Source organism: Variovorax sp. GW460-12-1-14-LB1, assembly GCF_059423605.1.
On record NZ_JBWKYF010000005.1, the window covers coordinates 110,072 to 154,677 of the forward strand.

The following is a 44,606-nucleotide window of genomic DNA, read 5'->3' on the forward strand; positions in this document are numbered from 1 at the left end:
GCGACCTTGAATCGCGTCATCGACGCCGCGGTGGAGCGCATCCAGAAAGACGATCCCGAGTTTGAGACTTTCGGGGTACACGACCTGCGCCGCACGTTCTCTACGGGCCTAAATAGGGCCAAGTTCGATGAGCGCTGGATCGAGATGAGCCTGGCGCACGCGCCGCGCAACAAGATTGCGGCCGTGTACAACGTCAACCGCTACCTATCGGAGCGCAAGATCATGCTGCAGTGCTGGGCTGACATGATTGGTGCGTGGATGCGCGGCGAGTCGGCGCGCGAGCTGATCGCCGACGCCAAGCGGCGGGCCGCAGAGGTTCATGAGGACGACCTGGACGACGATCTGTAGGACCGCACAACGTTACGCGAGAACCTGGCTTCGGCCGGGTTTTGTCTTTCAGCTCAGCCGCAGTGGGAGCCATCTGTAGTGACGATGCGACGCCACGGAAAAATCTCAATGACTAATAGTCACTTGCTCTCGGTGTCGATTTCTTTTGCAGCGCATGGAAGACGCGTGGGAGCAAAAACGGTTAGGGCGCAGGTTAGAGCGCAGGCACAGCGTAGGGCTATGTCGTTCAGCGGTCGTCGTGACGCTTCAATGGACTCCATGCCGCCTCGGTGGCGTTCAACTGGAGTCCATAGATGGCAAGAAGAGAGATTGACGAGGTGCGTGCAGCTCGCGCCGCGAAGCAGGTCGCGATGGCGAAGGTGCATGGAGATACGCTGCTCCCGACGGACGCTGTTCTGCTGTTGACCGGCTGGAGCACGCCGACGCTGTATCGCCGGTGCAAGTCGGGTGAGTTTCCGCGTGCCGTCAGCCCCGGCCGGTGGCACGGCGGCTCGGTGCTGGCGTGCCTGTCGAAGAAGTCGGCCGGCGCGTCCGCATAGACCCCCGCCGGCAAGGTCATCTTCTTTTCCCCGCCGCGGCCTTGCGAAACTGGCCGGGCGCAATGCCGTACGCTTCCTTGAAGGAAGCGGTCATGTGGGCCTGACTCGCGAAGCCGGCCTTGAGCGCGACATCGACGAGCGGCACGTTCTGCCGGTGCGCCAGCATCTCGCGCGCCAGCTCGAGGCGCTTTTGGCGAAGGTAGGCCCGGGGCGGTGAGCCGGTCACTTCGATGAAGAGTCGGGCGAAGTGGAAGGGGCTCAAGCCGGCGGCGCCCGCCAACTCGGAGATCGTCAACCTTCGGTCCGAGATGTTCGCCACCAGGTGCTCGATGGCCTTCACGATCCGCATGTCTGGCGGCGGTGCCGACACCCGGCCGCTGGAGCTGGCCAGACTCGCCGCACGGTGCCTCAGCGCGCCATCAATGCGATCGGCGAGTTCTGGATCTTCTCCGCGGCGGAGAGCCAGCCGCGCGCGGATCAGCGCCGCTGAAACCTTGTCTGCACGCTTGGCCATCTTCTCCGACTCGGCGCCTTCCAGGACAAGCGTACGCGGCGGAAGGCGGCGTGACCATGCCTGCGACCGTGTACGTGACCATGCGCGTCTGTGACCATGCTCGGGGTCGTGACGGCAGCATGGTCACATGACCAAAACACCCACCGAGCGCCAAACCGTCAGCCGCACCAAGAAGAAAGCCGCCGGCTTCGTGCGCACCACGCTGCGGCTCGATGACAAAACCATCGGCCGTCTCCGTCGACTAGCGAAGCGCAACAACACGACGCAGGCCAATGTTGTCGCGCTGGCCCTCCACCTCGCTGAAGACCAGAAGTTGCTGCGCGAGATCCAGGCCTGGGCATCCGAACGCAGCCAGGCGGCACTGGCGCGGCGCCAGCAGCAGGCGGCGCAATGACGGAGCCCCAGAAGCGGCCCGAGTACCGCGTCATCGTCGACGGCCAGCGGCACTTTTCCTGCGAGCCGTTGAGGGCCACTTTGTCCACCCACGCGTGCGCCGGCCGGTACAGGACAGCTGGGCTCGGCGATAGCTGCCGCGGCTGCCCAACTGGACGCCTGCATGCACTCGACCATGCGCCAGCCCCGAGGCCTCGGTTGGGACAGGGTGAGCAGGATCGTCGGGTGCGGAGGCCGGAGCGTTCACGGCTTTGCTTGCGATGCGGCAGATGTGAGGTGCGGCTTGTCGTGTCGACTGGCGTTTGTGTGAGTTGCACCAATCGCGAGGCCGAATGGCGCCGCGGCAAGAACTCCAAAGGCACAGTCCCGGCCACGTACCGAGCGCTGCACGAGCGCGTGGTGACCATCCAGCACCATGATGGCAGCATCGAGCATCGCGTGCTGGAGGTTGCGCACCTCGCGGAAGCGATCGGTCGCGTGTTGCGCGATCTGCCCGAGGGCGCGCACCTGGTGCACGAGCGTCAGATGACTACGATGAACAAGGTCACGGGCGAATTCGAAAGGGTCTGTTCGAGCTGTGGTTCCGCCGGCCTGATTCTGGAGCGTCGACGCGGCGTGGCGCTCGACCGGCACGCGTGGTGTTGCGACGGCTGGCCTGGTGGACAAGGTTGGCAACTGGCAAGGGTGCGCCAGCCGGTGATGGGCATGCATCCCGAATCGATGGCCTCGCACCTGGCCCACCACGCGGATCTCGACGGCGAGACGCGCGACGTCTGGACTGCGCTTCCCGCCTGGTGCGCCGCGTGCGCCGGCGGCCAGCTCCAGGGTTTGCTGTCGTCGGCGGATGGCAAGTGGCGCATCGGATGCTCGGCATGTGGGGCTAACTCGGAGCCGGCGGCGGTCGAGGTCGAATGATCCTCGCGGTAGCTGGCCGCAGTTACCTCGGGCGCGACCATACGCGAGGTCCACCTCGCTTCGATGCCAGTTCTACCTGCGTGGCAGCGACAACTCGATCGGGGTCATTGAGAGCGTCAAAGTCTATATGCCGCTTGCAGTTCTGCGATCGAAGAAGCGAGAAATGCGTCTTTGATGTGGGCGCGACAGATGGTCGTGATGCAGACAATCGGCACAACTTAACTGCAAGGAGGCCGCAATGGCACTCACCGAAACCGAGCGTCAGCAACGCTATCGAGACCGGCTCGCGGCCGTTGACAGGACCATTGTTCGCCTCGTCGTCGCAAAGGACGTTGCCCATCGACTGCGCAGCCTTGCGCACGGTGACGTCAGCCGGCAGGGCGCCGTCCTGGTCAAAGCACTCGACGCCCTGGAGCGCTTAGAGGCGGCCTCTATCAGGGAGGACTCATAAGAAAAACCCGCCTGGCAGGGCGGGTCTTGAGTGAGCTTGCGGGCTACGCAACGCTAGAAATTGAACGAACAGCAATATTTTAGCGTCACGCAGCAGCGAGCTCAAGGTTGGAAACTAAACCGGAGCTTTGATGCCCAAACAACCAAGCGGCCGCACGGCCAATGTCAGCCAGCTACCCGCTGGTATCCGCGCCTCTGCTGCGGCCATGGCGCAAATTCTCAGAGGCGCTCGCATCGCCAGCGAGGGCAACATCTCCCGCGGCAACTGCGACCCCGACTTCGACGTCAGCGTCGCTGCATTTTTCCTTGGCTATTTCTGGCGGCAACAGCTGCGCGCCCAGCAGGAAGGGGCAGCCGCATGAGCGCCGCAGCCACCATCCGGGCTCGCTTGGCGCCCGCCCAGTTGCTCGCCGCATGCCGCCGCCGCGGCATTGACCGCGCCACACTGGCTGTCGTCGCGGTCGGCGTCCTGGCTGGGTCTACCGCTGCTACGGCCTTAGCCGACGTGGTGACCGATGCCGCAGCGGCGTTTTTTACCTCCACCCAGGCCGCCGAGTGTGCCGCGCAACGGGCCATCACGAAGGAGACCGCATGAACGCGGCACAGCACCAATCCATCGCTATCAACCGCGCCGATGCCGAGCGCGCCCTCGATGCCCTCGACCACATCGACCCACCTCTGGAGCGGGATCAGTGGGTGAAGCTGCTTATGTCCGCGCATGATGCTGGCGTCTCGGAAGATGATGCTCGCGCATGGAGCGAGCGCGGTGAGAACTTCGACGCAGCTGACTTCCGTGCAACTTGGCGCTCCATCAAACCGGGCGCAGTCACCTCGCGCACTCTTTTTCGCGCTGCGCTGGACGCTGGGTGGAATGCGCCACCCGATAGCAAGACGCGCACGAAGGCAGAAATCGAGAAGCGGCAGGTCGAACGCGCCGCACGGCTTGCGCAGGCCGCCGCACAGGAGGCCGAGGACCAAGCGCGCGCAGCCCAGACCGCGCAGCGTCTCTGGAACGCCGCAGCGCCCGCCATCGAGCACCCGTACCTTACCCGCAAGGGCGTGAACGCGCACGGGCTGCGCGTCGGCAAGTGGGAGCGCGTCGACGAGGTGACCGGCGAGGTCATCGTCACCACCGACCGTGCGCTGCTGATCCCTATCGTCGACAGCAAGCGCAAGCTGCACAGCCTGCAGGCCATCCACCCCGAGCAGAGCAGCAAGAAGCTGTACCTGCGCAATGGTGCCAAGCGCGGCCACTTCCATCCGATCGGCACGCCGCAGCGCGACGCGCAGGGGCGCATGGTGTTTGTGCTGGGCGAAGGCTACGCCACGTCCGCCAGCGTGCACGAGTGCACAGGCCACGTGGCGCTGGTGTGCTTTGACACCTCGAACCTGATGGCTGTGGCGCAGGCGCTGCGCGCGAAACAGCCCGAGGCGGTGATCCTGTTCGCGGCCGACAACGACTGCGAGACCGCGGGCAACCCTGGTGTCACCGCTGCGCGCAAGGCGGCCGGGGCTGTCGGTGGCCTGGTGGCAGTGCCGATGCTCGCCGGCATGCCTAAGAAGGCGGCCGACTTCAACGACCTGCATGCGATCGAAGGCGCGGCGGTGGTGCGCGCAGTCATCGACGATGCGCTCGCATTGACGCGGGCTGCCGACGAGGCGCGCATTCTCCCGGTCTGGTTAGTGCCGCCGACGAGCCCGACGAACCTCCAGCGCGCGGCGTTCGCTGCTGACGTCGTTGCTATGTTCGACGCGGAGATCTCCAAGCGCGTCGATCCGCGCGGCGTGGTGCTGCGGCCATACGACGGCATCGATGGCCTGCGTGCGGCGATGAAGGAGGTGTCGCGCTTCATGCCGAGCGCCAAGGTCCACGCCATCGTCGCAGCGGAGCTGGCGGCCGAGGCGACGAGGATGGGCGGCTGCTCGGTGGAAGTTCTGCCGCCTGGTGCATCATGGGTCGATGACCTCTGGGCCGCAGTCGCCGAGCGGACCGGGCTGCAGGCACCGACTGCGCGCGCGCTGGCCGAGCAGGTGGCGGGGGCGCAGGAGGTGGTCGACGCGCAGCCAAAGGACGAAGTCAAGGTGCTCGCGCCGACCGCGCCGGCGACGCGCGAGATTGCGCTCGTGAATCCGCAGGAGATCAACGCAATCGAGAACAGCGACGACGCGCTGGCTCTTCAATTCGTCGAGTGCGCGGGCAATTTCCGCTGGAGCCCCGGTCTCGGTTGGATGATCGACAACGGCGTCACCTGGAGCCGTGACGATGCCATGCACCGGTTCGACCTGGCGCGTCGTGTGTGCCGTGCTGTGGCGGCGACGTGCGGCCCGAAAGCCGAGGCTGAGGCGAAGCGCATCTCGTCGGCGAAGACCGTGAACGCCACCGTGACGCTGGCTCAGTCTGATCGCCAGATGGTAGTGCCGACCTCCGAGTGGGACGCTGATCCGCTGCTGCTGAATACGCCTGGCGGCGTTGTGGACCTGCGGACGGGCAAGATGCGCGAGCGCGGCATCGAGTACGTCACCCAGACCGCCATGGTGGCGCCGGACTTTTCGGCTGAGTGCCCGACCTGGCTCTGCTTCCTGCAGCAGGTGTTCCTTGACGACGCCACCATGATCGAGTTCATGCAGCGCTCGATGGGCTATTGGCTGAGCGGCAGCGTTCGTGAGCAGGTGATCCACTTCCTGCACGGACAGGGGAGCAACGGCAAGTCCGTGCTGTCGGATCTTGTGAAGTGGATCGTCGGAAGTTACGGCGTGAAGTTGACCGCGACTGCGCTCATGCAGTCAAGGGGCGAGCGCCACCCTACGGAGCTGGCGCAGCTGCGCGGCAAACGCCTGGCGCTGTCGTCGGAGCTCGGCGAGCACGACTACTTTAATGAGGCCCTGCTTAAGGAATTGACGGGCGACGCCACACTGAGTGCGCGGTTCATGCGTGGTGATTTCTTCGAGTTCCAGATGTCGCAGAAGCACCTCATCGTCGGTAACTTCAAGCCTCGCCTGCGCGGTGGCGACCCGGCCATCGCGCGGCGCATGCTGCTGGTGCCATTCAACGCCACCTTCAAGGGCGCTGCGAAGGACATGGGCCTGCTCGACAAGCTCAAGGCCGAGGCGCCGGCCATCGTGGCGTGGATGGTCCGGGGCGCCGTCAAGTGGCACGCCGAAGGTCTGGCTATTCCTGAATCGGTGCGCGCGGCGTCGGCTGACTACATGGCCGCCATGGACGATCTGGGTCTTTGGATGGGTGAGTGCTGCGAAATGACTGGCGAGGCCAAGGCCAAAGATCTCTACGCCAGCTTCTCCGCGTGGAAGAAGGCCCGGGGCGAGAACGCGCCTAGTCAGACGATCTGGGGCGAGCGCATGACAGCGCATCCCGGCATTGCCCGGCGCACCTCCAATGGCGTGAGGTACGCCGGCATCCGGCTGACGGCGGTGGAGGCGGGCATTCAGGTGCCGTCCGACGAGGCGTGGGGGGGCGTGGGCGACGCGGTGAGCGCGCAGTATGGGTCGTACTCCGACATCCGGGGCTGATCGCGGGCGAGCAACGCGTCAGCCACGCGCCACCAAGACCGGGCCTCAGCGCCCGGTTTTTTGTTGGCCGCGATCGGCGGCGTACTGGGGCCGCTGTTCGGCTTAGGTGACTGGAAGGGGTGGAAGGGTTCCTCGGATATGGACGTATGTCCATCGCAATGCGGGGGCGAGGCAAGTTGGAAGGGTTGGAAGGGTTGCTGCTTATCCGGCGTGTATAGGGAGTGTTTCTGTATTACGCGAGTCACGCGTGCGATACCTCTGATAAGTGAAAGGGGGTCCAACCCTTCCAACTCGGGAAGCCGGCGCTCTGAGAGGTGGACGCAAACCCTGGATCGGTGAGCGATCTTTCCCTAATTTCGTTCCTTGCGTGCGCGCGCCCGCGTCCGCACGCGAGGGTTGCTCTGGCGCCCGCAGCCGACGATCCGATTCCAACCGACGCGCCACCATTCCCAGCGCGCCGCCCAAGATGGTGGCGAGCACGCGGGAGCCATCGGGTGCATACCGTATTCGGCTCGCAACAGGGCGTGCACGTACCTCCGCAGATCGACGTCGGCCAGCAGCTCTGGCCGGTTGGCGAGGAGGTCGGCATCGGCCGTCGATAGCCCGTCGCGCGTGCTCGAGGCGCTGTTGGCCGCTGAGCCAACTTTCGCCTTATGCGGGCTCGATGCCTGCGTACGCAAGAGCAATCGTGAAGCCGCGCTGCGCCGCCTCCGGGGTGAGGTCGGTCGGCTCGTACCGATGGGGCTGGTAGCCCCCTGGCCCACTGCCGTGGGCATGGTCCACGACGTAGGAAAGGGAGTTGGTGTTGAGGTCCAGCTTTTGCCCGCGCGCGGGGCCGTCGATCACAAGGCATTTCATATGCGCTTTCTTGTAGTTGAAAAAACATATTAGCTCGACGTGAGCTTCGTTGGTTGGCACTTTTTCCGCTGGAGAAAAAGCGAAGAGCGTGTGCATTTGCTACCCATGCGACGGAGGTACTGCCACCCGCCGGGCGGCCGAGATTTTGTTCGCCGATCATGCGCTGGAGCGCCCGCGCCTACTAGCAGCAGGTCACACCGTGTCTCACTTCAACTCCATAAGCCTCGCCTGTCTCTGACGACAAACGGTCGGTTTTGAACAGGATTGCGCAGGGTGACGAGAAAGTAGACGACACGGCTTTTGGACGTGTGTAAAATTTGAACACCGTTTTTGAACGCCTCGGGAAATCATGAGCCGAATTTTTTGCTACTGCCGCGTGAGCACCTCCGACCAGACCACCTCCAACCAGCTCGGCGAGATCGCTGCCGCCGGATTCACCGTGCTGCCCAGCCGGGTGATCACCGAGACGATCTCCGGCTCCGTTGCAGCTAGCGAGAGGCCCCGCTGGCGAGCACTGCTGAACAAGCTCGAGTCCGGCGACGTACTGATCGTCAGCCGGTTGGACCGGCTTGGCCGCAACGCGATCGACGTTCGCGCCACGGTCGAGGCGTTGGCCGCCATGGGCGTGCGAGTGCACTGCCTGGCGCTGGGCGGCGTCGACCTCACCAGCCCGGCCGGCCGGATGACTATGGGCGTCATCGCCGCGGTCGCTGAGTTTGAGCTCGATCTGCTGCGCGAGCGCACCCATGCCGGCCTAGAACGAGCCCGGGCCGAGGGCAAGCAGCTCGGCCGGCCGCGGGCGTTGTCCGGCGACCAAGAGGCCGAGGTGCTCCGCCGGCTGGCCGCTGGTGAAGCTGTGGCCGCCATCGCCCGGGCGGTGAAGACCTCGCGTGGAGGCAACATCAGCCGGGCGACGATCATGCGCCTGCGGGACTCGTCTGCGGCGCAAGCCGCCTGACTTCGAGCCTTCTCACGGCAGGAAAAAAATGGACTGGTTCACTCGACTCACCGCCTTCAAGGAAGACTCCTACGACAAGGCACGCGCGCAGCCGGAGGTGAATGGCTCCACTTTGCGCTCCAAGGCCAACGACCGCAGCTACGGAATCGGCACGTTCGACCTCGACGTGAGGCTGGTGAGTTACGGCGCGCCGTCGCCAGCCACGCGAAATGTCACAGGGGAGTTGACATGAGAGTCGCGGACAGCCCGTCGCGGTACGCTCGTCAAATCAATCAAGAGAGGAGACATCAGTGACCACTGGGAGAGGGATCTACTTCGTGGGCGGCGCAAGCGCCTCGGGCAAGTCTGTTGCAACAAGGCAGATGGCGGCAGACCACAATTTCCAACGCATCGAGCTGGACAAGACCTACAACGCGCTCAAGGGCCATTGTGATGAGGAAACCCGCGAGCAAGTCATCAAGATCGCTTCTGCCAGCTTTGTCGCAGAACTCGTTGCCTCTGGTGCGTCGATGATTGTCGAAGGAGGGTGGATGTGGCCGAATAAGGCAGCAGAACTGGTCCAGAAATCCGGTGGCCGTATGTGTGCCGTGTTCTGCGGCTACCCCGATGCCAATGCTGCCGATCGCTTCAAGATGATCCAGGCCTACCAAGGAACTAGCCCCAAGCACTGGTTGGCGAAGCGGGATCAATCGGAAGCGATCCCTTGGATTCAAGGGCAGATCGAGGGAAGCAAAAAGTATCGGGACGCAGCAGATGAATGTGGGTTGCCCTTCTTCGATTTCACCGACGTCAGCGAAGGCAATAGGCAACTGCTCGAGCACTTTCGCAAGTGGGTGTCCTGAGGCGCCAATGATCGACCCGCGCTCATTCGAGGAGGACGCCGATCGCGCCGCTTTGCCGCCGCCGGGCGCGCCTTGGCCTGCGATCAAGGCCTGGTGCGCGACCATCGCAGGGCCCGAGGGTGACCCGCGGCCCATCGATGAACTCGCGGCGATCGCGCGGCGGGTGGAGGCTGACATGGGCGCGGCCACCGTGGCCGACCTGTTGGCCTCGTGCTACTTCTGGCAGCGCCGGCTGCGGTGGCACTCCGAGGGCGGCGATGCTGAGGACGCGCTGGTGATCCGGGCAGGCTTGGATGCGTTGCGGCGCCTCGGTGACCTCGGGTCGAAGTGAGGTAGGCGCAACCGTCGCGGCGGTTGCCGATTTTTCAACGAAGCGTGGACGCGTGTTCAACGGGAGGAGCGGATGGACGTGACCGAGGCAATGAGGGTGTTGAAGCGCGCGATCGGCAAGCTTGGGTCCTTGCAGGACGACATCGCAGAAGCGGTGTTCGAGATCGACAGCGGCAAGGGCGGACTCTTCGCGCTCCGCCAGGGGATGAGCGAGAAGGACTACCGTGCCGTGACGAAGGCCGAGGATTTGGTTGAAGACGCGCACGGCATCCTTGCGGCGGCCATCGCCGAATTGACCGCGTCCGCCACGACGCTGGAGCGCGTGAAGAACTACGCAGATTCGCGACGGGCGTGAGTGCCCCATCAGCCACCTTGGACGGTTTTTTCCTAGTTGAGCGGGTAGGGGGTGGATGGCTTTTGGTTGCCCTAGGTCAAGGGCGGCGAGTCGACGCGCTGCAGCTGCTATCTCGCTGAATCGATGCTCGTGGCCGAGATCAAGGTCGGGCTCAATCGAGCACCTGAGCTGGTCTACAGCGAGACCTTAGAGTTTGGCGATGTTGCAACTAGCGGTCTGCTTGTGGAAGATCGTTCACTGTGAGTGGGCGGCCCTTATCGGGGTCAGTGGACGACTTGAACTGAGAAACGTTGAACCGATACGGCCCAGCCTTCCTGCCTGCGCCTGAGGATTGGGCCAACTCCAGCACGACCTGACCTCGGTCGACAATCCAGCAGGCATTCGCGTAGGTCATTGGGCGCGGATCGCTGCGGTAGTGAACCGCGACGGTTCCCCAGAATGCCGACTTCCCGTCGCAGATGCTCGATCGGTCGATCTGGTTGGCGGCGATCGGTTCGTTGGTGATTGTGACTATCGTGAACACACCGGGTACGTTCTGATCATCCAGCCACCGGAAGCCGATCGGTCCTACACGGCGAGGCTCCCTTGGGGTGCCGGTGTAGGTGTTCTTCGAGTCGCCGATGCACCGGATCCAGCGCTGCTCGAATCCAGCAGCATCCTTTGGCCCCCAGCACCAGCCCTCACGCTCGATCTGAGCGTGAACAGCCTCGCGCCGAGCACACGCTTCCTGGGTCTTGAGCGAGTCACCGCTGCCGCCGCGGCACTGGCCGTTCAAGCGATCAGCCTCTGCAATGAGACGCGCTGCTGCCGAGGAAGGCCCGGGTTGCGCTTGGCCCGTGAGGGCGAACAGCGCGAGCACAATGCCGAGGACCGTAGACCTAAGGCAGGGATGGGCAATAGGGGCCATGTCGAAGTTTCCGTCGAGGATATGAGAGGAATCATGACTATATGTGGAAGATCATCCGTGGTTTGATCGTCTTCATAAAAAGACGATCGCTGGATGCCAGCCGCATCACCAAAGCATGCCGATAACCCGTCTCTCGTCGCATTGGGTGAGGCGATTCGACGAGCTCGTCTCGAGCGCGGAATTTCTCAAGAAGAACTCGCTCACCGAAGCGCTATTGACCGCGCTTACATGTCGTCCATCGAGCGCGGCAAGCAGAATCCTGGCATCGTGTCGATCTTGGGTATAGCTGCCGCTTTGGAGCTGACAGCGGCCGAGTTGATGATGGAGGCGCGGCTCTAGGCCGTCGACTGCCTCGCGCGGCAGCTGTCGGCGGCCCGGTAGGGATGATGGGCAGTTCAAGCCGAACGAATCGAAGATTTGTAGCATTTCCCAGCTCCCGAGGTGTCGTGCCAAGGCGTGAGCAGGTTCATGGCAAAAGGCAGGTGTTCTAGCCCGTGGCGCTCAGCTGCGGGCCCATCCGCTGTTTTATAGGAGATGCAACCACACGGCGGTTTCGTGGGGGCGCGCGATACATTAGCAATCTTTTTGCTAGTCTGGAGCATTGCTATAGCTGCAAAGCACTGGTTGATGACGGTGCGCAGCTACGGCGTAGGTGAATGAATCAAGATCTCAAGAAAACCCTATGGGCAACTGCTGACAAGCTGCGCTCCAGCATGGACGCCGCCGAGTACAAGCACATCGTCCTCGGTCTCATCTTCCTGAAATACATCTCCGACGCTTTCGACGAGCGCCGAGCCCAACTTCAGGTTGCATTCGCGGAAGAGGGCGGGGACCTTTACCTGCCCGACGCGGTGGACCATGCCGCCGCACTGGAGGAGCGCGACTATTTCACCATGGCCAACGTCTTCTGGGTGCCAGCCTCCGCACGCTGGGAGGCGATCCGCGCCCAAGCCAAGCAGGCTGACATTGGCGTCCGCATCGATGCCGCGCTCGAGGCCATCGAGGCCGAAAACCCGCGTTTGAAAGGCATCCTCGACAAGCGCTTCGGCCGTACACAGCTAGAACCGGGCCGCCTGGGCGAACTAGTTGACCTAGTGTCGACAATCGGCTTCGGTGAGGGTCATCACGCCAAAGATCTGCTTGGCGAAGTCTACGAATATTTTCTGGGCCAGTTTGCCAGCGCAGAGGGCAAGAAGGGGGGGCAGTTCTACACGCCGGCTTCGGTGGTGAAGGTACTGGTCGAGGTGCTGGCCCCGCACCAAGGCCGCGTCTACGACCCCGCCTGCGGCTCGGGCGGCATGTTTGTGCAGAGCGAGAAGTTCATCAAGGCGCATGGCGGTAAGGCCGACGACATCAGCATCTATGGTCAGGAGGCCAATCCGACCACCTGGCGCCTGGTGGCCATGAACCTAGCCATTCGGGGCTTTGCGGCCGACCTGGGCAAAGAGCCGGCAGACACCTTCCATCGGGATCAGCACCCCGACCTGCGCGCCGACTATGTGCTGGCCAATCCGCCCTTCAATATCAGCGATTGGGGCGGCGAGCGACTTGCTGACGACCGACGATGGGTCCACGGCACGCCGCCCGCCGCCAATGCCAACTACGCTTGGCTGCAGCACATCCTGCATCACCTGAGCCCTCGCGGACAGGCCGGCGTAGTGCTGGCCAATGGCAGCATGAGCTCCAACCAGAACAACGAGGGCGTTATCCGCAAGGCGATGATCGAGGCCGATGTCGTGGATGTGATGGTGGCACTACCGCCACAGCTCTTTTTCAACACCCAGATCCCCGCATGTCTCTGGTTTCTCGCCAAGGATAAGAGTGGCGCCGCGGTTGCTGGCGCCAATGCTGGGCGCGACCGTCGCGGAGAAGTGCTGTTTATAGACGCGCGCAAGCTCGGTCGGATGGCTACCCGGGTGGTTCGGGTGTTTGATGACGCGGACGTCGCGCACATCGCGACCACGGTGCACCGTTGGCGCGCCGATGGTGAGGAAGGTGCCGCCGAGCCCTATGTCGATGTGCCTGGCTTCTGCCGAGCCCTGAAGTTGGCCACGATCGCCGAGCATGCCCATGCGCTAGCGCCAGGGCGTTACGTGGGCGCCGAGGAAGCTGAGGACGACGACGAAGCTTTCAACGAGAGAATGGAGCGGCTGACTGCGCAGTTTGTCGAGCAGATGGCCAAGGGGGTGGAGTTGGACGCCGCGATTCAGAAAAGGCTAGGAGCGCTGGGCTATGCCGTCTAGCGATATCAGTCTCGAACGCTTCGGCGCTCTTTTGATGGAGCCGTTGAGAAACGGAGTCTATAAGTCAAAGGAACACCATGGTCGGGGAGTGAAGGTAGTGAACATGGGTGAGCTCTTTGGTCACCCACGCTTGCGAGATGTGCCAATGAAAAGGCTTGCGTTAACGGAGCCAGAGTTGCGCAGGTCAGGCCTCGCTCAGGGTGACCTCTTGTTCGCTCGTCGCTCGTTGGTGGCCGAAGGCGCCGGCAAGTGCAGCATCGTAAAGAATGTGACGGAGCCAACGACATTTGAGAGCTCAATTATTCGTGCTCGACCGGATCCGCGTCGAGCCGATAGCGACTACCTGTTTTACTTCTTCGCCTCGCCTCAGGGCCGCGAGTTGATGCGAACAATCCTGCGGCAGGTAGCAGTGTCGGGTATAGCTGGCAGCGACTTGGCTGAGCTTCAGATCCCGCTCCCTCCTATCGAGACGCAGCGCACATGCGCAGAGTTTCTGCAACTTCTCGACGACCGCATCGACCTCCTGCGCCAAACCAACACCACCCTCGAATCCATCGCCCAAGCCCTGTTCAAGAGCTGGTTCATCGACTTCAACCCGGTGCGCGCCAAGGCCGAGGGCCGCGAGCCGGAAGGCATGGATGTCGCCACCGCGGTGCTATTTCCCGACGAGTTCGAGGAATCGACGCTGAGGTTGATTCCGAAGGGATGGCGGGCTGGAACTCTCGCCGACGTCGCGGACCTCAACGCTCGGTCTTGGACCGCGAAGCGAGCACCTTCTGAGATTGCCTACGTTGACCTCGCTGGCGTAAAGTCAAACGTTTTCGACGCAATTCAACGCTTTACGTTCGGAGCTGCGCCGAGTCGGGCTCGGCGCGGACTGAGAGCAGGCGACACGCTCGTCGGCACGGTGCGTCCGGGCAACCGCTCTTTCGGATTCATTTCGGAAGCAGAAGCCGGCCTGACCGGCAGCACAGGTTTCGCAGTGCTCTCGCCAAGAGAGCCAGAAGCGACGACCTTCACTTATCTCTGTGCCACGCGTGATGAGAACATCGAGCGGCTCGCCGCTTTGGCAGATGGTGGTGCGTACCCCGCCGTTCGGCCTGAAATAGTGGTCGCAACGCCTTGCGTGCTTCCCCCGCAAACAGTGCTAGCGAAATTCGAGTCCATCACTGAACCGCTGATGCAGTCGATAGGGGCGAATGCAGTGCGTGCCCAGACACTGGCGGACACCCGCGACACCCTCCTGCCTCGCCTCATCTCGGGCAAGCTCCACTTGCCCGAGGCCCAAGAACAAATCGAAGACGCTCTGGCATGACCACTCCTCTCGGAAAACTGCAACGCATCAACTTGCGCGAGGCCTGGAAGCACGAAGCGACCGAGTTCACACCTTGGCTGGCCCTTGAAGACAATCTGGACCTGCTGGCGAAGACACTCGGCTTGGTCGAGCTGGAACTGGTCGGCACGGAGCATTGGGTCGGCGACTTCAAACTCGATGTCCTGTGCTCGGACGACGAGGGGCAGGTCATCATCGAGAACCAGTTGGAGAAGACCAACCACTCCCATCTCGGCCAAATCCTCACCTACGCCGCTGGAGTCGGCGCCCGCAAGGTCATTTGGCTGGCCGAGTCCTTCCGCGCCGAGCACGTGGCTGCACTGGACTTCCTTAACCAGCACACGACCGAGGAGTTGAACTTCTTCGCGGTCGAGGTCGAGCTCTGGCGCATCGGCGATTCGCCCATGGCGCCCAGCTTCAACGTGGTGGTCAAGCCCAACGACTGGACCAAGACCAGCCGCGAAAGCGCCAAGGCCGCCACCACTACTACGCCGACCAAGCAGCGGCAATTGAAGTTCTGGACGGAATGGGCGGCCTGGCTGCAGGCGAAAAGCTCGACGCTGCGGACACAGAAGCCGCTGCCCCAACATTGGACCAACATGGCACTCGGGCGTGCGGGCCTGCACTTGGCGGCGACCGTGAACTCCAAAGAGAGCCGCTTGGGCATGGAGGTCTATATCGGCCACGCCAACTCAAAGTCGATGTTCAAGCAGTTGCAGGCGCAGCAGACCAGTATCGAGGAGGCCCTGAAGGTCAAGCTGCAGTGGAACGAGCTGCCAGACGGTCATGCCTGTCGCATTCTCCACATTCGCCCGGATTCGCCGCTGGAGGACGAGTCGCAATGGCCGGCCTATTTCGCCTGGCTAGAAGACGCGGCGCTGCGGATGTCCACCGTCTTCCGACCTTTGGTCAAGGCGCTGACCTAAAGAGAACAACTCATAAGAATAAGGAGGAGCCGCGTGTCCATTCTTCTGGAAGACCACCTGGAACAGGCCACGCTGCAGTGGCTGGCCACCCTCGGGTGGGACACCGCCCACGGTCCCGCCATCTCTCCTCCTGACAGCAAGACCCCGGGCACCGAGCGCGACAGCTACCGCCAGGTCGTGCTCGCGCACCGTCTGCGTGCCGCCATCCAACGGCTGAACCCGCACATCCCGCCCGGCGCCCAGGACGACGCGGTGCGCCGTGTGCTAGCGCCCAACATTCCCGGCTTCGTCGCGGTCAACCGGCAGGTCTACCGCTGGCTGGTGGACGGTGTACCCGTTGAGTTTCAGAAGAACGGCGAAACCCGCGGCGACCGGGTCAAGCTCATCGACTTCAACGATCCGGCACGCAATGACTGGCTGGTGGTCAATCAATTCTCTGTCCAGGGCCCCAAGCGCATCTGCCGGCCCGATGTTCTGTTGTTCGTGAATGGTCTGCCGCTGGTGCTGCTGGAACTGAAGAACCCCGGCGACGAGAACGCCGACATCTGGTCGGCCCACAACCAGTTGGAGAACTACAAGCATGACATCCCGGACCTGTTCGCCTACAACGCGCTGCTGGTCATCTCCGACGGCATCTCGGCCCGCCTAGGCTCGTTGACCGCCGACCGCGAGCGCTTCATGGCCTGGCGCACCATCGACGGCGTGACCACCGACCCGTTGGGCGAAATGCGTGAACTGGAGACGCTGGTTCACGGCACCTTCGAGCGCCGGCTCCTGCTGGACTATCTGCAGCACTTCATCCTGTTCGAGGACGAGGGCCAGTTGGTCAAGAAGGTGGCAGGCTATCACCAGTTCCATGCCGTGCGCACGGTCGTCGAAAGCGTACTCGTCGCCTCCCGACCCGGCGGCTCCCGCAAGGGCGGTGTGGTCTGGCACACCCAGGGCGCCGGCAAAAGCATCGAGATGACCTGCCTGGCCGGCAAGCTGATGAGCCACCCGGGGATGGGGAATCCCACTCTGCTGGTGGTGACCGACCGCAACGACCTGGACAACCAGCTCTTCGGTGTGTTCGCCGGTGCGGCGGAGCTGCTGCGGGAGACGCCGGTGCAGGCCGTCACGCGCCCCAAGCTGCGCGAACTGCTCGCCAACCGGCCCTCTGGCGGCATCATTTTCACCACCATCCAGAAGTTCAGCCCTGGAGAGGATGAGGACAGCTTCCCGGTGCTCTCGGGGCGCACCAACATCGTCGTTGTTTGCGACGAGGCGCACCGCAGTCAGTATGGCTTTTCCGCCCGGCTAACGGGTGGCGAGAAGAAGAGCAAGGCCGGCGCCACCCACGTTATCGCGGAGGACGCATCCGACATCGCGATGGCCACGGCGTTGACGACGGGAGCGCCTGGGCCATCCGGAGTGAAGTACGGGTATGCCCAACATCTGCGCGACGCGTTGCCCGGCGCGACCTTCGTGGCGTTTACCGGCACGCCGGTCTCGCTGGAAGACCGCGACACCCGCGCCGTGTTCGGCGACTATGTGCACATCTACGACGTCGAGCAGGCCGTCAAGGATGGCGCCACCGTGCCCATCTACTATGAGTCGCGCCTGGCGAAATTGGAGCTGCGAGAAGAAGAGACGCCCGAACTCGATGACGAGGTCGAAGAGCTGACCGAGGACGAGGAGGACGATGCCGCCCGCGCTGCGCAGATGCGCCGCTGGGCCGCACTGGAGAAGCTCGTCGGCGCACCGCCGCGCATCCAGAAGGTTGCCGACGACATCGTCGAGCATTTCGAGAGTCGGCAGACGGTGATGGACGGCAAGACGATGGTCGTAGCGATGAGCCGCGACATCTGCGTGCACCTCTACGACGCCATCGTCGCGCTGCGGCCCGAGTGGCACGACCCCGACCCGGAAAGGGGCGCCGTCAAGATTGTGATGACAGGCTCGGCCTCCGACAAGCCACTGCTGCGACCGCACATTTACAGCAAGGACGTGAAGAAGCGGATGGAGCGCCGCTACAAGGACCCCGCCGACCCGTTCAAGCTCGTCATCGTGCGCGACATGTGGCTGACGGGCTTCGACGCGCCGTGCATGCACACCATGTACATCGACAAGCCGATGAAGGGCCACAACCTGATGCAGGCTATTGCGCGGGTGAACCGGGTCTTCGGCAGCAAGCCTGGCGGCCTGGTGGTCGACTACATCGGCATCGCCAACGAACTGAAAGCCGCGTTGAAGGACTACACCCAGGCCAAGGGCAAGGGCCGGCCCACCATCGACAGCGCGGAAGCACTGGCGGTGCTGGAGGAGAAGATGGACGTGCTGCACGACCTATTGGACGGCTGCGACTACGCGGACTTCCGCGCCCAGGCCTGGCGGCTACTGCCGACGGTCGCCAATCATGTGCTCGGCATGGACGACGGCAAACGCCGCTTCGCCGACAACGTGCTGTCCGCGACCAAGGCCTTCGCGCTATGCGGCACGTTACCTGGGGCGTTGGTCCACCGCGATGAGCTGGCTTTCCTGCAGGCAGTGAAATCGGCCATCACCAAACACGAAACCAAGGACAAGAAGCTCAGCGACCACCAAAAGGAACACGCGCTGCGGCAAATCATTTCCAAGGCGGTCATCAGCGCCGAGGTCATCGACATCTTCAAGGCGGCAGGGTTGAACAAGCCAAATATCGGCGTGCTGTCCGATGAATTCCTCGAGGACGTGCGCCACATGAAAGAGCGCAACCTGGCGGTGGAACTGCTGGAGCGGCTGCTGAAGGACGACATCAAGTCGCGCTTCAAGACCAATGTGGTGCAGCAGGCCAAGTTCTCGGAGCTGCTGCAGCAGAGCCTGACCCGGTATCGCAACCGCGCGGTCGAAACCGCGCAGGTCATCGAAGAGCTCATCGAGATGGCCAAGAAGTTCCAGGAGGCGGCGCGCCGCGGCGAGGAGTTGGGCCTCAACCGGGATGAGATGGCCTTCTACGATGCACTGGCGACCAACGAGGCCGCGGTACGTGACCTTGGGGATGCGACTCTTAAAAAAATTGCGGTGGAGCTGACGCTGAGCCTGCGCAAATCTGTCACCGTGGATTGGGCAGTGCGCGACTCCGTGCGCGCCAAGCTGCGTGTAATGGTTAGGACGCTGCTTCGTCGCTACAAATACCCGCCGGATCGGCAAGAGGAGGCGACGGAGACAGTGCTCAGGCAGGCCGAGTCGTTATCAACAGAGTGGGTTGCGTAAGACGTATCGTTTGGCGCGAGGCAGTGCCGCATCATGTTCGTCAACACTGGCTTTACACAGCAACGGTCGGTCTATGAAATGTTGTCGACGACCTTGGCGGAATAGTTGTGTTGGATCTTCCAGCCTCGACGCCGGAGGCCTATTGGACCACCCCGCTGTAGTGGCTTGCTTCTTGCGACGGGCCGGTGTCGTCGATGTCAACGGCATCCGTATGGCCGCCTGGGCCTCTCCAATCGACGGGCTACGTGAGGGGTGGCGCGCATCCGTTTCAGGAGCTTGGCTCGCCATACCTAGCGCCGAGCCCGTCCATTGCGTACGATAAGCCAGAGATCTCAGGCGATCCACACCACCAAAGCAGGCACTTCCAATGGCAGATTTTTCCGACGACTGGTGGGCATCCGTGGAGGCCGCCGCGGTCGTGGGCCAACGACTCTGCGCCTCAGCCGGGGAATTCAACGCAGCGTGCGAGCACATCGTCCAGCTGCTCACCGACGCTTCTTTGTTGCTTGAGGCTGGCTCTCACGCGACGGCGGCCTTCCTTTCGATCACCGCGATCGAGGAGACGGCCAAGGTGCATGTCGGATCGTTCCGGCGGTCAACGGCGCCGGTCGCGCGCCGCAAGGATCCCCTCTACGGGCATGCCGAGAAGCACAAGTTGGCGTTGGGTCCAACCGTCGCAATGGGAAGCCGCCTGCAGGCCGCCATCGGTGAGGACCGCATGCGCGAGCTCATGGAGCGGGGGCATGCCGGCGACTTAGTAAAGATCCGCGAGGCCGCGCTCTATGTCGTGCAGGGTGCCGGCGGGCTGGTCGCGCCGAGTAGCGCGGTGTCGTCCCAGACCTCGCGGGAGCTTCTGCTGCTGGCGATCGAAGCCTTCGACGACGGGCTGGTCGGCAGCACGAATCGATCCTTCGAGCTCGGCCATGCGACCGACGCGCTGTTCTCGAGGTGGGCGGACGCATAGTTCAGCTTCTGCATCAGCTCTCGCGTCTCCGTCGCTGGCTGTCCAGAGTTCACCAGCCGAGCAGTCGCAGCCGGTGGTGGATTGGTCGACGGTGGGTATGGTGTTGATGGTGTCTTCCCGGATACGGTGCCAGCGCCAGGGGGCTACACTGGCTCCACTGGGGGGCGTCGCAAGGTGAAAGTAAAGCGTCTGACCATCTCGAACTTCCGAGGTGTGGCTCATGGTGTTGTCCACTTAGCGGGGCACACACTTCTGGTCGGCGGAAACAACGTCGGCAAATCGACGGTTTGCGAGGCCCTCGACCTCGTGCTGGGGCCGGAACGGCTCTATCGACGGCCGGTCATCGACGAACACGACTTTCATTGCGGCCGCTATCTCGACGATCAGAAGGAGCCAATCGAGGTTCGCGTCGAGGCGGTGCTGACTGATCTTCCGCAGGAGGCCGAGCTTCGATTTCACCGTCATCTTCGGCGGTGGGATGACGTCACCCGCGATTTCGCGGATCAGGGCGCTGGCGGACCGGCAGACGGCGATGGAGCGCAGAAGCGATGGGCTCTCCCCATCGTGTTCATCGGCCGATATGACAAGGCGGAGGACGATTTCGTCGGCAACACCTTTTTCGACCATCCCATCGAGCCCATCGAGGATGATGAAGCGGCCGAGCTGGCGTTGGGCGCTGGCCGCAGGCTGTTTGGTCGGGAGCACAAGCGGCTTTGCGGCTTCGTCTTCTTGCGTACCCTGCGCACCGGTTCGCGGGCGCTGAGTCTTCAGCGTGGATCGTTGCTTGACACAGTGTTGCGTCTCGGAGGAACGGGGCTGGCGGACATGTGGCAAGACACGCTCGACCGGCTGCAGGGGATGGCACCGCCGATCGGAGAAGTACCGCAGCTTAAGCAAATCCGCACCGACATCAGGGAGCGCATGGCGCGCTTCGTCTCCCTGACACCTGGCGACGCGGCGACCGCCTTTTTCGCCTCAGATCTCACGCGGGAGAATTTGCGCGAGGTCGTGCGGTTGTTTATCGCCGCCGAACCTGTAGGCCACAGCGTGCCGTTCGCGCGGCTTGGGACCGGCTCGATCAACCTGTTGGTGTTCGCCATGCTGACGGTGATCGCTGAACTGAAGGAGAAGCAGTCGGTCATTTTTGCGATGGAGGAGCCGGAGATTGCCCTGCCGCCTCACACGCAGAGGCGGGTCAGTCGTTTCGTGCTCAGCGAGATGGGGCAGGCGATCGTCACCTCGCATTCGCCCTATGTGATCGAGCAGTTCGAGCCGCAGGACATCGTGATCCTTTCCCGTCAGCCGAACGGCGTGCTCGAAGGTGCGCCCATCGATCTGGGGGACTTCAAGACGAAGAGTTTCAAGACCGAACGTCGGCAATTCGCAGAGGCGATCCTTGGCCGTGGCGTGCTTGTCGTGGAGGGGGCTTCGGAGGTTGCGCTGTTCCCGGAGGCTTCAACGATCTTGGAACGGTCGTTGGGTGCCGATGTTTACATGCACCTCGATTTCGCGGGCATAACCCTCTTCGATGCCGACAGCGAGAGCGCGGTGCCAAAGTACGGCCCGGTCTTCAAGGCACTCAGCAAGCCTGCGTTTGCCTTCTACGACAAGCCCAACAAATCGCACACCCCGGAGATGACAACGAAGCTCGGCGACTATGTCGCTCATTGGCAGTCGCCAACCAAAGGCATCGAGGTCCTCCTTGTTTCGGAGACCGCCCCGAAAGTCCATCATCGGTTTCTTGAGGCGGCGAGCACGCGTGATGACTATCCAAGTCACTGCGGTGTGTATGACGCCATGATCGATGACGATGCCACGGCACGCGCGTTGGCGCTCGAAGTCCTCAAGGCGCGCAAGGGCGACGCGTACGGCTACACCGCTCTGTTCATCAGGCAATGCCAGTCGGGCGACGAGCTTCCCGCGACGATCAAGAAGGTGCTGATGGAGATCGATGCCGCGATGAAGCCGCCGGCGCCGAAGGAAGATGAGGATTTGTTCGGAGTCCTGTCCTGAAGATCGATCTGGACCAGAAGCGGCTCGATATCCTCGCGGAGCCGGGACACCTGCTGGTGACAGGCGGCCCTGGGTCGGGGAAGACGACTATTTCTCTGCTCAAGGCGAAGCAGGTCATTGCCAAGCTGACAGCCGGCCAGGAAATTCTCTTTCTGAGCTTTTCGCGCGCAGCGGTCCGGCAGGTCATGACTCGCTGCAAGCTGATCCTGAACCACGATGAGCGCCGCGTGATCGAGGTCCAGACCTATCACTCGTTCTGCCTGGAAGGGCTTCGATCCCATGGGCGTCTGCTCAACGGGCTTCAGGCGCGGATCGCTTATCCAGACCTCGAGCGGATCGAGAAGGCCGAGTTCGATGGCGACTGGTCTGAAGAACTGGCGCGGCGCGCCAAGGTCGAAGGAATATTCGCGTTCGACCAGTTTGCCGGGGCGATGGCTGACATCGTCGAGGGCTGTGCTGCGGTGCGCACGTTGCTAGGCAGCAAGTACCCCTTGATCATTGTCGACGAATTCCAAGACACCGACGACGACCAATGGCGCATCGTTGCGGCCCTGTCGCACGTGACGACGATCTTCTGTCTCGCGGACCCTGACCAAAGCATTTTTCAGTATGACCCGAGGGTGGATCCGCTGCGATTGACGAAGGCGCAGGCGTTCTTAAAGCCGAAGGTCGTTGATCTGTCCGGCGACAATCATCGCAGCCCCAACGGCGGAATTCTCGCGTTCGCCGACGCGGTGATGAAGAACACCAGCCTTCCGTCACCCTGCGCAGAGGTCAGTCAGCACAGCTACCCGCCACGGGGGTTCGAGTCCACGGTGCATGCTGCGGTGATCTGGATGTTCAGTCAGTTGGCGAAGGCCAAGGTCGAAAGGCCGACGATCGCGGTGCTGACGCGCAGCAACCCGCTCGTTTCGGACATCTCCGCTCTGCTGGGTCAGGAGCACACCTACAAGACCAAGACCCTCAAGCCGGTTGCGCATGAGGTGGTTTGGGACCCCGAGCTTTCGGCTGCCGCTGCTGTGGTGCTCGCCTCGGTGCTGGAATGGCCTCGCAAAGAAGTCGGGGAAGCCCAGGCGCAGACCTTGCGGCTCGTCTCAGCCTACTACCGGCTGAAGGCGGCTACCGATGGCACCCAGTCGGCAAAGGACCTTGCGCGCCAATTCGGCGAAGCAGCAGTTGCTGTGTCGACCGGTGGCAAGCTGAAGACAAAGAAGGCCAAGGAGGTCGTCGCCGCGGTCGAGGTTGGCGTGTCACTGGTGGGCGATCCAGTCGCTGACTGGCGCGCGGCGAGCCGGGTGCTCGGGCAGACGCCAGCACTTGTCGAGATTCAGCGCCAGGTTCGACTTGTCCGACTGTTCCGCGCGACGGACGCGTTGGGCCAGGGCCTTGCGGAATCCTGGGTCGCCACCGGTGGTTACGCTGGTGCGACGGTGCTGGTGAAGAAGGTGCTTGATCAGGAGCGCCTCATATCGGCGGAACTGGAGCCCCAAGGTCTGCTCGTGATGAACATTCACAAGTCGAAAGGGAAGGAGTTCGACGGGGTGATCCTAGTCGAGGGAGCGTTCAAGTCTTTCTTCTTCGACGATCGGAACGAGAAGGCACCGTTTCCGCAGAGCCGGCGGCTGCTTCGCGTTGCGATCACTCGCGCCCGCACTCGTGTAGCCATCGTCAGGCCGATGAACTCCGCGCCGCTCTGCGATTCCTGATCCGGCGCGACGGCGACTGCGCCTGTTCTGCACAAAAACAGGTCGTGACGCCACCCTTCGGGGATGGCAACCAAAATTCCTAACCCTCCCTCGTCGACGCAAGAAGTGATCGACCCGCCCGCAGCACTGAGCGCCCGCAAGCAGGCCCGCCTGGAGCGCCGCTTCGACGATGCCATGGCCGCGGTCAACGCCGGGGAGCACCGCCTGCGCCATGGCCCCCCGCCTGTTGCCAAGAAGCGGGGGGGCGCGCGATGAGCGGCGTGAAGATCCCCATCGAGGCGGAGTTCGACAAGGGCGACGTCACCCAGGCGATCCAGCAGTTCACGCAGGAATTCAACCGCCTCGGCGCCACCATCGCGCAGGCCAACAAGGTCAAGTTCCAGCCGATCAGCAAGGCGACGCTCGATGACATGCGCAAGGTGCAGGCGCAATTCGATTCGCTGCGCAAGGTCTCCGGCGACCTGAACAAACGCCTCGGCGCGACCGGGCAAAAGGACGCCGGCTTTCTCCAGGTCGACTGGTCAAAGCTCTACCCCGACCAGCACGCCCGGCATCGGCAGATGCAGAAGGCGTTCGAGTACGTCTCTGGTACGCAGTTCGGCGCGATGCAGGGTGGTGGCGGCGCCGGCGGCAAGCCACCAACAGGCGGCGGTGGCGGCGGCGGAAATAGCGGTGGTGGTGGCCAAGGCCGCCGCATCGTCGCCGCGGGCCTCAACGCCATGGGGCCGCCCGGCGGCGTCGTGAACAACGCCCTTGGCGCGGGGATGTCCGGCGGATGGATGGCGGGTCTCGCTGGGCTCGGCGGCGGCCTGGCGGCCCTGGCCATATCGAAGGCGGTCGGTGCTGTGGTCGAGAAAGTAGGCGCCGTAGAGGCAGAGAACATCCGGCACGACCGCATCAAGCGTCAGCTCGGTGACACCGGCGTGGGTTTCCAGGCGCTCAAGACGTCGATTCGTGGTGCTTCCGGCCAGATGGGTGTGACCTTCGATGAAGGTCAAGACCTTGTAGCCCAATACATCAAGACCGCCGGCATCTCGAACAAGAACTGGCGCGGCGTCGGCGAGGAGGTCGCCACGGCTGGCAACTTCGGCCGCTCGTTCGGCGTCGACCAATCTCAGGCGATTGGTGCTTTCGGCACGATGCGCATGATGGGCGTGACCAACAGCGACCAGCAGGCACGCCGCGTGGCACTGTTGATCGGCGAAGGCATCGCGAAGTCGAGCTCTTTTGCCAAGGCCGACGAGGTGCTGGAGGCGATCGCGGGCTTCGCGGCATCGCAGACCCGCACGGGCATGAACTCGGCCAACGTCGAGGGCTACACCTCGATGCTCGCCGGCATGGTTGGCAGCAAGATTCCTGGCATGGACGTGGCGAGCTCGGCCGCGCTCCTCTCGCGCATGAACTCTTCGATCGCAGGCGGTGGTAGTGCGGGCGAAGCCGGCCAGAACTTCCTTTTCTCGGCGCTCGGCGGCCGCGGCATGAACCCGATGGATGTGACGCTGCTGCGCGAGCAAGGCCTGTTCGGCACCGGGCGCGGCACCTTCGGTGCGGGCTCGACGTACGGGCGCTACGCAGGGAAATACGGCCTGTCGACGCCGGATGCAGCCAACTCCGACACCACGAACTTCGAGGCCATCCAGAAGCATTTCGAGAAGACCTACGGCGGCTCGGCCAACGCGCGCAAGCTCATGGCGAACGCGATGTCGAACCTCTACGGCATCACGAACAGCCAGGCGATGGCGATCTCCACCGCGAACCCCGCGCAGCTCGGCGGCATGGGTCGGCGCCTTGATCGGCTGGGCATCGACGTCAAGGACGTGAACGCCACCGGCATCTCACGCATGGCGCAGATCGAGGGCGATGGGTCGCTGAGCGACGGCGAGAAGGACAAGCGCATGCGCCAGGCCGCGACCGAAGGGCAGGAGCAGACGCAGGGGTCGATTGCGAAGGACAGCAAGGCAGCGTTGGAGAACATCAAGAGCACGCTGGCCGACAGGCTGGTGCCGGCGGCAGAGGCCATGCGCGCCGGCATCATGTTCCTCGCCGGCGGCAAGGGAGCGATGAGCAGCCGGCAGATTCAGGAGGCCATGATGACGGCCGACTCCGACGATCGGAAGGGGCAGATCAAGGGCGAATTCGAGAAGAAGATCGCCGAGGAGGCCGGCAAGCCCGGCTCCATCCGCGCACAGCGTGACGCCGCGCTGGCTGACCTGCGCCGCGACTACGCTGATCCAGAGAAGCGGGTCGCTGGACAGGCTCGCGTGCAGGCGCTGTCGGACCAACTCGCGAGACAGGAGGAGGAAAGCCGTAGGCGCGTTCTCCAACTCCAGCAGGATCGCGAGGCTGCGATCAAGAAAGAAACGGAGGGCCTGTCCGCCAACATCAAGGCCCTCGCCGAGGAGGAGGCTGCGCGTCGAAAGGGGTTGGAGAAGGTCTCGACGGATGGTGCGGCAGGAGCGGGCCGCGGCTCGGTCAATCTGCCATCCGCTGGCGCAACCCGCGGCAACGCTTTGGCTGGCGACAGCAGCTTGCTCGCAGAGCTCGCGAAGACTGATCAGCTCATCGGCGCGAAGCCTGGCACATCGGCGGCGCAGATCCAGCAAGAGAGCGCCTTCAACCCGACCGCCCGGAGCCGGGCCGGCGCTATGGGGCTGGCGCAGATCATGCCCTCGACCCTGCGCTCGCTCGAGAAGCGGTTCGGCCGCAAGCTCGACCCAGATGACCCCTCGGACGCGGTCCTGATGCACCGGGAGCTCATGCGCGAGAACGTAGGGAAGTTCGGCAATGTCCCCGACGCTCTGCGCGCTTACAACAGCGGTTGGGATCGTTCGAAATGGGGCAACGCAGAGACGTCTGGCTACGTGCCGGCCATCGAGCAGAACCGCGAGCGGATGGCAGGCACTCCGATTCCCGACACGGGCGCCGGCGCGCGGTCCAGCGATCAGCGCGTCAACGTCGCAGGCCAGGCGGAGATCACCGTCAAGCACGAGTATGCAGACGGTCGTCGGCAAGGGCCCGATCAACGTGTCAACGTGCGCCTCTCTGCGCCTCAGCCGTCGGGGATGTGAGGCAGCCTGGCTGCGCTGGCCGTTTTCGCACCTGTTATTGGCGCAAACAGGCGTCGTGACGGCACATTGAGGGCATGACCAACCTCGATGCCCAAGCCCGGCACTTCGCCTCGTTCGAGCCAGCGCGCAGCCTGATCGCGCAGCACGGCGACCTCCGTCATGAGCTCGTGCAGGCACTGCGCCTTCAGGCAGAGGCCGATCGTGCCGCGGATGCAAACCTGCGCGTTGTCCTTGCCGGCGGCGACACCACCGAGACGCAGGATGCGTTCGACGCTGCCGTTCAGGCCTTTGCAGAGTTCCAGGGTGGCCGCTGGCTGGCCCTGTTCTGGTTTTTGACTTCACCCCTTGAGGAACTTACCCGTGACCACACCAACACTCATTGACCTTCAATCTGCAATTCAGCTCGCATCGGATCATCTGGCCGACGTGCTGGCTGAAGGCGGCGACACCACCGATGCACGCGCCGCGCTCGACGCAGCGCGCGCAGCGCTGAGCGAGCACCAGGATGCCCTGCAAGCCGCCGAACGCGAGCGTCATGCGGCCGAGGCTGCGAAGGCCAACGAAGCCGCAGCGTCTGCCGCGGCACAGGCCAAGGAGGCTGTCACCGCCGCAGTGGAGCAAGTCGAGCTGCCCGATGGTGTCGAAGCCCCTGCGCTCGATGCGGACCCAGAGGTTGCTTCCGCTGCCGTGGCCTTCGCACGGGTGCGGCACGAGCTGGAGCGCGGGCTGCCCGATCGTCAGCGTGTCGAGGCCAAGATCGAAGAGCTGCGCGGTCGCGCCGCGGCCAAACGTAGCGCGGTGGAGGCAATCAAGGCCCGCCGGCTTCGGGGCGTCGAGCGCGCGGGTGATGCCGCCGAATTGCACGTGCTCAACCAGGACGCCGATGGCCTCGACGGACTCATTGCCGACGCGCAGCAGAGGCTCTCGGCGATGAAGCCCGATCCAGCTGCGCTGCAGCGCGTGGCCGATGCAGAAGCGCGGCTTGCGCGCGTGCAAAACGATGCGATTCTGCGTGGCCTCGTTGCCCGCCAGCGTGTGATCGAAGACGCGCTCGTCGCTGGGGCTCGGAAAATCCGCGAGACCGCCTTTGGTTTTGGCCAGCGAAATCTGGGCTCCATCTATGTCGCGAGCCAGGGCGTGCGCGATGTTTCTACCGGCAAGTGGGTATGACCACCGCGAGTCGTCACCTTGGTGGGCGTTTCGCGCCGGGCACCAGCGGTAACCCGCAGGGCCGGCCGAGCACTGCGAGCCGCGTGCGCCAGGCCATTGAGCGCGATCTGGTGCAACTGGGTGCCACACCAGAGGACGTTGCGCATCTGGTCGAGGCGTCGACGAATCCTCTGCGCGCAGCGGCGGTCATAGCGGTGATGGCCGCGGCTCTGACCGAGCGGCGCGAACAAGTTACTCCCCCCTCGGGCCCACGTAAGACCTGACCGAGGTTTGCCGGCGCGGCCTCACTCACCGCGTCGGCCTTTTCTTCCAAGGAGCCAACATGGCAAGTGAATTCGAGAGGTTGCTGGCTGAGCTGAAAGCCGCAGACGCGCCCAAGCAGAAGCTGCTCATCAAGGCCGACGTCATGCGGCAGGCGCGCGATGGCGCCAAGAACACGCACGTCAGCGGTCAGCCGCTTGGCGAACTCATCAAGGGTGCCATCAGCGACGCGGTGGCCTCTGGCCGCCTGAGCGGCACCACGGCCGTGGCCGGCCTGAAGGCGCTCGGGCTCGACGACGACGGCAAGACGCCGATCGCATCGATGTCCGGATTGAGCCGAGAGCAGCAGCGCGCGACCGTCGACCACATGGTGCGCCTGGGCAAGCTCACTGGATCCGAAGCGGTCGAGTTGCTCGAGAAAATCGAGTGCGGCGGCTGACCATGGCGCACATCACATTGAACCAGACCCTAGCCAAGGCCATGGCGCTCGACGCCGAGTACGGCACCGAGCACCGCGGCGATGCGGTGCTGTGCCAGATGCTGGCAGCGATCCCGGCGCACCTGGAGCGCAAGGACCAGCAGGCGCGACAGCTACTTAAAGCCCGCCAGGCCGCGGGCGTCGATGCGGGCGACGACGATGTCGATGATGACGAGAAGGTCCGCCAAGCAAGCGCCGACGGCAAGACGCCGTCGCCGCACACCACCGACCACAAGGTTCGGCGCAGCGCGACCGCCAGCGGCTCGACGGCGCAGCGATCGGGCGGTGGTCAAGGGGTAGGTAGCCCAAAATCCAAAAAATCGCCTGTAGCGGTCATGGCAAAGTCGACCGCGGCTTCCCCGGTGGCGCAGCGTGCGGCCGCCCGCAGCTGGTCGCCTCAGCAGATCGCGGCAGCGCTCGACGATGGTGTCGCGCGCGGGCGCATCTCGGGCCACGCGGCCACGGCGGCACTGGCGGCGTTCATCGGCAAGCGCTAACGGAGAAAAGGGCCGCAGGATAGAGCCTTCGGGTCGACGGTATGGATGACGGTATCGTGGAAAAGTCAGCCACCGAATTCCCATTGGCAGCACGGAATTTTTCTGCCAGTTGATTATCGAGTGGGAATGAGTTCCTGAAAAGAAGAAAGGCGCCGCAAGGCGCCTTTCTTCTTTGGCGGGTGACCCGATGATCAGAAGCTCGCCTTCAACCCCACCGTGAACATCCCACCCTTGGCCTGCTTCGACAGCTTGCCGAAGTAGTCGTAGTCGGCCGTGATCGCGAGGTTCTGCGTCATGCGGTACTCGGCGCCGACACCGACCATCAGGCCCGTGCCGCTGCCCGAAAGGCGCTGGTTGGCCGGGGCCCACTTGTTGTCGCCGGAGATGCGTCCGCGTGCCACGCCCAGGCGGCCGTTGAGGGCGAAGGCGTCGCCCAGCGGCATGCGGGCGGTGGCGGCGGCGTAGAAGACCTGGCCGGTGCCGGTCTGCAGCCGGGAGCCGCCGTAGGCCGAGCTCCATTGGCTCACGCTGCCGAGGCGGGCGTAGCCGGCTTCCACGCCGAAGTGCTCGGTCAGGCGGTAGCCGCCATACAGCTTGTAGGACGTGCCGCTCTTGTCGGCCTTCTTGCCGCCCCATGGCACGGGCACGGGGGCGTTTTTCGAGGACGACAGGCTGTAGCTGGAGCGGCCGATGGCGCCGCCGACATACAGCCCGGTGTCCTTGTCGAGACCGGCGGCGAAGGCGCCGACGGAGGCGGTGCCGAGCCAGAGGGCTGCGAGTGCGAGGCGGGCTTGCGTTTTCGTCAAGATGAGATCCTGTTGGTTGATCGATTGATTGAATGAATGCGTGGATGGGCGGCGTGTCGTTGTTCGCCTTGCCGCCACCGTCCGACGATTCTCAAAAACCAAGCTGAAGACGAGCTTCGCGTTTGCTGAAGGCCTCATGAAGGGCCCCTGCCATGGGCGATGATCGACACATGTCAGCTCAGCTTCTTCTTCCCGGAATCGATCCCCCGCCGCGGCCCCTGCCGCGGCCTCGCGGCACCCAGGCCCCTCGCAAGGCGCCGCTGCCGCACTCGCTTTTCTTCGCACTGCTTCCCACCCCGCAAGACGCCGAAACCATCGCCGCGCTCGGCGCGCGCATGAACTCCCAACACGCCCTGAAGGGCACGGTGGTCGAGGCGCAGCGCCTGCACGTCACGCTGTTCGACCTCGGCAACCACGACCAGGTGCCCGCCGACAAGGTGGCCCAGGCATCGACCGCGGCCGCCGCGGTGCCCGTGCCGGCGCTCGATGTCGTTTTCGAAAAATCCATGAGCTACGCCAAGGGCGCGCTGGTGCTGTGCGCCGACGACGAGGCCAACGTCGCGGCCCTGCGCGCGTTCAGGCAGCGCCTGGGCGAGGCGCTGGCCGATGTCGGCCTGAAGCCCTCGCGCGCGTTCACGCCGCACATGACCGTCGCCTATGCGCGGCGCAAGCTCGAAAAGCACGCGCTCGAAGCGCCCGCGCGGTGGGCCGCCCACTCACTGGTGCTCATCGACAGCCACGTGGGCGAGGGCGTGCACGAGGTGCTGGGCCGCTGGCCCGCCTAGGCGCCGTCCTGATCCGCAAACGTGTCGAACAGCAGCCCGCGCAGCCACTGGTTGCCCGGGTCGCGGTGCACCTTCGCGTGCCAGAACAGGTTGATCGCGATCTGCGGCAGCGCCACCGGGTGCGGTCGCCACACCAAGCCGAAGGGCTCGGCGATGCTGCGCGCCAGCCGCTCGGGCACGGTCGCGATCATTTCGCTCGACTGCAGGATGTGGCCGATGGCCACGAAGTGCGGCACCTTGAGCCGGATGCGGCGCTGGATGCCCTGCGCCGCCATCACGTCGTCGGCCTTGCCGTGGCCCGTGCCGGCGGCCTGCACCTGCACGTGGTCGGCCGCACTGAAGTCCTTCAGTGACACGCTGCGCTTGCGCGCCAGCGGGTGCGTGCCCGCGAACAGGCACACATACCGCTGCAGGAACAGCCGGCGCTGGAACACGCCCGACTTGAGCTGCGGCAGCAGGCCGATGGCGATGTCGACATGGCCGGCCTCCAGGTCGTCGCGCAGGTGGGTCGCGGTGTTGTTGCGCAGCGTGCTGATGGTCACGCCCGGCGCGGCGGCCGAGAGCGTTTCCATGAGGCGCGGCGTGAAGTAGATCTCGCCGATGTCGGTCATGGCGAGCGTGAAGCTGCGCGTGCTCGTGGCGGGGTCGAACACCACCTGCTGGTTGAGCGCCGTGTGCAGCGCGCCCATGGCGTAGGCCACCGGCTCGGCCAACTGCAGCGCGAAGGGCGTGGGCTCCATGCCGCGTGCGGTGCGCAAGAAAAGCTCGTCGCCCAGCAGCTTGCGCAGGCGCGCCAGTGCGTTGCTGATGGCGGGCTGCGACAGGCCCAGCGACTCGGCCACGGCCGACACGCGCTTCTCGGCCAGCATGCGGTCGAACACCAGCAGCAGGTTGAGGTCGATGTCCTTGAGTTGCATGGCGCACCTTTATTCATGCCGGTGATACAGCCGATTCACCAGATTCTATTGGTCAATCGGAGGAGGCCGCGCATCATCCGTGCCCAGAGACAAGCCGGCCCCGCCGCCGGCGCCAGAAAAAGAGAGCCCGACGATGGACCTGCACATTCACCCCCTTGCCCGCACCCTCGAGGTCCGCCCCGGCGCGAACCTGCTCGAGGTGCTGCGCGAGCACCAGGTGCCGGTGTCGTACAGCTGCATGTCGGGGCGCTGCGGCACCTGCCGCTGCAAGGTGGTGTCGGGCCAGCTGCTCGACGGCGGCCAGGACGCGATCCGGCCCGACGGGCAGGGCGAGCGTTACGTGCTGGCCTGCCAGAGCACGCTGACCGAAAGCTGCACCATCGAGATCCCCGAGCCCGACGAGGTGGTGGTGCACCCGGCGCGCGTGCTCAAGGCCACGGTCACGGGCATCGACGTGCTCACGCACGACATCCGCCGCCTGCGCCTCAAGCCCAACAAGCCGCTGGAGTTCTCGCCGGGCCAGTACGCGCAGCTGCAGTTCGGCCCCGAGCTGGCACGGCCGTACTCGATGGCCGGGCTGAGCCGCGACGCCGAGCTTGAATTTCATGTGCGCCGCGTGCCGGGCGGCCGCGTCACCGCCCACATCTTCGAACAGCTGCGCGTGGGCGACACCGTGCGCGTGAGCGGCCCGCTGGGCACCGCCTATTTGCGCACCAAGCACCGCGGGCCCATGCTCTGCGCGGCGGGCGGCACGGGGCTCGCGCCCATCCTGTCGATCGTGCGCGGCGCGGTCGCGGCGGGGCTGACGCAGCCGATCCACCTTTACCTCGGCGTGCGTTCCGACGCCGACGTGTACGGCCTGCCCGAGCTGCGTGAATTGCAGGCGCAGCACCCCGGCCTGAAGGTGCACGTCGTGGTGGTCGCCGGCCCTGCGCGCGACGGCCAGCGGCTGGGCCTCATCACCGACGCGATCCGCGCCGACCTGCCCGCGGGGCTCGACGGCTGGCGCGCCTACCTGTGCGGCTCGCCGCCCATGGTGGAGGCCGCGAGCCGGCTGGTGCAGGCGCACGGCCTGGCGCCCGAGCAGACGCATGCCGATGCCTTCTACCTGCAAGGCACCTGAAGAACCGAACAAAAGAAAAGGAGACCCGATGACCACGCCAGCCGTCTTCCCCATCGAACTGCACTGGGAGAGCGAGAAGACCAGCCGCATTCCCTTCATGGCCTACACCGACGAGGCGCTGCACAAGAAGGAGTTGCAGCGCTTCTTCTACGACAAGCACTGGTGCTATGTCGGCCTCGAAGCCGAGATTCCGAACCCGGGCGACTTCAAGCGCACCGCCATCGGCGAGCGCTCGGTCATCCTGTCGCGCGACGAAGAAGGCGCCATCCACGTGTTCGAGAACGTCTGCGCCCACCGCGGCATGCAGTTCTGCCGCGAGCGCCACGGCAACAAGAAAGAGTTCGTCTGCCCCTACCACCAGTGGAACTACACGCTCAAGGGTGACCTTCAGGGCGTGCCGTTTCGCCGTGGCGTGAAGCAGGACGGCAAGGTGCACGGTGGCATGCCGGCCGACTTCAAGACCGAAGACCACGGCCTGAACAAGCTCAAGGTCGCGTCGCGCGGCGGTGTGGTGTTCGCGTCGTTCGACCACGACATCGAATCGTTCGAAGATTTCCTCGGCCCCGACATCCTGCATTACTTCGACCGCCTGTTCGACGGCCGCAAGCTCACCATCCTGGGCTACAGCCGCCAGCGCATTCCGGGCAACTGGAAGCTCATGCAGGAGAACATCAAGGACCCGTACCACCCGGGCCTGCTGCACACCTGGTTCGTGACCTTCGGGCTCTGGCGCGCCGACAACAAGTCGGAGCTGAAGATGGACGCGCGTGGCCGCCACGCCGCGATGATCTCCACGCGCGGCAGCGCCGGCAAGGCCGCGCAGGTGACGCAGGTGTCGAGCTTCAAGGAGAGCATGCAGCTCAAGGACCCGCGCTTTCTGGACATCGTGCCCGAGCCCTGGTGGGGCGGGCCGACGGCGGTGATGATGACGCTGTTCCCCAGCCTCATCCTGCAGCAGCAGGTCAACAGCGTGTCGACGCGCCACATCCAGCCCGTGGGCCATGACGCCTTCGATTTCGTCTGGACGCATTTCGGCTTCGAGGACGACACGCCCGAGATGACGCAGCGCCGCCTGCGCCAGGCCAACCTGTTCGGGCCGGCGGGCTTCGTTTCGGCCGACGATGGCGAGGTGATCGAGTTCTCGCAGGAGGGTTTCGAGCAGAAACCCTACCACCGCACGCTGGCCGAACTGGGCGGGCGCGAGGTGGAGAACACCGACCACATGGTGACCGAGACGCTGATCCGCGGCATGTACCGCTACTGGCGCGAAGTGATGGAGGCCGCATGAGCACGCTCGACACGTCCACCTACCTCGACCTGTCGCGCCTGTATGCGGCGTACGCGCATGCGGTCGATTCGGGCGACTGGGACCTGTGGCCCGCGTTCTTCACCGAAGCGTGCAGCTACCGCCTGCAGCCGCGGGAGAACCACGAACGCGGCCTGCCGCTGGCCACGCTCTCGTTCGAAAGCCGGGGCATGCTCGAAGATCGCGTCTACGGCATCAAGGAGACGCTGTTCCACGACCCGTACTACCAGCGCCACGTGGTGGGCCTGCCGCTGGTGCACCGCGTCGACGACGACGGCACCATCCACAGCGAGGCCAACTACGCGGTGTTCCGCACCAAGCTCGACGGGCCGTCGACCGTGTTCAATGTCGGGCGCTACATCGACAAGGTCGTGCAGACCCCCGAGGGCCTCAAGTTCGCGTCGCGCCTTTGCGTGTTCGACAGCGAAATGATCCCGAACTCCATCATTTATCCCATCTGAAACCGAGCCATGCCAGAAAAAGAACCAGAGACCCACGGTGCACCCCTGCGCCGTTTCACCGACCCGGCCTACGTGCCGCTGTGCGCCAACCTGGCCGAGGTGCGCGAGAACATCGACCGGCTCGACCGCCAGATCGTCGCGCTGCTGGCCGAGCGCGGCCGCTACGTGAAGGACGCCGCGCGCTTCAAGCGCGACGCCTTCCAGGTATCGGCGCCGCAGCGCCAGCAGGAAGTGATCGACAAGGTGAAGGCGCTCGCCGAGAAGGAGGGCGCCTACCCGGAGGTGGTCGAGGCCGCCTACCGCGCGCTCATCGCGGGCTTCATCGCGCGCGAGCAGCAGGACCACTTGGGCATGGTCGATGTGGAGGGGCAGCCATGACGCGCGCACGCCTTTTCGTCGCCTTCAGCGCCGTGGCCCTGGCCGCGGCCGCCCATGCGCAGGACTGGCCGCAGCGCCCCGTGCGCATCGTGGTGCCGTTCGCGGCGGGCTCGTCGCCCGACATCCTGGCGCGCATCGTCAACGACAAGCTCGCGGCGCGCATCGGCCAGCCGCTGATCGTCGAGAACAAGCCCGGCGCGGGCGGCAACAGCGGCACCGATTTCGTCTCGAAGGCGCAGCCCGACGGCTATACCTTTCTGCTGTCGGTGAACGCGCCACTGGTCTACAACACCATCCTCTACAAGAACCTGCCGTACGACCCGTTCAAGGACCTCGTGCCGGTGTCGCTGGCCGCGACCACGCCGAACGTCTGCGCGGTCTCGAATTCGATGGGCGTCGATTCGGTCAAGGGCTGGCTGGCGGCGATGAAGAAGAACCCTGGCAAGTTCAACTTCGCCTCGACCGGCAACGGCTCGATCTCGCACCTGGGCGTGGAGCTCATCAAGGCCAAGACGCAGTCGTTCGCGGTGCACATCCCGTACGCGTCGTCGGGCCAGGCCGTCACGGCCATCGTGCAGGGCGACGTGCAGTACGCCTGCCTGCCGCCGGTCACGGTGATGCCGCAGGCCAAGGCGGGGCGTCTCAAGGCGCTGGCCGTCACTTCGGCCGAGCGTTCGGCATTGCTGCCCGAGCTGCCGACGCTGCGTGAATCGGGCCTGCCCGACATCCAGGCCGTGCCATGGTTCGCCTACATGGCGCCCAAGGGCACGCCGAACGACGTGGTGCAGCGCATGAGCCGCGAGATTGCTGCCGCGCTGAAAGACCCCGACACAGTCAAGCGCCTGCAGACTGCGTACTTCGACCCCGTGGGCAGCACGCCCGAAGGCCTGTCGAAGTTCATGGACGAGGAACTGCGCCGCTGGAAGCCGGTGATCGACCGCGCCGGCCTCAAGCCCGATTGAGAAAAGGGAGCACACGATGAGCACGATGACCTGGGTCGACGCCGCGGCGGTCGATGACGTTCCCGCCGACGACGTGGTCGGCATCGAGGTGCAGGGGCGCGACATCGCGCTGTACGGCACCGACGACGGCATCCACGCCACCGACAACATCTGCACGCACGGCCATGCGCGGCTGTGCGACGGTTTTCTCGAAGGCCACGAGATCGAATGCCCGCTGCACCAGGGCCGCTTCGACGTGCGCAGCGGCAAGGCCATGTGCGCGCCGCTCACCGAAGACCTGCGCACCTACCCGGTGAAGATCGAGGGCGGGCGGGTGTTCCTCGCGTTCGAAGGCTGAACTGTTCTGCCTGTGGCCGGCGTGATCTGTATCGGTTCGCGCCGGACCGGTTGGCGACAATGGCGGTCCGTTTTCCTGGACATCCGATGACAGAACCACACAGCCGCGACCAGATCGCTGACGACATCGCCGCCGAACTGGGCCACAGCTTCGACGGCGAGATCCTGGCCGGCGGCCACTACGTGCCGCTGGTGCGCGACGGCCGCACCGTCTACCTCAGCGGCCAGGTGCCGCGCGTGGGCACCACCGTGGTCGTCACCGGCCGCGTGGGCGATGCCGTGTCGCTCGACACCGCGCGCGAAGGCGCCCAGATCTGCGCGCTGCGCAGCCTCGCGTTGCTGCGCCGGGCACTCGGTTCGCTCGATGCTGTCGAGAAGGTGCTGCGTGTCGGTGTGTTCGTGCAGTGCACGGCCGACTTCACGCAGCAAAGCGAGGTGGCCGATGCCGCGTCCGACCTGCTGCACCGCGTGTTCGGCGAGGCCGGCGTGCATGTGCGCACGGCGGTCGGCGTCTATGCGCTGCCGAAGAATGCGACGGTCGAGGTCGAGATGACTGTCTCGACCACGCACGCGGCCTGAACGAAACGCATCAACCGCGTTCGCGGCGCGCGGGTTCGCTGCGGTGCAGGTGCACCGCCAGCGTGTCGCGCGGCGGGCGCACCGCGCATTGCGCCAGCAGCCGGCCGGCTTCGCCCCGGTGGTAGCCGTTGTGCGTCACGACGTGGGCCAGCATTTCTTCGCGCGTCATCCGGCCCTTGTCGCCGTCGGTGAACACGAAGGGCAGCGCCTCGGCCAGCAGCGCCGGCGTGAGCGTGTCCAGGTAGGCGAGGTACCAGCGGTCGGACTCGGCCACGGCCGCGCGCAGGTCGGCCAGCGTGGGCGTTTCGGGCGTGTTGTCGTCGGTGAAGCCGTGCGGCGTGCCCGTGAGGTGGCCCGCGAAGATCCGGTTCACCACATGCGCATGGTTGACCACGCGGATCGCGGCATGCCGGGCGTCGGCGTGCTGCACGGGGTCGAGGCTGGCCATGCGGTCCAGCAGCTCGTCGTTGGCCCACGCGTGGTACTGGAACAGCGTGCGCAGCAGGGGTGGGGCGCTCATGTCGGGTGTCCTTGTCATCGGGGAACCTGGATGTTCGCGGCAGGCGCGGCGCCTGTCCAGCCGCCACCGGGTCAGCGCTCGCCGAGCATCCAGCGCGTGCGGTCGCCGCGCCCCGACAGGTGCAGCGCGGCCGTGGCCGCGGGCGTCTCGGCCAGCAGCCGGCCCTTGCGGAACACCTTGAGCCGCGTCGCGCGCAGGCGGATGGCCTCGACCGGGTCACGCGCCTGCAGCAGCACGAAGCTGGCGTCGCAACCGGCTTCCAGGCCGTAGCCGTCCAGGTGCATCACGCGCGCCGCGCGCGTGGTCACGGCCTCGAAGCACTGGTGGATGCCGGCCTGGCCGGTCATCTGCGCCACGTGCAGGCCCATGTGGGCCACCTCGAGCATGTCGCCCGAGCCCATGCCGTACCACGGGTCCATCACGCAGTCGTGGCCGAAGGCGACGTTCACGCCGGCCGCCAGCAGCTCGGGCACGCGCGTCATGCCGCGGCGCTTGGGGTAGCTGTCGTGGCGGCCCTGCAGCGTGATGTTGATGAGCGGGTTCGACACCACGCTCACGCCGCTCTCGGCGATCAGCGGCAGCAGCTTGCTCACGTAGTAGTTGTCCATCGAGTGCATCGAGGTGCAGTGCGAGCCCGTCACGCGGCCTTGCAGGCCCAGGCGCAGCGTTTCGGCGGCCAGGGTCTCGATGTGGCGCGAGAGCGGGTCGTCCGACTCGTCGCAGTGCATGTCGACCAGCTTGCCGCGCTCGGCCGCCAGCTCGCACAGCAGCTTCACGCTGGCCGCGCCGTCGGCCATGGTGCGCTCGAAATGCGGAATGCCGCCGACCACGTCCACGCCCTTGTCGAGCGCGCGCGTGAGGTTGTCGACGCCGCCCGGCGAACGCAGCACGCCATCCTGCGGAAAGGCGACCAGCTGCAGGTCGATGTAGGGCGCCACCTGGCGCTTCACCTCGAGCAGCGCATCGACCGCGAGCAGGCTGGGGTCGCTCGTGTCCACGTGCGAGCGGATCGCCAGCAGGCCCTTCGCCACGGCCCAGTCACAGTACGCGAGCGCGCGTTCGATGAGCGCATCGGCCGTGAGCAGCGGCTTGAGCTCGCCCCACAGCGCGATGCCTTCGAGCAGCGTGCCGCTCTGGTTGACGCGCGGCTGGCCGTAGCTCAGCGTGGCGTCCATGTGGAAATGCGGGTCGACGAAATGCGGCGCGAGCAGCAGGCCCTGGGCGTCGAGCGTCTCGTGCGCGGGCGCGGCCAGGCCAGGCGTGACCTCGGCGATGCGGCCGTCCTGCACGGCGACCGACATGCCGGTTCGGCCGTCGGGGAGGGTGGCGTTGGTGATGAGGAGGTCGAGCATCGGTGGGGCTTCTGGAATCTGTGGCGCGTTATTTTGCGTCGCGAGGCGGTCGTGCAACCTTGCGATAGAGAACATAGAGGTAGACGTTCTCGCTCTTGTCCTTGGCGACCCCGGCGTCGCCCCAAGGAAAGGGCACCGAGCTATCGGGAATGCCCTGTGATTTCAACCAGCGCTGGTGATAGCGGTAGCGATCATCGACGCTGTTGTAGAACTCATCGCCGAAGAGCTTGCGAAACCGAGGGGGTGTCAGCGTCATGCCTGCGCTGACCAGTGCTTCTTCTTCGAAACGCAGGTTGAGTTCCAGCTCTACGTTGCCGACAAAGCCGGTCGCGTGGGCGAGGGTGCAATCGATGAGGTTGCCGTCGATGGGCATGGCGGCACGCGTTTGTGTGAAAACGGTGGGAAGGGCGCTTGCGGCCAGTCCTGCGCTGATGGCAACTCCGAAGGCCGCGATGCAACCGTTCGTGGCGTCCAGGCTGAGTGTGGTGTCCATGCGCTCAGCGCGTGCGCTGCGCGCGGAAGCGGTATTGCCCTGCGGCCGGCCCGACCTCGATGGTCACGCGGCGCAGCTTGTCGTCGTGGCCCGAGTCGGCCTTGGCCGTCACCACGATGCCGCGCGGCGTGGCGCGGCAGGTGAGTTCGCTCAGGGAGATTTCCGCGTGGTCGTTGTCGAGCTCGGCGATGGCGGTCGTGTGCACGGCGTACAGGCTGTAGCTGCGGTCGGCCTCGCCGCGCGCCATCCATTGCACGTAGAGGAACGACTGCGCGAAGGCTTCGGCGTGGATCACGCGGTAGGTGCCGTGGTGGTCGGGGCCCCAGGTGCCGCAGGTCTGCACCCAGGTGACGGCGTCGTGGGTGGCGAAGCGCTCGGGGCCGTAGTCGGCGCCGAGTGCGTGGGCGCCGCTGCCGGCCAGGGCGAGCAGCGCGGTGGCCAGCAGGCGACGGAGGCGGGGCCGCGTCATCGGCATGTCAGCGTTCTCCCTTGCGGTAGGGTTTCATCAGCGCCTGCGGGTAGCTGGCCTTGCGTGCCACCAGCACCAGCGCCAGGATCGACAGCAGGTAGGGCAGCATCAGGTACAGCTGGTAAGGCAGCACGGCATCGCCCGATTGTTGCAGCCGCAGCTGCAGCGCGTCGAAGAACGCGAACAGCAACGCGCCGAGCAGGGCCTTGCCGGGCCGCCACGAGGCGAAGACCACCAGCGCCACGCAGATCCAGCCGCGCCCGTTCACCATGTTGAAGAAGAAGGCGTTGAAGGCCGACAGCGTGAGGAACGCCCCCGCCACGCCCATCAGCGCGGAGCCCGCCACGATGGCGCCGGTGCGCGTGGCCGCGACCGACACGCCCTGGCTCTCGGCCGCCTGCGGGTTCTCGCCCACCATGCGCAGCGCCAGGCCCAGCGGCGTGCGGTACAGCACCCAGGCCACCGTCGGCACCAGCAGCAATGCGAACAGCGTCAGCGCGGTCTGCGCGCCGAGGATGGGCACGGGCAGCCAGTCCATCGGCGCGAAGGGCGTGATGGTCGGCGGCGTGTTCACCTTCGGAAAGCTCACGCGGTAGCCGAAGTAGCTCAGCGCTGTGGCCAATAACGTGATGCCCAGCCCTGAGACGTGCTGCGACAGCGCGAGCCCGACGGTCAGGAAGGCATGCAGCAGTCCGAACACCATGCCCGTGAGCGCGGCCACGCCGACACCGGCCCACAGCGGCGCGCCGGCATACACCGCGAGCCAGCCGGTGAAGGCGCCCGCGACCATGATCCCCTCGATGCCCAGGTTGAGCACGCCCGCGCGTTCGCACAGCAGCACGCCCAGCGTGCCCAAAATGAGCGGCGTGGCGATGCGCAGCACCGCGACCCAGAAGGCGGGGTTGGAAAGAATGTCGAGCAGGTCGGTCATTTCGTCACTCGCACGCGGTACTGCGTGAGCAGCGTGGCCACCAGCACCGCGATCAGCGAGGCCGCGACGATCACGTCGGCGATGTAGGTCGGCACGCCCACGGCGCGACTCATGGTGTCGGCGCCGACCAGCACGCCGGCGACGAACACGCCGGCGGCGATCACGCCCAGCGGGTGCAGCCCGGCGAGCATCGCGATCACGATGCCCGTGTAGCCGTAGCCCGGCGACATGTCGAGCGTGACGTAGCTGGTGCGGCCCGCCACCTCGATGGCGCCGGCCAGCCCGGCCAGTGCGCCCGAGAGCAGCGCGACCATCACCACGGTGCGCGTCACCGGCACGCCGGCGAAGGCGGCGGCGCGCGCATTCGCACCGACCGCGCGGATGTCGAAGCCCAGCACCGTGTACTTGAAGATCGCCCACACGCACACCGCGAGCGACACGGCCCACAGCAGCCCGGTGTGCACGCGCGTCTGGGCGATGAGCTTGCCCAGTTCGAGGTCGGACTGCAGCGACACGCTCTGCGGCCAGCCCATCGCCGTCGGGTCCTTCATCGGCCCGTCGAGCAGCGCCGACACGCCGAGCAGCACGATGAAGTTGATGAGCAGCGTGGTCACGACCTCGTCGACGCCGAGCTTGTTCTTCATGAGCGCCGGGCCCAGCAGCATCAGCGCGCCGGCCACCGCAGCGGCCAGCATCATCAGCGGGAACAGCAGCCAGGGCGACAGCTCGAAGCCCGTGCCGCCGTGCATGCCGCCCACGGCCACGGCGGCCAGCGCGCCCGCGAACAGCTGCCCCTCGGCGCCGATGTTGAAGAGCCTCGCCTTGAACGCGACCGTCGCGGCCAGGCCGGTGAGGATCAGCGGAATGGCCCGCGTCAGCGTCTCGCTCCATGCGAACACCGAGCCGAAGCCGCCCTGCAGCAGCAGCGCGTAAGTGCGCCCGACCGGCGCACCGGCCCAGCGCACGAGCAGCGCGCTCACCAGCAGCGTGAACACGATCGCGCCGATGGGGGCCAGCACCAGCGCGGCGCGCGAGCTTTCGTGGCGTCGTTCGAGGCGCATCATGCGGCGGCTCCCGGGCGTTGCGGCGCGGTGGCACCGGCCATCGCCAGGCCGATGGCCTCGCGCGTCCAGGCCGCGGCCGGGCGTGCTTCGCCGAGGTGGCCGCCGTGCATCACGGCCACGCGGTCGCCAAGCGCGAGCACTTCGTCGAGGTCGTCGGAAATGACGAGCACCGCCGCGCCGGCATCGCGCGCGGCAATGAGCTGCTGCTGCACGTAGGCGACGGCGCCGATGTCCAGGCCCCAGGTCGGTTGGTGCGCGACGATGAGGCGCGGGGCGCGGTTCGGGTACTTCTTGTTGTCGGTGTCTTGTTCCACTTGCTCGGGCGCCAGCAGCGCCCGCCCCAGGATCAGTTTCTGCATGTTGCCGCCCGAGAGCGAACGGGCCGGCGACATCAGGCCGGCGCCGCGCACGTCGAAGGCTTTCTCGATGCGCCGGGCGTGCAGCCGCGCGGCGGCGCGCCGGACGATGAACGACCAGCGCGAAAAGACAGGGCTGCGCAGCCGCTCGGACACGGCGTTCTCCCACACCGGCAGGTCGCCGACCACGCCGACCGCGTGCCGGTCTTCGGGGATGCGTGCCACGCCGCGCTGCACCAGCCGGGCGGGCGAGGGCGGCAGCGCGCGGCCCATGAACTGCGCGCTGCCGGAGACGGCGCGGCGCGTGCCGCTCAGCAGCTCGGCCAGCGCGACCTGGCCGTTGCCGGAGACGCCGGCGATGGCGGTGATCTCGCCCGCGCGCAGCGTGAGCGACACCTCGCGCAGGCGGTCCTGCCCGCCGTCTTTCGCCAATGCGGTGCTCACGTGGTCGAGCACACACACCGCGTCGCCCACCGACTTCGCGGGCCGGCGCTGCGGTGCCTCGACCGCGTGACCGACCATCCACAACGCGAGCTGCGCCTGCGTGGTGTCGGCCGTGCGCGCTTCGGCGACCAGCTTGCCGCCGCGCAGCACCGCGATGCGCTGCGACACGCGCAGCACCTCGCCGAGCTTGTGGCTGATGAAGATCACCGACAGGCCTTGCGCCACCATCTGCGCGAGCGTGGCGAAGAGCGCCTCGCTCTCCTGCGGCGTGAGCACGGCCGTCGGTTCGTCGAGGATCAGGATGCGCGCGCCGCGGTACAGCGCCTTGAGGATTTCCACGCGCTGGCGCTCGCCGACCGAGAGGCTGCCGATGGTCGCGTCGGGCTGCACCGGCAGGCCGAAGCGCTGGGCCACCTCGAGCAGCCGCGCGCGGGCCGCCGCGCGGCGCGAGACCGGGCGCCACAGCGGCTCGGTGCCCATCGTCACGTTGTCGAGCACGCTGAGGTTGTCGGCCAGCGTGAAGTGCTGGTGCACCATGCCCACGCCGGCGGCCAGCGCGGCCTTGGGGTTGCCGGGCGGCAGGGGCGAGCCGAAGACTTCGATGCGGCCTTCGTCGGCGACGTAGTGGCCGAACAGGATCGACATCAGCGTCGACTTGCCGGCGCCGTTCTCGCCGAGCAGCGCGAGCACTTCGCCGGCCTGCAGGTCGAGGGAGATGGCGTCGTTGGCCACGAGCGGGCCGAAGCGCTTGGTGATGCCCTGGAGGCGGAGCACGGTGGGGTTCATGGGCAGACAGGTGGCGACGGCAGGTCGCGGCAGAAATTCTCGATGGCCCGGGCGGAGGCGGCGGGCGAGGCCTGCAGCAGGCCGTGGGGGCCGTCGAGCTGCACCAGGTGCAACGCCGACAGCCCGCGCTGAATGGCGGCCACCGCGCGGCGCGGCACCACGCGGTCCTGCAGCGCCTGCAGGTACATCGCCGGCACACGCACCAACGGCAGCTTGTCGCGCACGTCGACGCGCTGCACTTCCTTCATGCGGTGGGTCATGACCGCGACCGACACCTGCTTCAGCGAGGCCTGGAGCATGTCCGACAGGTGCGGCGCGGACGAACCACCCAGCAGCAGGTGCCGCATCGGCGCGCGCATGAGCTTCGAATGCAGCAGGCGCATCGACAGGTCGAGCAGGCCCGCGCGCATCAGCGCCAGGCCGGGCGCGGGCCGGCGCGCGAAGCTGCAGCACAGGATGAGGCCGCGTAGCCCCGGCGGGCGCGAGGCCGCGAGGGAGATGGCCAGCGGCCCGGAAAACGATTCGCCGAGCAGCACGAAAGGCTGCTGCGTCGGCAGTTGCGCGCGCACCATCGCTTCGAGTTCGTCGTAGCCCAGCACCTGGCGGCCCGGGTAGCGCACGACGTCGATGGCGGCCTGCGGCCCCAGGGCCTGCGCCAGCGGCGCGAAGAGATCGCCGGTGCCGTCCATGCCCGGCAGCAACACAAGACGAGGCAGGCGCCCGGGCGCCACCGTCACTTCCACGCGGCCAGGAAGGCCAGCATGACCTTGGCCGAGTTGTCGGCCGCGATGCTCATGAAGGTGCCCATCTCGTTCTCGCCGTCGCCGCCGCCCGCGAGGTCGCTGAGCGAGCGGAAGGCGATGTAGGGCACGCCGTTGCTGTAGGCGACCATGCCCACGGCGGCGGTTTCCATGTCGAGCACGTTGGCCTGGAAGGTCTTGTAGGTGTATTCGCGGTAGGCCTTGTTGTCCATGAAGGCCTGGCCCGAGACGCCGTTGCCGCCGACCACCAGCTGCGGCTTGCGCGGCAGGCACTTGCCGGCGCCGCAGTTCGCCAGCTCGACGTTGCGGATGCTGCGCGCCACCTCGAGCATCTTCGGATCGGCCGCGAACCAGAACTTGCGCTCGATGCCCGGCTTGGCGGCCGAGCGCACCTCGACCGGGCGCGGGAAATTCATGCCGAAGTTGGGCAGCGTCGCGTCGGTGATGAAGGGCGGCGCGCTGTACTTGCCGGGCGCGGTTTCGCGCGCCATGAGCACCTCGAGGTACTGGCCCCACTGGGCCGGCACCGTCACGTCGCCCACGTGCAGCGAGGGGTTCACGCCACCCGCGATGCCGCTGAACACGATGCCGCTGATGCGAAAGCGGTTGAGCACGAGCTGCGTGTTCATGGTCGCGTTCGTCATGCTGATGCCCGAGAGAAACAGCACCACGGGCTTGCCTTCGAGCGTGCCGGTGGTGAACTCGACGCCGTTCACGCTGTGTTTGCGGGGACCCTGCAGGCGCGTGAGCAGCAGCTTGAGCTCGGGCTCGAAGGCCGAGATCACGGCCAGGCGCGGCGTGTCGTCCAGCCGCGTGCTGCTGTTGATGCTGACGACGTCCGACTTGTAGACGCCGACGCAGCCCGTCAGCACGAGGCCGAGCGCGGCGGCCAGGACCGGGCCGCGCAGGCGCTGGAGAAGCGAGGAAGTATTCGTCATGGTCATCAGGAG

General features: G+C 65.5%; 48 protein-coding genes (1 of these 48 cut by a window edge). 34 read left to right on the forward strand and 14 right to left on the reverse strand.

The window, feature by feature from the left end:
• A protein-coding gene (locus tag AC07Y4_RS04390; RefSeq protein ID WP_495274196.1) for a tyrosine-type recombinase/integrase crosses the window boundary here: on the forward strand, positions 1-348 show its 3' portion. The gene continues 996 nt to the left of window position 1, outside the view; the window shows 348 of its 1,344 coding nt (coding positions 997-1,344); its start codon lies beyond the left edge, outside the window; it ends in the stop codon at positions 346-348.
• A 293-nt stretch (positions 349-641) separates the two neighbouring features.
• Entirely contained in the window at positions 642-887 is a 246-nt protein-coding gene (locus AC07Y4_RS04395) for a helix-turn-helix transcriptional regulator (protein WP_495274197.1), read from the forward strand.
• A 16-nt stretch (positions 888-903) separates the two neighbouring features.
• On the opposite strand, the gene AC07Y4_RS04400 is transcribed toward AC07Y4_RS04395, so the two are convergent.
• Positions 904-1,401, reverse strand: coding sequence for a helix-turn-helix transcriptional regulator (locus tag AC07Y4_RS04400; protein WP_495274198.1), 498 nt, complete (start codon positions 1,399-1,401; stop codon positions 904-906).
• Between the two features lie 127 nt (positions 1,402-1,528).
• Between AC07Y4_RS04400 and AC07Y4_RS04405 the strand changes: the two genes are divergently transcribed.
• The 6 genes from AC07Y4_RS04405 to AC07Y4_RS04430 all read left to right on the forward strand — a co-directional run bounded on the left by AC07Y4_RS04405 (position 1,529) and on the right by AC07Y4_RS04430 (position 6,687).
• Positions 1,529-1,795, forward strand: a complete 267-nt coding sequence (locus AC07Y4_RS04405; protein WP_495274199.1) for a hypothetical protein — start codon at positions 1,529-1,531, stop codon at positions 1,793-1,795.
• 398 nt (positions 1,796-2,193) lie between these two features.
• The gene (locus AC07Y4_RS04410) at positions 2,194-2,709 is read left to right on the forward strand and encodes a hypothetical protein (protein ID WP_495274200.1); all 516 of its coding nucleotides are present in this window, start codon (positions 2,194-2,196) and stop codon (positions 2,707-2,709) included.
• 238 nt (positions 2,710-2,947) lie between these two features.
• Complete coding sequence (locus AC07Y4_RS04415; protein WP_495274201.1) at positions 2,948-3,160, forward strand: hypothetical protein; 213 nt, start codon at positions 2,948-2,950, stop codon at positions 3,158-3,160.
• 130 nt (positions 3,161-3,290) lie between these two features.
• On the forward strand, positions 3,291-3,521 hold the full coding sequence (locus AC07Y4_RS04420; RefSeq protein WP_495274202.1) for a hypothetical protein: 231 nt from the start codon (positions 3,291-3,293) through the stop codon (positions 3,519-3,521).
• Positions 3,518-3,754, forward strand: coding sequence for a hypothetical protein (locus AC07Y4_RS04425; RefSeq protein WP_495274203.1), 237 nt, complete (start codon positions 3,518-3,520; stop codon positions 3,752-3,754). Before AC07Y4_RS04420 ends, AC07Y4_RS04425 begins: the two co-directional genes overlap by 4 nt.
• Positions 3,751-6,687 (forward strand): phage/plasmid primase, P4 family, encoded by a 2,937-nt coding sequence (locus AC07Y4_RS04430; RefSeq protein ID WP_495274204.1) that lies wholly within the window; start codon positions 3,751-3,753, stop codon positions 6,685-6,687. Before AC07Y4_RS04425 ends, AC07Y4_RS04430 begins: the two co-directional genes overlap by 4 nt.
• Positions 6,688-7,338: 651 nt before the next feature.
• On the opposite strand, the gene AC07Y4_RS04435 is transcribed toward AC07Y4_RS04430, so the two are convergent.
• Positions 7,339-7,641 (reverse strand): hypothetical protein, encoded by a 303-nt coding sequence (locus AC07Y4_RS04435; RefSeq protein WP_495274205.1) that lies wholly within the window; start codon positions 7,639-7,641, stop codon positions 7,339-7,341.
• A gap of 253 nt (positions 7,642-7,894) precedes the next feature.
• On the opposite strand from AC07Y4_RS04435, the gene AC07Y4_RS04440 reads away from it, so the two are divergent.
• The 5 genes from AC07Y4_RS04440 to AC07Y4_RS04460 all read left to right on the forward strand — a co-directional run bounded on the left by AC07Y4_RS04440 (position 7,895) and on the right by AC07Y4_RS04460 (position 10,030).
• Positions 7,895-8,503 (forward strand): recombinase family protein, encoded by a 609-nt coding sequence (locus tag AC07Y4_RS04440; protein WP_495274206.1) that lies wholly within the window; start codon positions 7,895-7,897, stop codon positions 8,501-8,503.
• 28 nt (positions 8,504-8,531) lie between these two features.
• Complete coding sequence (locus tag AC07Y4_RS04445) at positions 8,532-8,735, forward strand: hypothetical protein (protein WP_495274207.1); 204 nt, start codon at positions 8,532-8,534, stop codon at positions 8,733-8,735.
• Positions 8,736-8,793: 58 nt separating this feature from the next.
• Positions 8,794-9,345 carry an AAA family ATPase gene (locus AC07Y4_RS04450; RefSeq protein WP_495274208.1) on the forward strand — a complete coding sequence of 184 codons (552 nt, stop codon included), beginning with the start codon at positions 8,794-8,796 and terminating at the stop codon, positions 9,343-9,345.
• A 7-nt stretch (positions 9,346-9,352) separates the two neighbouring features.
• The gene (locus AC07Y4_RS04455; protein ID WP_495274209.1) at positions 9,353-9,676 is read left to right on the forward strand and encodes a hypothetical protein; all 324 of its coding nucleotides are present in this window, start codon (positions 9,353-9,355) and stop codon (positions 9,674-9,676) included.
• Positions 9,677-9,748: 72 nt separating this feature from the next.
• A complete protein-coding gene (locus AC07Y4_RS04460) occupies positions 9,749-10,030 on the forward strand; it encodes a hypothetical protein (protein WP_495274210.1) in 282 nt (93 codons plus the stop codon).
• A gap of 208 nt (positions 10,031-10,238) precedes the next feature.
• Here AC07Y4_RS04460 and AC07Y4_RS04465 read toward each other — a convergent pair whose 3' ends face one another.
• A complete protein-coding gene (locus AC07Y4_RS04465) occupies positions 10,239-10,937 on the reverse strand; it encodes a hypothetical protein (protein ID WP_495274211.1) in 699 nt (232 codons plus the stop codon).
• Positions 10,938-11,030: 93 nt separating this feature from the next.
• Between AC07Y4_RS04465 and AC07Y4_RS04470 the strand changes: the two genes are divergently transcribed.
• The 13 genes from AC07Y4_RS04470 to AC07Y4_RS04530 all read left to right on the forward strand — a co-directional run bounded on the left by AC07Y4_RS04470 (position 11,031) and on the right by AC07Y4_RS04530 (position 28,827).
• A complete protein-coding gene (locus tag AC07Y4_RS04470; protein WP_495274212.1) occupies positions 11,031-11,276 on the forward strand; it encodes a helix-turn-helix domain-containing protein in 246 nt (81 codons plus the stop codon).
• A 317-nt stretch (positions 11,277-11,593) separates the two neighbouring features.
• Positions 11,594-13,180, forward strand: a complete 1,587-nt coding sequence (locus AC07Y4_RS04475) for a type I restriction-modification system subunit M (RefSeq protein WP_495274213.1) — start codon at positions 11,594-11,596, stop codon at positions 13,178-13,180.
• A 208-nt stretch (positions 13,181-13,388) separates the two neighbouring features.
• Positions 13,389-14,495, forward strand: a complete 1,107-nt coding sequence (locus AC07Y4_RS04480) for a restriction endonuclease subunit S (protein ID WP_495274214.1) — start codon at positions 13,389-13,391, stop codon at positions 14,493-14,495.
• The gene (locus AC07Y4_RS04485) at positions 14,492-15,439 is read left to right on the forward strand and encodes a DUF4268 domain-containing protein (RefSeq protein WP_495274215.1); all 948 of its coding nucleotides are present in this window, start codon (positions 14,492-14,494) and stop codon (positions 15,437-15,439) included. Before AC07Y4_RS04480 ends, AC07Y4_RS04485 begins: the two co-directional genes overlap by 4 nt.
• 33 nt (positions 15,440-15,472) lie before the next feature.
• Positions 15,473-18,670 carry a type I restriction endonuclease subunit R gene (locus AC07Y4_RS04490; RefSeq protein ID WP_495274216.1) on the forward strand — a complete coding sequence of 1,066 codons (3,198 nt, stop codon included), beginning with the start codon at positions 15,473-15,475 and terminating at the stop codon, positions 18,668-18,670.
• Between the two features lie 367 nt (positions 18,671-19,037).
• The gene (locus tag AC07Y4_RS04495) at positions 19,038-19,634 is read left to right on the forward strand and encodes an AbiV family abortive infection protein (protein WP_495274217.1); all 597 of its coding nucleotides are present in this window, start codon (positions 19,038-19,040) and stop codon (positions 19,632-19,634) included.
• A gap of 174 nt (positions 19,635-19,808) precedes the next feature.
• Positions 19,809-21,647, forward strand: a complete 1,839-nt coding sequence (locus AC07Y4_RS04500; protein WP_495274218.1) for an ATP-dependent nuclease — start codon at positions 19,809-19,811, stop codon at positions 21,645-21,647.
• A 29-nt stretch (positions 21,648-21,676) separates the two neighbouring features.
• Positions 21,677-23,353 (forward strand): UvrD-helicase domain-containing protein, encoded by a 1,677-nt coding sequence (locus AC07Y4_RS04505; protein WP_495274225.1) that lies wholly within the window; start codon positions 21,677-21,679, stop codon positions 23,351-23,353.
• 251 nt (positions 23,354-23,604) lie between these two features.
• The gene (locus AC07Y4_RS04510; RefSeq protein WP_495274219.1) at positions 23,605-26,421 is read left to right on the forward strand and encodes a lytic transglycosylase domain-containing protein; all 2,817 of its coding nucleotides are present in this window, start codon (positions 23,605-23,607) and stop codon (positions 26,419-26,421) included.
• A 74-nt stretch (positions 26,422-26,495) separates the two neighbouring features.
• Positions 26,496-26,804: a hypothetical protein gene (locus tag AC07Y4_RS04515; protein WP_495274220.1), complete on the forward strand. Its 309-nt coding sequence runs from the start codon at positions 26,496-26,498 to the stop codon at positions 26,802-26,804.
• Positions 26,782-27,591, forward strand: coding sequence for a hypothetical protein (locus AC07Y4_RS04520; protein ID WP_495274221.1), 810 nt, complete (start codon positions 26,782-26,784; stop codon positions 27,589-27,591). Before AC07Y4_RS04515 ends, AC07Y4_RS04520 begins: the two co-directional genes overlap by 23 nt.
• Before the next feature lie 322 nt (positions 27,592-27,913).
• Positions 27,914-28,291 carry a hypothetical protein gene (locus AC07Y4_RS04525; protein ID WP_495274222.1) on the forward strand — a complete coding sequence of 126 codons (378 nt, stop codon included), beginning with the start codon at positions 27,914-27,916 and terminating at the stop codon, positions 28,289-28,291.
• 2 nt (positions 28,292-28,293) lie between these two features.
• Positions 28,294-28,827, forward strand: coding sequence for a hypothetical protein (locus AC07Y4_RS04530; protein ID WP_495274223.1), 534 nt, complete (start codon positions 28,294-28,296; stop codon positions 28,825-28,827).
• A gap of 191 nt (positions 28,828-29,018) precedes the next feature.
• Here the strand turns inward: AC07Y4_RS04530 and AC07Y4_RS04535 are convergent, their stop codons facing one another.
• A complete protein-coding gene (locus tag AC07Y4_RS04535; protein ID WP_487846897.1) occupies positions 29,019-29,633 on the reverse strand; it encodes a porin family protein in 615 nt (204 codons plus the stop codon).
• A gap of 335 nt (positions 29,634-29,968) precedes the next feature.
• On the opposite strand from AC07Y4_RS04535, the gene AC07Y4_RS04540 reads away from it, so the two are divergent.
• Complete coding sequence (locus tag AC07Y4_RS04540) at positions 29,969-30,418, forward strand: 2'-5' RNA ligase family protein (RefSeq protein ID WP_369628946.1); 450 nt, start codon at positions 29,969-29,971, stop codon at positions 30,416-30,418.
• Here AC07Y4_RS04540 and AC07Y4_RS04545 read toward each other — a convergent pair.
• Positions 30,415-31,335, reverse strand: a complete 921-nt coding sequence (locus tag AC07Y4_RS04545) for a LysR family transcriptional regulator (RefSeq protein WP_062477812.1) — start codon at positions 31,333-31,335, stop codon at positions 30,415-30,417. The two genes, AC07Y4_RS04540 and AC07Y4_RS04545, sit on opposite strands and share 4 nt — an antisense overlap.
• Positions 31,336-31,468: 133 nt before the next feature.
• On the opposite strand from AC07Y4_RS04545, the gene AC07Y4_RS04550 reads away from it, so the two are divergent.
• The 7 genes from AC07Y4_RS04550 to AC07Y4_RS04580 all read left to right on the forward strand — a co-directional run bounded on the left by AC07Y4_RS04550 (position 31,469) and on the right by AC07Y4_RS04580 (position 36,480).
• Complete coding sequence (locus AC07Y4_RS04550; RefSeq protein ID WP_307588359.1) at positions 31,469-32,458, forward strand: 2Fe-2S iron-sulfur cluster-binding protein; 990 nt, start codon at positions 31,469-31,471, stop codon at positions 32,456-32,458.
• Positions 32,459-32,486: 28 nt separating this feature from the next.
• Entirely contained in the window at positions 32,487-33,746 is a 1,260-nt protein-coding gene (locus AC07Y4_RS04555) for an aromatic ring-hydroxylating dioxygenase subunit alpha (protein WP_487846898.1), read from the forward strand.
• On the forward strand, positions 33,743-34,225 hold the full coding sequence (locus AC07Y4_RS04560) for an aromatic-ring-hydroxylating dioxygenase subunit beta (protein ID WP_487846899.1): 483 nt from the start codon (positions 33,743-33,745) through the stop codon (positions 34,223-34,225). The genes AC07Y4_RS04555 and AC07Y4_RS04560 overlap by 4 nt, the downstream gene beginning before the upstream one ends.
• Positions 34,226-34,234: 9 nt before the next feature.
• Positions 34,235-34,603: a chorismate mutase gene (locus AC07Y4_RS04565; protein WP_056580651.1), complete on the forward strand. Its 369-nt coding sequence runs from the start codon at positions 34,235-34,237 to the stop codon at positions 34,601-34,603.
• The gene (locus tag AC07Y4_RS04570; protein WP_487846900.1) at positions 34,600-35,565 is read left to right on the forward strand and encodes a Bug family tripartite tricarboxylate transporter substrate binding protein; all 966 of its coding nucleotides are present in this window, start codon (positions 34,600-34,602) and stop codon (positions 35,563-35,565) included. The genes AC07Y4_RS04565 and AC07Y4_RS04570 overlap by 4 nt, the downstream gene beginning before the upstream one ends.
• A 16-nt stretch (positions 35,566-35,581) precedes the next feature.
• Positions 35,582-35,902 carry a non-heme iron oxygenase ferredoxin subunit gene (locus AC07Y4_RS04575; protein WP_056580656.1) on the forward strand — a complete coding sequence of 107 codons (321 nt, stop codon included), beginning with the start codon at positions 35,582-35,584 and terminating at the stop codon, positions 35,900-35,902.
• Positions 35,903-35,988: 86 nt separating this feature from the next.
• Positions 35,989-36,480, forward strand: a complete 492-nt coding sequence (locus tag AC07Y4_RS04580) for a RidA family protein (protein ID WP_487846901.1) — start codon at positions 35,989-35,991, stop codon at positions 36,478-36,480.
• A gap of 10 nt (positions 36,481-36,490) precedes the next feature.
• Here AC07Y4_RS04580 and AC07Y4_RS04585 read toward each other — a convergent pair whose 3' ends face one another.
• The 9 genes from AC07Y4_RS04585 to AC07Y4_RS04625 form a co-directional block, all read right to left on the reverse strand.
• A complete protein-coding gene (locus tag AC07Y4_RS04585) occupies positions 36,491-37,000 on the reverse strand; it encodes a DinB family protein (protein ID WP_447744283.1) in 510 nt (169 codons plus the stop codon).
• 71 nt (positions 37,001-37,071) lie between these two features.
• The gene (locus tag AC07Y4_RS04590) at positions 37,072-38,352 is read right to left on the reverse strand and encodes an amidohydrolase family protein (protein WP_487846902.1); all 1,281 of its coding nucleotides are present in this window, start codon (positions 38,350-38,352) and stop codon (positions 37,072-37,074) included.
• 28 nt (positions 38,353-38,380) lie between these two features.
• On the reverse strand, positions 38,381-38,845 hold the full coding sequence (locus tag AC07Y4_RS04595) for a hypothetical protein (RefSeq protein ID WP_487846903.1): 465 nt from the start codon (positions 38,843-38,845) through the stop codon (positions 38,381-38,383).
• 4 nt (positions 38,846-38,849) lie between these two features.
• Positions 38,850-39,320: a hypothetical protein gene (locus tag AC07Y4_RS04600; protein WP_495274224.1), complete on the reverse strand. Its 471-nt coding sequence runs from the start codon at positions 39,318-39,320 to the stop codon at positions 38,850-38,852.
• 1 nt (position 39,321) lies between these two features.
• Positions 39,322-40,245: an ABC transporter permease gene (locus AC07Y4_RS04605; RefSeq protein WP_369646987.1), complete on the reverse strand. Its 924-nt coding sequence runs from the start codon at positions 40,243-40,245 to the stop codon at positions 39,322-39,324.
• The gene (locus AC07Y4_RS04610) at positions 40,242-41,306 is read right to left on the reverse strand and encodes an ABC transporter permease (protein WP_487847332.1); all 1,065 of its coding nucleotides are present in this window, start codon (positions 41,304-41,306) and stop codon (positions 40,242-40,244) included. The genes AC07Y4_RS04605 and AC07Y4_RS04610 overlap by 4 nt, the downstream gene beginning before the upstream one ends.
• On the reverse strand, positions 41,306-42,895 hold the full coding sequence (locus tag AC07Y4_RS04615) for an ABC transporter ATP-binding protein (RefSeq protein WP_487846904.1): 1,590 nt from the start codon (positions 42,893-42,895) through the stop codon (positions 41,306-41,308). Before AC07Y4_RS04615 ends, AC07Y4_RS04610 begins: the two co-directional genes overlap by 1 nt.
• A complete protein-coding gene (locus AC07Y4_RS04620; protein ID WP_223301325.1) occupies positions 42,892-43,638 on the reverse strand; it encodes an alpha/beta fold hydrolase in 747 nt (248 codons plus the stop codon). Before AC07Y4_RS04620 ends, AC07Y4_RS04615 begins: the two co-directional genes overlap by 4 nt.
• Positions 43,629-44,600 carry a 5'-methylthioadenosine/S-adenosylhomocysteine nucleosidase gene (locus AC07Y4_RS04625; RefSeq protein WP_206167779.1) on the reverse strand — a complete coding sequence of 324 codons (972 nt, stop codon included), beginning with the start codon at positions 44,598-44,600 and terminating at the stop codon, positions 43,629-43,631. Before AC07Y4_RS04625 ends, AC07Y4_RS04620 begins: the two co-directional genes overlap by 10 nt.
• Between the last annotated feature and the right edge of the window lie 6 nt (positions 44,601-44,606).

Excerpts from the sequence above, each read along its gene's own strand:
- AC07Y4_RS04395 (WP_495274197.1), top strand. The coding sequence starts at position 642 with ATGGCAAGAAGAGAGATTGACGAGGTGCGTGCAGCTCGCGCCGCGAAG.
- AC07Y4_RS04400 (WP_495274198.1), bottom strand. The coding sequence starts at position 1,401 with ATGGCCAAGCGTGCAGACAAGGTTTCAGCGGCGCTGATCCGCGCGCGG.
- AC07Y4_RS04405 (WP_495274199.1), top strand. The coding sequence starts at position 1,529 with ATGACCAAAACACCCACCGAGCGCCAAACCGTCAGCCGCACCAAGAAG.
- AC07Y4_RS04415 (WP_495274201.1), top strand. The coding sequence starts at position 2,948 with ATGGCACTCACCGAAACCGAGCGTCAGCAACGCTATCGAGACCGGCTC.
- AC07Y4_RS04420 (WP_495274202.1), top strand. The coding sequence starts at position 3,291 with ATGCCCAAACAACCAAGCGGCCGCACGGCCAATGTCAGCCAGCTACCC.
- AC07Y4_RS04425 (WP_495274203.1), top strand. The coding sequence starts at position 3,518 with ATGAGCGCCGCAGCCACCATCCGGGCTCGCTTGGCGCCCGCCCAGTTG.
- AC07Y4_RS04430 (WP_495274204.1), top strand. The coding sequence starts at position 3,751 with ATGAACGCGGCACAGCACCAATCCATCGCTATCAACCGCGCCGATGCC.
- AC07Y4_RS04435 (WP_495274205.1), bottom strand. The coding sequence starts at position 7,641 with ATGCACACGCTCTTCGCTTTTTCTCCAGCGGAAAAAGTGCCAACCAAC.
- AC07Y4_RS04440 (WP_495274206.1), top strand. The coding sequence starts at position 7,895 with ATGAGCCGAATTTTTTGCTACTGCCGCGTGAGCACCTCCGACCAGACC.
- AC07Y4_RS04445 (WP_495274207.1), top strand. The coding sequence starts at position 8,532 with ATGGACTGGTTCACTCGACTCACCGCCTTCAAGGAAGACTCCTACGAC.
- AC07Y4_RS04455 (WP_495274209.1), top strand. The coding sequence starts at position 9,353 with ATGATCGACCCGCGCTCATTCGAGGAGGACGCCGATCGCGCCGCTTTG.
- AC07Y4_RS04460 (WP_495274210.1), top strand. The coding sequence starts at position 9,749 with ATGGACGTGACCGAGGCAATGAGGGTGTTGAAGCGCGCGATCGGCAAG.
- AC07Y4_RS04465 (WP_495274211.1), bottom strand. The coding sequence starts at position 10,937 with ATGGCCCCTATTGCCCATCCCTGCCTTAGGTCTACGGTCCTCGGCATT.
- AC07Y4_RS04470 (WP_495274212.1), top strand. The coding sequence starts at position 11,031 with ATGCCAGCCGCATCACCAAAGCATGCCGATAACCCGTCTCTCGTCGCA.
- AC07Y4_RS04475 (WP_495274213.1), top strand. The coding sequence starts at position 11,594 with ATGAATCAAGATCTCAAGAAAACCCTATGGGCAACTGCTGACAAGCTG.
- AC07Y4_RS04485 (WP_495274215.1), top strand. The coding sequence starts at position 14,492 with ATGACCACTCCTCTCGGAAAACTGCAACGCATCAACTTGCGCGAGGCC.
- AC07Y4_RS04495 (WP_495274217.1), top strand. The coding sequence starts at position 19,038 with ATGGCAGATTTTTCCGACGACTGGTGGGCATCCGTGGAGGCCGCCGCG.
- AC07Y4_RS04510 (WP_495274219.1), top strand. The coding sequence starts at position 23,605 with ATGAGCGGCGTGAAGATCCCCATCGAGGCGGAGTTCGACAAGGGCGAC.
- AC07Y4_RS04515 (WP_495274220.1), top strand. The coding sequence starts at position 26,496 with ATGACCAACCTCGATGCCCAAGCCCGGCACTTCGCCTCGTTCGAGCCA.
- AC07Y4_RS04525 (WP_495274222.1), top strand. The coding sequence starts at position 27,914 with ATGGCAAGTGAATTCGAGAGGTTGCTGGCTGAGCTGAAAGCCGCAGAC.
- AC07Y4_RS04530 (WP_495274223.1), top strand. The coding sequence starts at position 28,294 with ATGGCGCACATCACATTGAACCAGACCCTAGCCAAGGCCATGGCGCTC.
- AC07Y4_RS04540 (WP_369628946.1), top strand. The coding sequence starts at position 29,969 with ATGAACTCCCAACACGCCCTGAAGGGCACGGTGGTCGAGGCGCAGCGC.
- AC07Y4_RS04545 (WP_062477812.1), bottom strand. The coding sequence starts at position 31,335 with ATGCAACTCAAGGACATCGACCTCAACCTGCTGCTGGTGTTCGACCGC.
- AC07Y4_RS04550 (WP_307588359.1), top strand. The coding sequence starts at position 31,469 with ATGGACCTGCACATTCACCCCCTTGCCCGCACCCTCGAGGTCCGCCCC.
- AC07Y4_RS04555 (WP_487846898.1), top strand. The coding sequence starts at position 32,487 with ATGACCACGCCAGCCGTCTTCCCCATCGAACTGCACTGGGAGAGCGAG.
- AC07Y4_RS04560 (WP_487846899.1), top strand. The coding sequence starts at position 33,743 with ATGAGCACGCTCGACACGTCCACCTACCTCGACCTGTCGCGCCTGTAT.
- AC07Y4_RS04565 (WP_056580651.1), top strand. The coding sequence starts at position 34,235 with ATGCCAGAAAAAGAACCAGAGACCCACGGTGCACCCCTGCGCCGTTTC.
- AC07Y4_RS04570 (WP_487846900.1), top strand. The coding sequence starts at position 34,600 with ATGACGCGCGCACGCCTTTTCGTCGCCTTCAGCGCCGTGGCCCTGGCC.
- AC07Y4_RS04575 (WP_056580656.1), top strand. The coding sequence starts at position 35,582 with ATGAGCACGATGACCTGGGTCGACGCCGCGGCGGTCGATGACGTTCCC.
- AC07Y4_RS04580 (WP_487846901.1), top strand. The coding sequence starts at position 35,989 with ATGACAGAACCACACAGCCGCGACCAGATCGCTGACGACATCGCCGCC.
- AC07Y4_RS04585 (WP_447744283.1), bottom strand. The coding sequence starts at position 37,000 with ATGAGCGCCCCACCCCTGCTGCGCACGCTGTTCCAGTACCACGCGTGG.
- AC07Y4_RS04590 (WP_487846902.1), bottom strand. The coding sequence starts at position 38,352 with ATGCTCGACCTCCTCATCACCAACGCCACCCTCCCCGACGGCCGAACC.
- AC07Y4_RS04595 (WP_487846903.1), bottom strand. The coding sequence starts at position 38,845 with ATGGACACCACACTCAGCCTGGACGCCACGAACGGTTGCATCGCGGCC.
- AC07Y4_RS04600 (WP_495274224.1), bottom strand. The coding sequence starts at position 39,320 with ATGCCGATGACGCGGCCCCGCCTCCGTCGCCTGCTGGCCACCGCGCTG.
- AC07Y4_RS04605 (WP_369646987.1), bottom strand. The coding sequence starts at position 40,245 with ATGACCGACCTGCTCGACATTCTTTCCAACCCCGCCTTCTGGGTCGCG.
- AC07Y4_RS04610 (WP_487847332.1), bottom strand. The coding sequence starts at position 41,306 with ATGCGCCTCGAACGACGCCACGAAAGCTCGCGCGCCGCGCTGGTGCTG.
- AC07Y4_RS04615 (WP_487846904.1), bottom strand. The coding sequence starts at position 42,895 with ATGAACCCCACCGTGCTCCGCCTCCAGGGCATCACCAAGCGCTTCGGC.
- AC07Y4_RS04625 (WP_206167779.1), bottom strand. The coding sequence starts at position 44,600 with ATGACCATGACGAATACTTCCTCGCTTCTCCAGCGCCTGCGCGGCCCG.